The sequence below is a fragment of the Bacteroides sp. MSK.20.12 genome (assembly GCF_019052435.1).
Taxonomy (GTDB): Bacteria; Bacteroidota; Bacteroidia; order Bacteroidales; family Bacteroidaceae; genus Bacteroides; species Bacteroides xylanisolvens.
Window position 1 is genome coordinate 1 of record NZ_JAHQVH010000036.1, and the last position, 57,671, is coordinate 57,671.

The following is a 57,671-nucleotide window of genomic DNA, read 5'->3' on the forward strand; positions in this document are numbered from 1 at the left end:
GGCGGTTACCTGAAACAATATGAAGTAGCCGTCGACCCGGACGCCCTGTTTTCTTTGAATATCACTATCGGCGAGGTGTTCGAAGCACTTAGCAGCAACAACCAAAATACCGGCGGAAGTTACATTGAGAAAATAAAGAATGCCTACTATATCCGGTCGGAAGGTATGATTACCCGCATCAAGGATATTGAACAGATTGTAGTGACCAACCGGAATGGGATTCCGGTACATATCAGTGATGTAGGAGTTGTCCGCTTCGGTTCTCCAAAGCGTTTCGGTGCCATGACAAAGGATGGTGAGGGCGAGTGTGTCGGTGGAATTGCCATGATGCTGAAAGGTGCCAACGCAAATGTAGTGACTCAAGAACTCGAAAAACGGGTAGAAAAAATACAGCAGCTATTACCCGAAGGAGTCAGTATAGAACCTTACTTGAACCGTTCGGAACTGGTAAACCGGAACATCTCTACGGTTGTCAACAACCTGATTGAAGGAGCGGTTATCGTCTTCCTTGTACTCATCCTCTTCCTCGGCAACCTCCGTGCCGGACTGATTGTAGCATCCGTCATCCCGCTGGCAATGCTCTTCGCTTTTATCATGATGCGTGTATTCAATGTCACCGCCAATCTAATGAGTCTCGGTGCCATTGACTTTGGTATTGTAGTAGATGGCTCTATCGTTATCTTGGAAGGTATCCTCGCCCACATTTACGGAAAACAATTCCGAGGCCGCACACTGACCCGCAAAGAGATGGACAAAGAAGTGGAAAAAGGAGCTTCCGGCGTTGCACGTTCCGCCACCTTTGCAGTGTTGATTATCCTTATCGTCTTCTTCCCCATCCTTACATTGAACGGGATTGAAGGGAAATACTTCACCCCCATGGCCAAAACACTTGTGTTCTGCATTATCGGAGCCTTAATTCTTTCACTGACTTATGTTCCTATGATGACCTCCCTCTTTCTGAAGCATACCATTATTGTGAAACCCACCCTTGCCGACCGCTTCTTCGAGAAATTGAACAAGATCTACCAGCACACCCTGCGCGCCTGTCTTCGTCACAAATGGCGTACCGTCATCGTAGCCTTCTCTGCGCTGATCGGTTCACTTTTTCTCTTTACCCGCCTGGGAGCAGAATTCATTCCTACTTTGGACGAAGGAGATTTTGCCATGCAAATGACACTACCCGCAGGAAGTTCGCTGACCGAAAGTATCGAAGTATCCCGCTTGGCAGAGAAAGCATTAATGGATAAATTCCCTGAAATCAAACATGTTGTAGCCAAAATAGGAACGGCGGAAGTTCCCACTGACCCGATGGCGGTGGAAGATGCCGATGTGATGATTATCATGAAACCATTTAAAGAATGGACAAGTGCCGGAAGCCGTGCAGAAATGGTGGATAAAATGAAAGACGCACTTGCTCCGCTCTCCGAACGTGCCGAATTCAACTTCTCGCAACCGATACAGCTTCGCTTCAACGAGCTGATGACGGGAGCAAAAGCAGATATTGCCATCAAATTATATGGAGAAGACACGCACGAATTATATGAAAGAGCCAAAGAAGCAGCTACCTTTGTAGAAAAAGTGCCGGGAGCAGCGGATGTCATCGTTGAGCAGACGATGGGATTACCTCAATTGGTAGTGAAATACAACCGTGGCAAAATAGCCCGTTACGGCATCAACATACAAGAGCTTAACACCATTATCCGAACTGCCTATGCCGGAGAGTCAGCAGGTGTAATCTTTGAAAACGAGCGGAGATTCGATCTCGTGGTCCGGCTTGACCAGGAGAAAGTGGCCGACTTGAATCTTGATAAGTTGTTTGTACGCACTTCGGAAGGAATTCAAATCCCTGTTGGAGAGGTAGCAAGCATCGACCTTGTCAGTGGACCACTGCAAATCAACCGGGATGCAACCAAACGGCGCATCGTCATCGGTGTCAATGTGCGTGACGCAGACATCCAGCAAGTTGTCGCCAATATTCAAGAGACATTGAACAAGAACATCAAACTGAAGCCGGGATATTACTTCGAATACGGCGGCCAGTTCGAAAACTTGCAAAATGCCATCAATACCTTACTGGTGGTCATCCCCGTAGCATTAATGCTCATTCTATTGATTCTGTTCTTCGCATTCAAGAACATCACCTATACCCTGATGGTATTCTCAACCGTCCCCCTATCGCTCATCGGTGGTATCGCCGCACTTTGGCTACGCGGACTTCCGTTTAGCATATCGGCCGGAGTAGGATTCATCGCCTTGTTCGGGGTGGCAGTATTGAATGGTATCCTGATGGTAAATCACTTCAACGAACTTCGTAAACAAAATACCTATTCCATGACTACAAACCAGATTATCAAAAGAGGGACTCCACACTTGCTCCGTCCTGTATTCCTGACAGGACTGGTTGCATCTCTGGGATTCGTCCCGATGGCAATAGCCACTTCAGCCGGCGCAGAAGTACAACGTCCGTTGGCAACAGTGGTCATCGGTGGCTTGATTATTTCTACCGTACTGACTTTACTCATCATTCCGGTGTTTTACAAAATTGTAAATTCATTTGCTACTTGGAGACGTCCGGGAATCAAACTGCGCTGGCCTTTCGGGGGATTGTATCTCCTGTTCTTGTTTCTTCCCGCGTTCGTTTCCGCTCAACAGACACAAACAGTCAGTCTCGAACAGGCGATAGAAATAGCCAAACAAAATCATCCTCGCCTGAAAATAGCCAATAATGCTATTCAACAAGCCAAAGCCACTCGCGGAGAAGTGATAGAAGCAACGCCTACCTCGTTCAGCTATTCCTGGGGTCAACTTAACGGAGAAAACAAAAAAGACAAGGAACTGGCTTTCGAGCAAAGCCTGGGCTCCCTTCTAACGCCATTCTACAAGAATGCGTTAGTCAACCGTCAGGTAAAAACGAACACCTATTATCGGCAGATGGTAGAGAAAGAAATCACAGCAGAAGTGAAAAGGGCGTGGGCCTACTACCAATATGCCACTAATCTCTGTTCAATGTATCGGGATCAGGATAAAATGGCAGAAGAGCTGCAGCGCATCGGAGAATTACGATACCAACAAGGAGAGATCACCTTGCTAGAGAAAAATATGATGACCACCATAGCTGCCGATCTGCATAACCGCTGGTTCCAAGCAAAAGAAGAAGAGAAAATGGCATTGGCACGTTTCCAATGGAGTTGCTACTCCAACGATCCCATTGTTCCGGTGGATTCCACTTTATCCTTATTCTATACCGGCATTTCGGATGGAAACCTGTCGGGAGCACATACTGCCTACTTTCAAAGCCAGGCAGATGAAGCGAAAGCAATGCTCCGTGTAGAGCAGAGCCATTTCTTTCCTGAAATCAGTGTGGGGTATACCCGTCAGGACATTCTCCCACTTAAGAATCTGAATGCCTGGATGATCGGGGTTTCTTTCCCCATCTACTTCCTACCACAAAAGAGCAAAGTGAAGCAGGCACGGCTAACTGCTACTTCAGCGCAAATACAGGCAGATGCCAACATCCGGGAGTTAAGAAATAAGACACTCGAACTGGAAGCATCCCTTCGCAGATATAATGAGAGTTTACGATATTATACCTCTTCTGCCTTGAAAGAAGCGGATGAACTGACAAAGGCAGCCAACCTGCAATTGCAGCAGAGCGAAACAGGCATTGCCGAATATATACAGTCGATTACCACCGCCAGAGAGATCCGCAGAGGCTATATTGAAACAGTCTACCAATACAATATTGCTGCACTGGAATATGAACTTTTCAAGTAGGTGGAAAATCGAGACATTGAATGATATACATCACCCAGAATAATTATTATAAAACATAAGACATGAAAAAGATAGTTTATCCCATCCTTTTACTAGTTCTAACGGCTTGCAAAGGAAACCAGCAAACTACAAATAACGAATCCGCCGCAATTCCCGTTGCCGAAACAATAGCGGATACCATCGCACAACCCGAAGTGGATGCCATCACTTCAGCTACCTCAAAACCTAATCAGGTTTCGTTCAACGGACGAATCGTTCTTCCTCCCCAACGTCAGGCAACCATTGCTTTAACCATGGGAGGCATTGTAAAAAAAGCTTCTCTGCTTCCAGGGCAATGGGTGGCTGCAAACAGTGTAATCGCCACGTTAGAGAATCCGGAGTTCATCACCCTGCAACAAACTTATCTGGACAGTCACGCACAAACCGAATATCTCTTAGCTGAATACGAACGGCAAAAAAATCTGTCTGCCGAACAAGCAGCTTCTCAAAAGAAATTCCAGCAAAGTAAAGCGGACTTTCTCTCCATGAAGAGTCGCCAGGACGCCGCTGCTGCACAACTTTCTCTTTTAGGCGTTCAAACGGAGGCATTACTTAAGAACGGAATACAACCGCTACTGGAAGTCAAAGCCCCCATTAGTGGTTATGCCGCTAATGTAGCGATGAATATCGGCAAATATATCAATCCGGGAGAAGCACTTTGCGAACTTATCGATAAAAGCAGCCCGATGCTTTGCCTGACTACTTACGAGAAAGATCTTGCAGACATACAAGTCGGCAGCCCGGTACAGTTTCGTGTAAACGGAATGGGGACACAAACCTTTCACGGTATCGTGATTTCCATCGGACAAAAAGTAGACGAAACCAATCGTTCGCTCGAAGTGTATGCTTCCATCAAGGAGGAAAATGTACAATTCCGCCCCGGTATGTATGTCACGGCACACATTCAGAAACAATAATTGACCAACTGTGACAACAGCATTGACATTTTATAACCGGTAACTCATAATTTACCACTATCTTTGTTGTATGATAGCCAAAGCAATAAAAAAAGATAAATATATACTTTCCACAGTCATCATCTCCTTAGCGGTTGCTGTACTGATTCATTTTCCTGAATCAGTATCTCTTTTCGACCGTTTCGAAAGTCATTCCTTATTCCCGGGGATGAAGTTTATAGATGTGGCAAACGAAATCCTGTTTACCTTTCTGTCGCTATTGTTACTTTTTGCCATCAATACCCGTTTGTTTCATTTCAATCAGGCTTCCATTAAAATTACAGGAACAAAGATTTTGCTTTCCTTTATCGTGACATGGATATTGAGTAACTTGTCAGGACAGTTTTTTGTTTTCCTTCACAGAACGTTTGATATTCCGGCCATCGATGCCATGGTACATCATTATTTGCATCCATTGCGGGATTTTATTGTGGCATGTCTCGTCACCAGTAGCTGCTGCATCATTCATCTTATATTCAAGCAGCAACTGGTACTTATTGAAAACGAACAGCTTCAGGCAGAGAATCTCCGCAATCAGTATGAAGTACTGAAGAATCAGCTGAACCCACACATGCTGTTCAACTCGCTGAATACCCTGCGTTCGCTGGTACGCGAAAATCAGGATAAAGCGCAGGATTACATTCAGGAACTCTCCCGGGTACTAAGGTATACTTTGCAAAGTAATGAGTCACAATGTGTCAGTCTCCGGGAAGAAATGGAATTTGTTTCCGCTTATATATTTCTATTAAAGATGCGTTTTGAGAACAATCTACAATTCGACATACAGATAAGCAATGCCTACGAAGAATATCTCCTCCCTCCAATGGCGGTGCAAGTGTTGATAGAGAATGCAGTAAAGCACAACGAAATCAGCAACCGGAAGCCGTTGACCATTCATATCACGACGGACGATAACGGCAATTTGTCTATCAGCAACGACATTCAGCCCAAATGGACTGCAACTTCCGGAACCGGCATCGGACTTGCCAACCTTGCCAAGCGATACAGGCTTTTGTTTAAACGGGATATACAAATAACGGAGGACAGAGAGTTTAGAGTTTGTATTCCTTTGATTGAAAAACCACAACTAGAACAATAATCACCATGAAGATTGTCATTATAGAAGACGAAAAAGCAGCAGTACGAAACCTGACTTCACTGCTGAATGAGATAAAACCGAATGGAGAAATCGTGACCATACTGGATAGTATCAGTTCCACTATCGAATGGTTCAGTTCTCATCCGATGCCGGAACTGGTATTCATGGATATTCACCTGGCAGATGGTTCCGCCTTCGAGATATTCAATCATATCAATATTACTTGTCCGATTATCTTTACAACTGCCTATGATGAATATGCATTACGCGCATTTAAAGTAAACAGCATCGACTACTTATTAAAACCCATCGGTAAGGAAGACATAGAACACGCTTTCGATAAGCTCCAAGGTTTACAAGATGCTGCTGACAAACACCAGTTCCCCTTTCCACAACAGGAGAATGAGCTACTGAAACTGATACATTCACTCCAAAAGCAGGAAAACTATAAAAGTCATTTCCTTATTCCTAGCAAAGGAGACAAACTATTGCCCGTTTCTGTAGATATGATACAATTGTTTTATATTAAGGACTGTCAGGTAAAAGTAGTCTTAACCGATGAAACCGAATACTGTTTTTCTCAAACATTAGATGAACTTACGGAGTGTCTCAATCCTTCTCTTTTCTTTCGGGCTAACCGCCAATATCTTATTTCGCGAGAAGCTATCAAAGATATTGACTTATGGTTCAACAGCCGCCTGTCCATCAACTTGTATTATTCAGGAATCAAAGAAAAAATACTTGTCAGCAAAGCCCGAGTAGCAGAGTTTAAAGAGTGGTTCTCTAAGAGAAAACGTTGATTCCGAGACATTGCCTTCTTAGAACAAATAGCAAAACAAAGTGTTTCGTGCCGTGAAACGATTGGTTTCAACGCTTGAAACAAACAGTTTCATGTAGTAAAACACTTTGTTTCAAGCCTTAGAAACTTTAGTTTCAAGCCTCTGAAACTGCAGTTTCCCCTAATGGAAACTAAAGTTTCCCGCCTTGAAACCAAAGGTATCCCCTGTTGAAACTTCTATTTACATACAAGCTTATATTTATATGCAGGCATGTTCATTTCAAACGGTGATAGATGAATGATTAGATGATAGGTGGAGAACAATCTATCACCACCCTGAAAGCTCGATGAACAATGCGTTTCAGAAGAATGGTGATAGATTGAAAGAGGATTCCATTTTTACGTATGGAAAGTTAGAATATGTGCCATCATTCAATGACAGCTGCAAAGCCGCCATTTCTAACCATCTTTATAGTTAGCTGTTCTCCGGCTTTCACTTGGGCTGACTTGCAACGATAATCCATCGCCTGACGTCCTGCGTTGATACCATCCTCAAAAGATGTCATTTGATAAGAGCGATCTTTATTCAAGAAATCTAACTTTATGGTAAACTTACGTTCCTTTTCACCATTGTTAGTCATTCCTCCTATAAACCACTTATCACCTTTCCGTTTTGCAACAATGACATATTCACCCGCTTTAGCTTCCAGTGCCACAGTCTCGTCCCACGTTACGGGAACTTGTGTAATGAAACGGGTACAATCTTCATTACGATAATAAAGAGTAGGATTATCCGCCAACATCTGCAGACCACTTTCAAAAACCACAAAGAGTGCCAACTGATAAGCACGTGTTCCGATACTTGCAGCATTAGGACGTTCCGACCGATACACATTAGGCTGCATACTAATCATCGCTCCGGGAGTATAATCCATCGGACCGATAGCATTACGCATAAATGGTAAATACAGACTATTATCCGGATAACAACCGCCCATTTGTTCCATTCCACGCACTCCTTCGTAAGACAATACATTCGGATATTTATATTCCAGTCCGGCAGGTTTGAAAGAGCCATGAAAATCGACAAACAAATGATGTTTGGCTGCTTCTCGGGCTACCCGTTCGTAAAAGTTGACCATCCACTGATCGCTTCTGTCCATGAAATCAATCTTAAGTCCTTTTACTCCCCATTCATTGAAAGTCTTGAAGAGATCAAAATTGTTTTCTACCGTCAACCATGTCAACCAAAGCACAATCCCTACATTTTTTTCTTTGCCATAACGAATCAACTCGTGCAAGTCTACTTTGGGATTAGGCGTATAAGGATCACGTGTACTTTTAGCCCAGCCTTCATCCATAATGATATATGGAATACCAAATTTAGAAGCAAAATCAATGTAATACTTATAAGTATCCAAGTTATAACCGGAAACAAAATTCACATCCGGTCCGTAAGGAGAAGCGTCATTCCACCATTCCCAGCTCACCTGTCCCGGCTTAATCCATGAAACATCCTGAAGTTGATTCTTTTCAGCCAGTTTATAAGTCATTGTGTTCTCAATCAACTGCTTATCATTTTTACTTATCACAAAGTAACGCCAAGGATAATTTCTCGTACCTTTTGTTTTAGCAATGTAATCAGCTTCTTGAGTAATCTTCATGCTACGATCACTGTTTTCGGCAAACGCAAGCGGAGCTTTAGGAAAAACAGAGATTGCTCCGTTCGTCCCCGTTCCTTTGAGAAACATACATGGATAATCAGCCAGATCCGACTCGCTGATTAATATTTTATAGTCTTTTTGTGTGTCAATCAATACCGGCAAAACAGCTATCCGTTCTTCAGGCTTCCACGCATTACTTTGAACATGTGTGTAAGGTTCCTCATAAGCTGTATGGAAGCCTCCCGGTTGTTGCAAGTGAAGAAGATAATCCGACGGGAAGTTGATAGCAAACTCTTCGTTCATTACTTCAACATCACCTTTTTGTGAGGTAATAAACCGGTAAGCAACTCCATCGTCAAAAGCACGGAATTCTACTGCATAATCTTTAAAGGTCAGTAGCAATTGATTATAACGATTATTGACTTTCGAATATTTCAAAGGAACAATAGGAGTTAATTGCTCGTCGACACTCATACGTTTCTGACGGCGCAGTTTGGGATTTTGTCCCAACACCTGATTCCTCAATGTCAACTGAAGGGTATTGTCTTTCAACAATACATCTCCGTTATAATCTATACTATAATAGATTTTATCCGAGAGATTCAAGGACACTTTCAGCTCTCCATTGGGAGAAATTAACTCTAACTTATTCTGTGCACGAAGTAGTGATGCCAAGCACAAACACACAACTAACAGGAAATATCTTCTCATGATTTAGATATTTAATTAATAATCGTTTTACATTGGCAAATGTAATAAAAACATCACTTCGTACTATCAAACGGACTGGGTAATACTCCTTCAAAAGTCATTTTCACTGGTTTGATATACCCGTTTTCATTAAATTTACCTGATATTTCATTGTCTTTCCGGGCAACGACAAAGAAGGAGCTACCGCTTCATCCGATACCGCACGCTTATAGTTCGGTTTACTGCTCATGACAAAACGTAGTTTCACGCCATCACGTATATCCTCATATTTCAAATAAGATTTGTCATACTTCTTGCCATTCACATACAAATCCTTTACATACACATTCTTCGGCGACCAATTATCTGCTACCATTTCAATAACTTTTCCGTTACTCATCCGAACTGTTATTGCCTCAACGCAAGGAGAACCGATGTTATACATATTGCTTGAAGGAGCCACCGGGTAAAAGCCAATGCAATTAAACATATACCAAGCCGACATCTGTCCGCAATCGTCATTGCCACTTAATGCATCCGGAGTATCGCCATAGAAACGGTCAACAATCGTACGGACCCACTTCTGACATTTCCAAGGTTCTTTCAAGTAATTATAAAGATACGCTACATGATGGCAAGGTTCATTCCCATGCCAATAGGCTCCGATACGGCCTTGAATATCATGTGCTCCCGGAATGTCATCCGGCAACTCTACCGTGAACAGTTCGTCCAACCGGTTGCGGAACCAATCTTCGCCAGCTTCGTTCATATATCCTTGTACATCTTGTGGTACATACCAGGTATATTGTACAGTAAATCCTTCCGTAATATCCCCCCATCCATTTACAGATCCGGGCCCCTGATAAGCTACCGGAGTAAACGGTGTACGCCAGTTTCCCTGACTGTCCTTGCCACGCATATACTTCGTTTCCGGATCAATCAAAGTCTGATAAGAGAGTGCACGATTCAAGAAATAACGATAATCATCCTCTTTACCCAAAGCCTTGGCAGCCTGTGCCATGCAATAATCATCATACGCATATTCCAATGTTTTAGATACTGACTCCGCCTCTTTATCGAAAGGCACATATCCCATCATACGATATTCCGGCAAACAGTCATAATTCGGATTCATCGCCGTGGTCTTCATAGCCTCATACACACGTTCGTAATCGAACCCTTTTACTCCCTTCACAATCATGTCAGCCAATACGGAAACTGCATGATACCCAATCATACACCAAGTCTCATTTCCATAAAACGACCAGATAGGCAGCATTTTCTCCACACTTTTATCATAATGAGCCAACATGGAATTGGCAATATCGGCATTCACTTCCTGTTGAACCAGATTGAACCAGGGATGCAAAGCCCGGTAGGTGTCCCAAAGAGAGAATACCGTATAGTTGGTAAATCCTTCGGCTTTCTCTATATTTTTATCTAATCCTCGAAACTGCCCGTCTGCATCCTGAAAGATGAACGGATGCAAAGCCGCATGGTAAGCCGACGTATAGAATGTTCTTTTCGTTTTACGGTCGGCAGTAAGGGTATATTTTCCAAGTTCTTTTTCCCATAGTGCTTCTCCTTTAGCTTTCAGATCATCGAAAGCGAGTCCGGCAAGTTCCGCCATATTGTTTTTTGCCCCGTTTGTGCTGACCGATGAAATAGCAGTTTTTACAATCACCTCCTCTCCGGCTTTTGTATCAAAAGAGATGCAAGCCATCAGATTCTTTCCCCAAGCTTCATAGCTGCTACGAAACCGGGAGGTATTGTAAATCACCGGCTTCTTATTCTGCATAAAGCGCAAGCCGGTCAACTTTTTAGAGAAAGTAGCCGTGAAATAGATATGCCGTTCCGGTCCCCAGCCTTTTACCAGTTTATATCCGGTGATGGTAGAATCATTTTCCATGCGCAGATTCGCCCATTCACAAGATTGCCATAAAGTATGGTTCATATCAATCATTATAAAAGCTTTATCCGATTGAGGATAGGTGAAGCGAAACATACCACTACGTACCCCTGACGTCATTTCAGCCTTTACTCCATAATCTGCCAGTTCCACCGCATAATAATTAGGTGATGCCCATTCCTTTTCATGAGAATAACGTGAACGGTATCCCTTTTCCGGCTCCTCACGTGTCCCCGGATCCAGTTTCATCTCTCCTGTTCCGGGAATAAACAAGAAGTCTCCCAAATCAGGTATACCAGTCCCGCTTAAATGAGTCAGACTGAACCCCAACAAGGTGGAATGATTATATTTATAACCGGAAGCCGCATCATAGTATTTACTATCCGTGTCCGGACTCATCTGAATTCCCCCGAAAGGAATCTGCGCACCCGGATACACATTACCATAACCATCTGTTCCCACAAATGGATTCACATAATCAATCAGTTTCTCGGTTTGAGCCATGCCTGGCAAAATACTCACCAGGCACAGCCATACTAAAAACAATCCTCTTTTACCCATTACACTCACCATATTTACATTATTATGCTTGTATATCACCTACAGCGACCTGATACTCATGCCATAATTCGTCAATATTATATTCATTCCCTAAAATATGTTTGATAGCACCATCGAACGACCAAGGCACCACCTCCAACGTACTGCGATTGAACTTACGCAGGAATTCAGGATCTTTGTTATCACGCAACCAGACAAAGAAATAACCGGCTGTACGATAACCGTCCATATAGTTCCCGCCTTTCGGACGGGCATTCGGTCCGTCAAATCCTCCATTGGCAACCCGCACAGCATCTGCCATTCCCTCGATAAATGCCCAGAACACACGATTGGTTCCATAAGAACCGATTCCTTGCGGTTCCAGCTGATAAGCATGTGTCAGTTCATGCAACAATACCCCGCGTGTTTCGAAAAACAACTTTGCCGTATCATTCGCTGCAAAAGATTTTTCAATATGACGTGTACTGTAGAAAATCGTCACATCACCATTGCCACCGCCTTTAGCAGAAATACCGTTGATATCTTCCAAAGTATAATGTATCTTGTGCACTGCGGGAATACTATCTTCCGGAGAATTGTAAAGAGTAGCTAATACAGTACGTGCCTGTTCCTTGATATACGATTCAGCATCGGGAATGATCCGGTGGTAAATGTCCGATCCCAGCGTTTCCGGTGCTTTATCCTCAAACAATACAGCACCTGTATTGTACTCTTTCCATACATCAGAATTATCCTTCACCTGTTTTTGCACACTTGCAGCACAAGCCCCCATACCTACCAGCAGGCAGGCTGCATAGATTAAATGTATCTTTTTCATACTCCTTTATTGATTATTCGTTGATTCCGTTAGTTAATGAATAAGGTTTATCCTCCGGTGATAATCCGCGACGTTTGTTAGGTGATGCCCCCATCTTGAATTCAAGCACGCCTCCTTTCAAAATGTCTTCATGTGTAATGTACATCTTGTCGTATACCTTACCGTTCAATTTCAGCGACTGCACGTAACGTTTCTTATCGCTGACACCCGGCGCTTTGATCTCCAATGTCTTTCCATTAGGAAGCGTCATCTTCAGATAAGGCAGGTAGGGCGCTCCCAATACATACTGGTCTGTACCAGGACAAACCGGATAGAAGCCCATCACGGAGAAAAGGTACCATGCTGACATCTGTCCGCAATCATCATTTCCACCCAATCCGTTAATATCATTCTTATACATCTTATTCAGAATCTCACGCAGCCAGTACTGTGATTTCCACGGCTGGGAAGTCCACGCATATAGATAAGGAACATGGTGGCTCGGTTCATTACCATGCACATATCCGCCGACCAAACATTCTTCCGTAATATCCTCATTATGCTCATAGTACTTCTCCGGCAGATGCATGGAGAACAGTTCATCCAGTTTCTGCACGAACGTCCCTTCTCCTCCCATCAAGTCGATCATGCCAAATACATCGTGTGGCACATGAAAAGAGAAATTCCATGAATTGCCTTCGATAAAACCTTCACCATAGGTTTGCAATACATCAAACTCTTTCTTGAAAGAACCGTCACTATAACGGGGACGTGCAAAACCAATACTTGTATCATAGATAGTACGATAATTGAGGGCACGCTTTCGGTAAGTCTCCGCTATTTCCTTGTTACCTGCCTTCAAAGCTGTCTGATAGATAGTCCAATCGTCGTATGCATACTCCAAAGTAGAAGAAGCTGCTGTACCACTTTTGTCAAGCGGAATATATCCCAGCTTCATATAATCAGCTATACCTTCATAATACGGAACGGTGGATGTACTGACCATTGCCGCCAATGCCTCATCCACATTCGAAAAGACGCCTTTGGTTATTGCATCCGCCAGTACAGACACAGCATGATAACCGCTCATACACCAGTTTTCATTTCCCATCAGACTCCATATCGGCAACATTCCGTGCACGCTTTGTTGCTCATGTTTAATCATGGATTCCACCATATCCGCATTGCGTCCCGGTTTCACCAGATTCAGGAAAGGATGTTCCGCACGATAGGTATCCCAAAGGGAAAATATAGTATAGTTGGTGAATCCTTCCGCCCGGTGTATGTTATGATCCAGCCCACGATAGGAACCGTCTACATCCATATACACAGACGGATTAATCATGGTGTGGTAAAGAGAAGTATAGAACATTGCTTTCTGATCGGACGTACCTTCGATCTCGAAATGCTCCAGTTCACTATTCCAATCTGTACGAGCAGCTTCCGCCAACTGTTCGAAACTCTTTCCGGAAGCCTCGGCACGCAGATTCTTAATGGCCCCTTCCGTACTGACTGCCGACAATGCCACTTTTACAACCAGTTCCGAATTGTTAGCGGTATCGAAGTTAAAGTAAGCCACGATTTTTCGACCTGTGATTTCGGGGAAGTTCTTTTCCATCTTGAAACGACGCCAGAAGCCATTGTACAGTACTTTTTCCTTATCCTTATATCCGTAGTCTTTAATCGGCTGTGACAAAGAGATAGCAAAATAGGTATAATTCGTGCGCGCCCATCCGTTGGTGATACGGTATCCGGTCAACAGAGTATCGTTTTCTACCCTTAAATTAGCCCATAGTACTTTGCCGTCATAATTATAAATACCATGCACCAGATCCAAAATCAAATGACCATCTTTTCCTTTCGGGAAGGTATATTTATGTATACCCGTCCGTTGTGTTGCTGTCAGTTGGGCCTTAATGCCATAATCGTCCAGTATCACTTCATAATATCCGGGAACAGCTTTTTCTGTAGCATGGTCAAAACGTGAACGGTATCCCTCTTCCGGATAATCCGCCCGACCGGGATTTAACTTCACATCGCCAACAGCAGGCATCAACAAGATGTCTCCCAAGTCAGAATGTCCCGTACCACTAAGATGAGTGTGACTGAAGCCAACAATGGTCTTGTCCCTATATTGGTAACCGGCACAATACTCGTAGGCATTTTTCTGATAAGCTCCATTTACATTATGCGGAATTGTGTCTGTGTCCGGACTCAACTGTACCCATCCAAAAGGAGTACAAGCACCGGGAAAAGTGTGCCCCATCCCATTGGTCCCGATAATCGGATTCACATAGTCTACCGGCTGTTGAGCTATGGCGGACAAAGTTGCTGCCGCCATAGTCATCATCAATACTTTCTTTCTCAAATTATTCATATCAGCTTACTTTGCGTCACGAGAGAATGAATACGGGAAGTCTGATTCGTTGATACCTCTTCCCTTATTCGGTTTGTTATCCATATCAAACACCAGACGACCGCCTTTCAACAGATCGAAATGGTTCAGATAATTCTTTGTATAATTCTTGCCATTATAATTCAATGAACGAATATAACGATTATCATCGTTATTCTTCGGGGCGGAGATTTCCAGTTTCTTGCCGTTCTCCAGTGTAATCGTTGCTTTCTTGAAGTAAGGAGCTCCCATTACATATTCATTGCTGCCGGGACATACCGGATAAAATCCCAATGCAGTAAATACATACCAAGCCGAAGTCTGACCGTTATCTTCATCTCCACAATAACCGTCCGGAGTAGGAAGATAGAGGCGGTTCATCGTCTCACGCAACCAATATTGGGCTTTCCAAGGTTCGCCGGCATAGTTATACAAATAGATCATGTGCTGGATAGGTTGGTTGCCATGCGCATAGTTACCCATGTTAGCAATTTCCATTTCACGAATCTCGTGAATCACTCCTCCATAATAGCTATCATCAAATACAGGAGGAAGATTGAATACAGAATCAAGCATACTAACAAACATCTTCTTGCCGCCCATCAGATCAACCAGTCCTTGTACATCGTGGAATACCGACCATGTATAATGCCAACTATTTCCTTCCGTAAAGGCATCTCCCCATTTAAAAGGATTGAAAGGAGTCTGGAAAGTTCCGTCGGAATTCTTTCCCCGCATCAACTTAGTTTCCGGATCGAACAGATTACGGTAGTTCTGACTCCTTTTCTTATAAACATCCAGTTCTTCTGCCGGACGACCTAATTTTTCACCCATACGGTAAATGCACCAGTCATCGTATGCATATTCCAATGTGCGTGCCGCATTCTCATTAATTTTCACATCATACGGCACATAGCCCAGCTTGTTATAATATTCATATCCACGGCGTCCGGTAGTAGAAACTTTCGGATGTACGCTATTGGCCCCTTTCAGTAGACCTTCATACATTTTTTCTGCATCCGCTTTGGTTATATTCTTCATGAAAGCATCCGCCACTACAGAAGCAGAATTATTCCCAACCATGCAACCACGATGGCCCGGGCTTGCCCATTCAGGAAAGAATCCACTTTCAAGATAGGTATTCAACAGACCTGCCTGCATCTTCTCACCCATTGAAGGATATATCAAATTAACAAATGGAAACAAGCAACGGAAAGTATCCCAGAATCCAGTGTCGGTAAACATATATCCCGGACGGATTTCACCATTATAGGGGCTGTAATGCACAGTTTCCCCCTTACCGTTTACTTCGTAAAACATACGAGGAAACAACACCGAACGATACAAACAAGAGTAGAACGTACGCATACGGTTCTCATCGCTGTCTTCAACCTTGATACGCCCCAAGACATTGTTCCATGCCTTACGACCGGCCTCTTTTGTCTGTTCAAAGGTCTTATTACCAATTTCTTTCAAGTTCAGTTCAGCCTGTTCAGGACTGATGAATGAGGATGCCACCTTTGCATGTACCTGTTCTCCTTTCTTCGTTGAAAATCCGATAGCAGCACCCACGTGATTGGATTGTAGTTCGAGATGTGTTTCAACCAAATGATAGTCTGCCCATACTTTATTGAAAGTAAAAGGCTTGTCGAACTCTATCACAAAGTAATTTTTAAAGTTTTGAGGAACACCGCCACTATTGCGTGTCGTATAACCAACTATTTTATTTTCTTCGGGAATCACCTTCACATACGAACCGCGGTCGAAAGCATCTACCACCACATAGGCATCAGAGGTTTCAGGGAAAGTGAAACGGAAATATGCGCAACGTTCCGTCGGAGCTATTTCAGTTGTCATGTCATACTCTGACAAATAAACACTATAATAATAAGGAGTGGCTTTCTCTGCCTTATGAGAGAACCAGGAAGCACGACTGTCCTGATCGATCTTCAACTGTTTAGTCATCGGCATGATTGAGAACTGACCGTAGTCATTGATCCACGGACTAGGCTGATGGGTTTGCTTGAAACCTCTGATTTTGTCGGATGCATAAGTGTAAGCCCAACCGTCACCCATCTTTCCGGTTTGTGGCATCCAGAAGTTCATTCCCCAAGGCAACGCGATGGCAGGATATGTATTCCCATTAGATAGTGATATTTTCGAATCAGTTCCCATTAAAGGATTCACATAGTCTACCGGTTGCTTTTGCGCAAAGGTAGAAGAAGCTCCCAATAGCAGGGCTATTGCGAAAGATAGTAGTTTCTTTTTATTCATGGTCTACGAATTAAGCTATTAATTAGATTATCAAGTCTTTTTTATTTACGTTACAAATTAAAGCATCTTTCTGTAATTATCAGTCCTCTGATACGCCAAAATAAGAAAAAAATAGCATTTGGTCAACCAAAGGATACGAGCGTCAACGAGAGTACAAGTTAAATAAGTGAGAATCAGGATGTAATATTTATGTGCATACCACGAGAGTACAACCGGAGGACTAACTGTTTAAGCAATAGAGAGAGGATAATTTGCCTTTACCCTCTCTCCAATTCTATCAGAAACAAATATTTATTATTACCTAATTAATTCCATCCCGGGTTCTGACGTCCTTCCAACGCAGGATTAGCCTGAATTTCATCTAACGGGATAGGCCATAACAAAGCATATTCAGGAATGGCACCGGCTCTTGTGCTTCCATCGGGCTTGTTTTGAATTTGAGCCGATGCAAGAGCAGTCCATTTCAATTTTCCTGATTCGGTAGATGCTTCCGGATACAAACGAGTACGACGAATGTCATCCCAAATCTTAAATTCCAACGGTAACTCATGCAAACGTTCAGTCAAAATCGATTGTATTAAATCGTTTCCTGTAGCCGTCTCATCTGCCAATCCAGCACGTTTACGCACTTGATTGAGATAATATTTAGCTCCACCGACAGCATTATCTTCATGATTTGTACGTGCCAGACCTTCGGCCGCAATCAGCAAGACTTCCGCAAAACGGAATACCGGCATATTATAATCACCGTCGTGACCGCTAATCAAAGCATTTTCATCAAACCATGCCCAGTTGCCTGCATTATTCAAAGTATGAGTATTTCCTTCAGCATCGGTATATTGCTTAAAGAAGAACTGTTTCTCATGTCCTCGAATATCATTAGAGGCATAGCTGTTAAGCAACATATCACAGGGAAGGTATGCATTATACAGCACGTCTCCTCCCGGATGGAACACTCCCCACTGAAAAGCATCTGTCCCGATAGAACGACAAGCATAAGAGTTACCTACACTATAATCACTATAATTGTATTCTTTAGCATAAATGATTTCAGCTGATTCTTTCGTTGTCTTAATCACATTATACGCAGAGTTCAAATCATCAGTCGTTCCATTCGGATGAATAAGTCCGTGAGGACTATCATTAATCACTTTCAATGCCATCTGTGCAGCTTTTCCATAATAGTCTGCCCCCCCGTTTAACGGTGCACCAGCCCATTGTAGATAAACTTGTGCCAGCAAAGTCTGCGCCATTGCTCTGGTAACATAACAGCCATTTTCATAGAACGTTTTATTCGGCAATGCATCCCCGTTGACAATATCCAGCAAGTCGGCTTCAATTTTCTTATAAACCTCTTCAGCAGAAAGACGTTCTTTGTACATACCTTCTGTAGATGTGTAAGGTTCTGAAATATAAGGAACACCACCAAATTCTTTGACCAGCCAAAAATATCCGTATGCACGGAAGAATTTACCTTGAGCCACATAATTATTAATAGTAGCTTCATCCAGCACCCCGGTCATTGTCGGAATATTGGCTATAACAAAGTTGGCACGTGAAATACCTTTATAAAACTCATGCCAGTATTTCATTGCAATATCATCAAAAGATTCAATATTGAAGTTACACCCTTCGGATGCCGTAGTAAATGTTCTATCCTTACGCTTATCAACGTACAATCCGGACACAATACCACCCCACATTGTCGCTTTAGGAGTCCAGCCACCGCCTACATCAGTGTTGTGTAAATAAGGTACACCACCAAAATACAATGCGTTCACACCTGACTCCGCATCAGCTTTCGTCTTCCAGAATTGGTCAGATGATTTCATATCCAATGGTTCTTCTTTCAGGAAATCGTCGCATGAATTCAGCAACACAGAAAGTGAACACATACAAAATGCAGATATATATACTTTTAATAGTTTCATAATTCTTATGGTTTTTATAACGGTGAATTAAAATGCTACATTAAGACCGAACGTAAACGTTCTCGGACGCGGATAGGTGAAGAATTGGCGGTTAGCCCCCCATTTGTTGTCACCTAAACGAGATGAGTTATCCGGATCGTATCCGTTATAGTCCTTAGAAGTAATCAGGAACGCGTTATTCACATTCGCATACAAACGCAATGAAGACAGACCGATCTTCTTAATCAGTGTCGGATTGAAGGTATATCCGAGCTGAATCATGTTACAACGCAAATAAGAACCATTGCAAACCCAGTCATCATCTGCCTGGTTATTAGCTCCCTGACCAAAGTTATTCAGACGAATTGCCTGTTCTTTACCCGACGGATTGAGAGTTGGATGCCATGCTTCCTTATAAAGACGGTCTATACCGTTAGTCAGGAAACGGGCTACAGTAGAGTGATAATATTCTTGCATCACGTCTACCCCCCATGTAAACTGGAAGTCTAAAGTCAAATCGAAACCTTTATAATTGAAGGTATTGATAAATGAGCCCATCCAGTCTGGTAATCCGTTACCGATAATTTCGCGTTTCTTATAAGTTACCTTTTCACCGATAGTGGAAGGTATGTTCATTGTCTCCGGATCCCAGTTAGACGGAATACCATCGTAGATACCGGCGCGCTTATAACCATAGAAAGAAGAAAGCTCTTCACCTTCACGGATCAACATATCGTAACCCACAAAACCGTCGGTCGTAATCTGACGCTTACCGGTGACAGGATCAACAGATGCACTTTCATCCAACTTCTCTACACGGTTTTTGTTGAAACCTAAATTAAGAGTGGAAGTCCACTGGAAATCATGTGTCTGAATAGGATATGCTGTAACCAGAATATCTAAACCACGATTGGAAACGGCTCCAATATTATCCATAATGGAAGAGTAGCCTGTTGATTCAGGAACCGGACGGTCGAGCAACAAATCTGAAGTATATTTATAATAATAGGAAATATCGAAATTCAGTCTGTTATTGAATAAACCCAACTCGAATCCTAAGTCCCACTGTCCAGTCTTTTCCCATTTCAAGTCAGGATTAGGCATATTGTCCAGATAAGACACAACGTGCAAAGCATCACCAATAATCGTATTTGACTGGCTTACCGTGGCCAATGACTTATAAGTACCGATTTCCGAGTTACCTGTCACACCGTAAGAAGTATGCAGTTTTAGTTTGCTAATCAATGAGTTATCTTTCAAGAAGTCTTCATTAGAAATCATCCAGCCCAAGCCGACTGACGGGAAAAATGCATATTTATTGTTCTGTCCGAATTTGGAAGAGCCATCATAACGACCGGTTACGGTAGCCATATACTTGTTGTCATAAGAATACGCCAGACGCAAGAAATAAGAGTTCATTGCCCACTTGTCGTAATCACTGCCAACAGAAGGACGATTCGTTCCGGAACCTAAATTATAATATCCGTAGAAGTCATCAATATACTTACTGTCGGAAGCTTCGAATTTGGTATAATTATACTCTTGCCAAGACATACCCGCCATTGCATTAATGTGATGTTTGTTTATATCTTTCACATAAGTCAAATAGGTTTCTTCCTGCCAATACAAAGAGTTGGAGTTATTTGCAGAAGCTGCTCCCTCGGAACTTTGATTAATCATCGGACGCGGAGTGAACGGCGTATAGTTAGCATCACGATTATTGTGGTAGTCGATACCGAACTGGGTCTTCAAATCCAATCCTTTCATGAGATGGAAAGTCAAAGCAGCATTACCAAAAATCTGCGTACGATATTGCATAGCCTGCATCCGTTCGAGCAACTCAACGGGATTACCTACACCTTCCGGGCTGAATCCTTGTTTTCCGCTATTAGGATCAGTCTGATTATTGAGAATAGAGCTTGTATTAATAATGTTCGTCTGCGTATATTCACCATCCAGCTTAACCGGTAAGAAAGGCAACTGTTCGATCATTGTACGCAATGCGCCTTGTCCGTAAGGGTTATCAGAAGTTCTATTACCCCAAGTATGATTTACTAATAAATTAACGGAAGTAGACAGCCAATCAGTCGGTTTGTCATCATACGCCAATTTTGCATTGATACGTTTGAAGTAGGAATTCAACAAAATACCCTGTTGATCGGTATAATTGATGAATGCTCCGATAGAAGATCCTTCTCCTGTACGTTGGATACTGATCTGATGGTTATGAGAGATGGCAGTGCGGGATGCTTCATCCTGCCAGTTGGTATTATATTTCGGAGAACCGTCTGCATTGAACAAACGTTCGTCTGTGAATATCTGTGACAGATCAGTTGTGAAGTTCTTGCCTTGAAATTCGTTGGCATTTTCCAATCCCTGCTTGAAGGTAGACATCCATTCGTTAGCATCCATTACATCTATTTTTCTAGCCATCTTACCGATAGACAATGAACCATCATAGGAAACATGGACTCCTTTTCCTGCATTACCGCGCTTGGTAGTCACCATGATAACACCATTCGCACCACGGGCACCATAGATGGCAGCAGAGGAAGCATCTTTCAATACTTCGATAGATTCGATATCATTCGGATTAAGCAATTCGAAGTTTGACATCACCACTCCATCTACTACGTACAGCGGTGATGCCGATGCGTTGATAGTAGAAATACCACGAATGATGACACGTGATTCTCCACCCGGCTGACCGGTATTAGAGAAGATATTCACACCGGCCACTTTACCCTTCAATCCGTCAAGCGCATTGAATGATTGTGCTTTCAGCATGTCTTTACCTTTGGCTGTGGAAATGGAACCCGTCAAGTCTGATTTGCGCATGGTACCATAACCTACAACGACTACTTCGTCCAGTGCTTTCGTATCCGATTGCAGAACTACGTTCAGAACATTACTCTTTAATTCCGAGACTTTAAATTCTTGTGTGATATAACCAATATACGAAAACACCAAGGTGGCATTGGAAGGAACAGAGAGAGTGTATTTACCGTTAATGTCAGTGATTGTTCCTGTACTACCGTTTTTAACTTTCACCGTACCACTGATAACCGCCTCTCCCTGATCATCGGTTACCGTACCGGAGATTGATTTTACAGATTGAGCATTCATGCCCAAACTCAACATCATACCTATTACAAATAAGGTAAGATACTTTAGTTTTTCATTCATAATTCCTTTAAATTTGATTAGTAATAAGGTTAATTCCCTTTAAAAAGATTGTTGCAAATAAAGGCTATTCGAATAAAAGTCCAATGCTCTACCTTGCCAAAAAAACGGCAAAATAAAGACACATATTTAAAGCACAGAATGGTAAATTAGAGCACAGATTAACGCACTAATAATCAACATAATAAAATCAACAAAAGGGATTTAGAGCACAAGGTTGTGACAAACAAATAAATAATAATGTTTCCCAACTAATCACCTATACGAAAGAATTTAACCTGACAATCAGCATACCTTTCGCTGTTCCCGATAATCTTTCGGTGTCATCCCGAACCGACGGGTAAACTCTTTATAAAAATAAGACCGGCTGGAAATACCGACCTCCATAATAACATCTTGAATAGAAAGTTCTTCATCAAGTAACAGGCGGGCTGCCTTTTCCATACGGTAACTCTTTATTAAATCACCGGGAGCAGTATTGGAGATTTCCTTGAATTTACGATAGAACTGACGGGAACTCATTGCCATACGATCAGCGATCAACGTTGAGCCCAGTTCTTCCTTGTCCAGGTTTTCTTCAATCACCTTTAACAATTTACGAATAAAATCAGCTTGTTCGGTAGTTGTACAGACAATCTGTCCCGCCAAATCTCCCAGTTCCTCCATATATATCTGCTTCGCTTCCCGCTTTCCATAAATAGCATTATGGACAACTTCCCGCAAGAATAATATATCATAAGGAAGTACAATATAAGAATCAGACCACAAGATCAGTTCCCGCTGAATGGCCGAACCAACTTTCCAAGTTAACAATGGAATAAAAGCTGTCTTTGAAAGCAGAGTACGATTCCGGCTAACATACTCCATAAAAGTACTTTCAGCATTGGCATACATTGTCATATCCACTAATAATAGAGCCGGAGCCGACCGACGAATTTCGTCAAAAGCAAGCTGCACACTCTTTACTTGATGAACCACATATTCATCAGCCAGGAAATTACTAATCAACCAAGTCATTTCATCTCTGTCTTCCAACAAAAGCACAGTTTTTTTCCCTTGTTCACCTGCCACTGTCAAGACTGCCGGTTCAAAGATAATCGTCAACCGACTACCACTCTCATCATCATCATAACGAAGAACGGCATGAATACGTTCCAAAGCCGACCGTACAAAACCTAAAAGTAAATGCACAGCAAACACATGATCGGAATCTTTCTCCGTCACTGAAGAAGCTTTATCTGAAAGATATTCATACAACGCTTTCGCAGTAGCATCTTTAGAAGAAAAATGTAGCTGCATCTTACCATCCTGTTCTGACATTTCTACTATTACGCCATGAGTACCTTTCATTTCAGTAATCCGAAGATAGCAGCAATAAAGAATACTGTATAATGCATTCTTGTAAACTGGAAATGTTAAGTGTTCCGGAATCATTGACGATATAGAAGAATGATCAATCCCTTGTTCTTCCAACGTACGTAACACCTCTTGAGAAACTCCCTGTATACTCATACGTGCAGAAACAATAAACCGATCCGGAAAGAATTGTTTAAGTTCTTCCAAAAACAGAGCGTCAGGATTAAGAAGTGCGTTCATCACAGTTTCGCGTATCAGTGACACTTTCTCAAGACATTGCTCATAAGAAAGATTCTCTGCACGCAATTGGTCACAATAATTATAAATAAGAGTAAAATCTTCAAGCATCCTACGGTTTGTATATACAGTCTCGGATTTCCGGCAACTTTCTGTCCCCATCAGTGTTTTCATCATCCGTTCCTGAAGATAGTTTTTACGTAGTAAATATATCACGTACCCTAACAGCAACAAGAAAATGACCAAATAAACAAAATAAGCCGCCACCGATCGATACCAGGGAGAAAGGATATATACCGGAATAGAAAAATGCCGATATTCCGTATCAAATACATCCCTCTTATAGCGTACCTTAAAGATATAATCACCTGCCGGCACTCCTGTATATGAGGCTTCATTAATACTACTAAAAGAGGTCCAATCCTTATCATATCCTTCCAACTGGTAAGAATATTCTATATCTTCTCCTGATAAAAAATCCGGAACAACAAAAGAAAGTGCAAATGAAACCTCCGTCCCCTTCAACTGTAATGCCTTACCATCGTCTGTATAGTAATCTCCATCCCCCTGAACCACTTGCGTATGTCCAACAGTCAACTTACGTAACAAAATATCCGGATAAAATTCCGGAGCAGCCTGCACCTCTTTATCCAGATAAAGCAACCCGTCAATCCCACCGAAAAAAAGCTCCTGTGTATATGGACACATGTAATAAGCATCATCACTAAACTCACCGATTTGAACACCTGCACTGTAAAAGTAGGCATGTGATGAGCCATTTATCGGATTATATTTAATCAGCCCCCGATTCGTACCAAGCCATAAGAGTCCGTTCTCATCTTCAAGTACACCATGAATCATATCATTGAGCAAACCTTGCTCCCGTCCGATATAGGTAGCTTTCATCTGTTTTCCATTAGAATTCAGACATACCAATCCTGATGTTGTCCCTACATATAACAACCCTTCTTTGGTCCGATACAGGCTGAGCACATCGTCTACCGACTTATGAAGCATTTCTTTCAAAGAAATCACTTTATATTCTTCAGTCCGCTTATCAAACCGTACGAGTCCTTTCTCCCGACTGCCAAGCCACAAAATAGAATCCCCCTCGGGCAACATTGGATAGAACATCGTAATTTCTCGCTGACCGTGAAAAAAATGATAACTTTTCTGCGACTTGAAACGAATGGTACCTGCCTGCTTCTCAAGTATTAATTTATGAAAACCGGAACCGGCTGTCACCACATAAAGTACACTATCATTTTCCTCATAAATGCCATGTATCTCGGTGGGTTGTGCCGACAGGTTCTCCACAGAATGCAAAGTTTTGTCTTCAAAAGAGTAGTAAAATAGTCCCGGATCTCCAGATCCTATCCAAAAGCCATCCATATAACGGCTTTGAACCAATTTATAAACAGGAAATTCTTTATTCCATCGTATATAAGACACAACATTTTGCTTACCTTCAGGAGAGTAAACTGTAACGGCAGAAGCCTCCTCATTCTCACGATAATCCGGTATATGCAACAGTCCATCACCTTTCGTCCCGAACCATAGCCCACCACTATTGTCTGTCATAACAGAACGTACCTGCCTGCTTAAGTTAGATGACAGTTGATTGAGCATCAAATTGGTGGCAATAGAATATTTCTTAGCATACATAATCGTTCCTTGTCCGTCCGAAGCAACCCATAAGACATTCTGATGAGGATCTCGATAAATACTATATATACGCACATTCCGGTCGACCACTTCTTCTTTATATTTTTGTGAAGTACGGAGACGGACTAACCCATTCGTTCGAAAACCAATAATAATATCTTCATAGAAAAGGGCTATTCCTGCAATAGTTCCATTCTTCTGCACTAATGAAGAAAGGTTACGAATATAAATTTTAGATTGTCGGGAAATATCATAAACATAAAGATCATGCTCACTATCGATAAAACAAAGAACGCCATTCTGATAAAAGACATCTTCAATAGGTTTCGCATGAAAATTAGTAGATGAAACAGTTGAATGAATTGATAATGTGTCACAATCAAAAGCATCCTGCGAAACCTGTAACAGCTCCCCTGTTTGTTGAGTGAAAATCCACAAAACACCATCATCCGTGACGAACGCCCGTTTATCCATATCTTCTACGGGTACTTTCAGATTCTTAATCTGTACAAATCGTTTATAAGATGTATTATAGTAGAAAATTCCACCATGACTCACCACCCATGTGTTTCCTTTAGAATTGGAATGTAGATAATAATCATCTGTAAAGTCATAATATCCGACAACTTGCCGTGAATCCTGTGAAAGACGATTGATCCCCAAATGGGTAGAAATCCACAAACAATTATTATCCGCCTGCTGAATAGAATGGATTACGTTGTTACTCAAAGCCTTGGGAGCTGAAAAATCGGAACGGAAAACTTCCATGCTTCTGCCGTCATAACAATTGACGCCATCGTAAGTACCGAACCACATCAACCCTGTATTGTCTTGAAAAAGACAAAGCACAGCGCTATTAGATAATCCTTGCTGATAATCTACTTTCCGGAAGATATATGAATCTTTACCGCCATCTGCCTGACAGATCAATGAATAAATCAATAGAACAAAAGGAAAAATCAAGCGTATTTTCATTGTGTTAATCATTAATATCATCTATTAAATATCAGGCAATCGCTTATATGTTTTGTTTCGCAGTGCGAAAAAAAATAGCCATTAATAATCGATGTCTTTGATTCTCTTTACACAAAGATACGTTTTTATACGGAAAATGCAACTCTATTTTATCAAGTACCTCTATTTTTCAACAATTACTTCACTACTAAGTTCACACAATCTAAGAGTCTGCCTCTTCCATTTTTCAATGATCTCATCATTATAAATAATAATGCAATCAGTTTTATTTTCATATCGCACGTTTATCAATATGTATATTTAAGCCATGTGTTTATCATTGATATAAGACCTATAAAGTTTTGTATACCAATTGATATTCTTGTAGTGTATCTATGCTAACGACGCAGAAAAGTAAGCTTCGTTGATTACTTCTCTCTCAACACTGCTTACTTCTCATGTAATCTATTAATAGAAAAGTTGCTCTTGATTAAGTCCAAACTTTCTTTTTATTAACAGTAAAGTTGCTTTTCATCCCTTCCAATCTATAAATGCAATCTTCATTTATAAAAACAAAGGTTCCGTTTTTAAAAACAAAGCTTGCATTTATAAAAATGAAGCTTTCATTTTAAGTTTGTAAATAACAAAAGAGAAGTTTACTATTAGACGAAAGGAAGTTTAGACTTAATCAAAAGAAACTTTATTGTTAATACTCAAGGAGAAGAGTAACTATCATCATTCTGTGGATATCATCCTAATAAAAAGTCTCGTATATCAATGAGACAACTTATTCAGTTATCTTTATGATATACGAGACTCAAATGTTATAAATAAAATCCTATTTTACAGGATATTATTTTGCTAATTCATTAATCACATCCATTATCTTCTGACCGATTTCTTCAGCAGCCTCCATGGTAGAAGCTTCACTATACACACGGATGATCGGTTCTGTATTACTCTTGCGCAAATGTACCCATTTGTCGGCAAAGTCTATTTTCACACCGTCGATATCGTTGATTTCTTCGTTCTTATAGATTTCCTTTACTTTGGCAAGGATAGCATCTACATCGATTTCCGGAGTCAGGTCTACACGGTTTTTAGCAATGAAGTAAGGAGGATAAGTAGCACGGAGCTCGCTAACCTTCTTTCCTTCGTGAGCCAGATGGCTAAGGAATAATGCGATGCCTACCAATGCATCACGTCCGTAGTGACTGGCAGGATAAATTACTCCACCATTTCCCTCACCACCGATAACAGCATTGATTGCTTTCATCTTCGTTACCACATTTACTTCGCCTACGGCAGAAGCGCTGTATTCCATTCCATACTTGCGAGTTACATCACGCAAAGCACGGGTAGAGCTTAAATTAGAAACAGTGTTACCGGGGGTATGTTTCAGTACATAGTCGGCAACAGTAACCAATGTATATTCTTCACCGTACATTACGCCATTCTCGCAGATCATTGCCAGACGGTCAACATCGGGGTCTACAACAAAAGCTACATCGGCCTTTCCACCTTTCATTAAGTTCATGATGTCACCGAGGTTCTTTTCAAGCGGTTCGGGGTTGTGCTGGAAGTTTCCGGTAGGTTCACAGTAGAGTTTTTCTACATGTTTCACCCCCAAACGTTCAAGAAGTTCGGGAAGAATGATACCACCTACCGAGTTTACACAGTCAATAGCTACCCGGAAATCAGCTTTTTTGATAGCTTCTACATCTACCAGATCGAGAGCCAATACACTGTCGATATGTTTCTGATTATAAGTCAGGTCTTTGCGGTAAGAGCCCAAGTGATCTACGTCAGCATAGTCAAATTCTTCTGCTTCAGCAATACGAAGCACTTCGTTGCCTTCGGCTGCATTCAGAAATTCGCCATGTTCATTCAGTAACTTCAGTGCGTTCCACTGTTTCGGGTTATGAGAAGCTGTCAGGATGATGCCACCACAAGCGCCTTCCATAGTTACAGCAAGCTCTGTGGTCGGAGTAGAAGCAAGATCAATATCTACTACATCCCAGCCCATTCCCATTAATGTGCCGACTACTACGTTTTTTACCATTTCACCCGAGATGCGGGCATCGCGTCCCACAACAATCTTGTTGCTCTTCGCTTTGCAGGTCTTACGAATTAAAGTAGCATAAGCCGAGGTGAATTTTACAATGTCAAGCGGGTTCAGTCCTTCTCCCGCTCCTCCGCCGATGGTTCCGCGGATTCCAGAGATAGATTTGATTAGAGTCATAGGTTTTTAACTAAAAGATTTATCTAATGTTAGTGCTTTAGCTTTTTGCTTTCTCAAATTTCCAGATATCATAGAAATAAGGATTGACATATTGTTGTGCAGTTGTATGCCCCATCTTAGAAGGTACAATCAGGCGTACATGTGCATTATTACGCAAATAAGGTAAGGCAATCAACCATCCGGATGGAATTGCAGTTCCATAACCTTGATTAACCCATAATAAATCATATTCCAAACTACCGGATAAAACGATCCCATAAACAGTAGACGCGTTTTGTACATAACGGAATGTTAATGGAAACTTATAATAATCAGGGTAATCCATCCATTCTTCTAAAGCTACATTGAAACAAGTAACCTCTCCTGTCATCATATCCTTTTCTACATAACGAGTACAAATGATGTTATCAGTAGCAAAAGTATCTACTTCATTAATAAACTCAACCCCATTCTCACCTTCCTCTTTCCCGCCACGATCTACGATCTGCATATATACGCCGTTGGAAAAAGCAACATATTCGTCATATCCATCCCCAGCTTCTTTTGAAGCCGTAACAGTGTCTCGTTCGAACTCTTCCAGTGAAATGACACGAATATCATTATCTTTGATGAACTTATTCACCGCATTTTTCTCGTCTTCCAGCATTTCTGCATAAGTCTTCGAATTGTCGCATGCCTGGAACAGACTTCCGGCGGTTAACAAAGAGAGAAATAAAAATACAAGTTTCTTCATTATCTGTTATTTAGCTATATTCCGCACAAATGTATCTCAAAATCATTAAAAGTTGAAAGGGGGAAGTTGAAAGTTCGTATCTTTTAACCTTTCCATATTCACTTTTAACCTTCCATCTTTAGCTTTTCGCTGTTAGCAAAGGTTTATACTTCTCAAGCGCTTTCTCAAAGACCGCTTTTGCCTCTTCCATCGTTCCGAAAAACTCACCGCCCGAAGCGTTCAAATGTCCGCCACCGTTGAAAAATTCAGCGGCTAACTGATTACATGGAAAGGTTCCTACCGAACGAAGGGAGATTTTAATCATCGGCTTCTCTGTATCTTCCCGCAAGAAGCAGGAGAAACAAACATTCTTGATGGAAAGGGGGATGTTTACGAAGCCTTCGCTATCACCTTTTATATAGTTAAACTTACTTTGCTCGGCTTTTGTCAATGTGATTAATGCCGAATTACAATCCGGATAAACAGTCATGTTCGACAGTACATAGCCCATCAAACGCAAACGGCTCTCGGAATAGGTATTGTACACCTTACGGTAAATATCATCCTTATCGATTCCTTTGGAAAGTAGTTCGCTAATGATAAAATAAATTTCCCGGTTATTCGAATTATAAGTGAATCCTCCTGTATCTGTCATCATGCCTGTGTAGATACATTCTGCGCCTTCCTTCGTGATATCACTGAAATATCCCATACGACAAATCAGCCGGAATATCAATTCGGAAGTAGAAGAAATCTTAGGATAGGACATTACAATCTTACAGAAATCTTCGGGATACAGGTGATGATCGATCATGATTTTACGCGCAGGAGATGCAGCCACAGCATCTGCCATATCGTCAATACGCTTCAGTGCATTGAAGTCGAGACAACAGATTACGTCAGCTTCGGCTATCAACTTATCGGCAAAATCTTTGTAACGGTCATACAAAAGAATATCCTTACTGCCCGGCATCCATCGCAAGAAATCGGGAAAGGCATTCGGCACAATTACGTTTACTGTTTTTTCCTGTGAATCCAGAAAATGATATAATCCCAATGATGAACCAATAGCGTCGCCGTCAGGAGAAACATGGGATACAATTACTATTTTGTCAGCTCGTTCAAACCATTTGGTAAAATGGTCTATTTTGGCTTGTTCAATTACTTTCGTCAACATACTCTTAAACTTTATCAAGGTGCAAATGTACGATAAATCTTTGTACTTAGAGCAAAAAGCGGACAGAACCTTCGTCAGACAAAGAGATAAATCGCAGACCGGATTTCTTGCATTCGCTTTCAAGTAGGTGTTTGCGGTATTCCGAGAGGGACGCGTCCAATATGACGTAAGAGAAAGAAAAGACCAGGGCGAGTTCTTCCAGATGACCGTCATATCCTTTGCATAAGTAAAGATACTGAATATATAACGGAGAAACGGTAGATTTGTTTCGCCAACGGTTATCGTTTATGACACATACACGACAACCATGATAGGATATAATCTGCTGTTGACGGTTAAGTTCAGCGTGCCGGCAATCAGCCGTTATTTCTTGGGGAGGAAGAAGGTGATGACGCTTCCAATAGTTAGCTGTCATGTGTTTCAGACGTTTTTCATTGGAGAGAGTATCCATATAGTTTATCCAGGATTGTCCGTCACTCTTTATGCAATGTACTGCCGGACAGCCACGCATATTGTAAAAGACTAAACTCGTTTGAGGACGATCCAGCCAATACAGCGTTGCATGATAAGTCCCCATCAACAAGATAGAAAAAAGACAGATTTGCAGATTCCGGTATCGGCGATTCATGAAATAATAGGTTAGCAGAGCGATAACAATATAGATACCTAGCACTTCTGACTGATAAAGCCAAATTCCATCTATAGAAGCGCAAGGAAGCCGTTCTACCCATCGGACAAAGAAATTAAGTCCTTCCAACAGCTTCTTAACACCTCCGGCCACTCCTATCTGAAGCCAGGAGAAAGGAGTCAGAAGAAGCATTGCGACAGCAGCATATAAGATAATCGTAATCAAAGGTATAACAACTAAATTCGTCAACAGAAAATGCACGGAGAATCGAGAGAAATAAAACAGAACAAGCGGAGCTGTTCCTATTTGTGCGGCAACAGATATACTCATCAGCCCCCAAACATACTTTCCTATTCTACTTTTCACGGTAATCAAATGGTAGATCGGCTTTTGGATAAGCAAGATAGAAGCAACAGCAAGGAAAGAGAGTTGAAAACCAACATCGAACAACCATGCAGGATTGCAGAATAACATCAACCACGCAGCTACCGCCAATGTATTTAAAGATAAAGGTTCACGACCAGTCATATCCGCCATAGCTAAAATCGAAAACATACTGACCGAACGTACTACCGACGGAGAAAGCCCTGTAAAAAAAGCAAAGGTCCACAATAAGACAAGAAGAAAAACAGAACGCACACATCTACCTATATTTCCTCTTCGGGCAATAGGTTTCAGAATGAAAAAGATCATTGTATATAAAAGTCCGATATGCAAACCGGATAGAGCAAGAATATGGCTTGCACCTGCTACCGAATAACTTTCACGAACCGAATCACTTAATTCTGTCTTATCTCCTATTGTTAGTGCTGAAAGTACTGCCAGTTCATCCCCGTTGAATCCCAGTTCCTGATAAAGTGAAACCATGTTTCTTCTACAAGAGCTGGCTACACTTTTGAGGTCAAAGTTATTCATTCCGTCGCATTTTATCCATTTCCCGGATGCAACATATCCTGTTCCGCTAATACCTTTCCGCATCAGGAAGCGGGCATAATCAAATTCATCAAAGTTTCGATTGTTGAGAGGAGGAGAAATGTGGGCAGAAATCAGCAGTTCATCTCCACTCTTCAAACGGGAGGCAGACGAATCTTGCTGTAGATAAAGAACCGCAGTATGTCCTATCGGATATATGCCCGCAGTATCACGACGTTCTTTTAATAATGCCTGACAGAGGTAAGTATGTTCTTTTGGTTGAGCTGCATCCGTTATCAAAACCCGGTACACAGTTTCTTCTTTCGGAAAAGAGCAGACAGCCTGTTGCAATTGTCCAGTCATCCCAAGCCATCCTCCCGTAAAACAAAGAGCGGAGATAGCTATCCCAAAACACCATCGCAGCGAATAGCGCTTCAGAAAATAAAGAGCAAAAGACAATGCAGCAAAAAAGCCAAAGAAGAGAATACCACAAAGGGGGGCCCATGAACGGTCAAAAAAATGATCTCCACAAAAAACGCCTGCTATCCAAGGGATAAGCAGGCGTATAAATGGATATCGATGGACGTTATAAAGAAACAATGTCGCAGTTATTTCACAGATTCTTCAGCCACTTCTTTCCCGACTTAGTGAATGTCCACAGATAAATACCTCCAACAATCACACATCCTACTGTAAAAACAAAACCTAACATTTCCATATCATTTTAATATTTTATTAGCTAATAATGCAGACAAAGTTGTCAAAACAATACCCGTTACAGCTATATACCAATTATTTTCATCCAAAAAGTTGGCGTATAGAGGTATAATTATACCAATCACAAGTCCAGCAAATGAAAGCTTCGAAAGATCAAAAAAATAACCAGCCAATTTTTCTTTTCTAGTCTTATCTCTTTCTTTGGTTTCTTTTCTAACCTCCTGCTGTTGACTCCAAGTTCCCATTTTTGTTTATTTTCCAACAAAGGTAACTTTTATATTTTATATCTAAGCTAATTTACCAATATTTATAATTCATCCACTACAGTTCGTGCAACTGACGAATCATTCCTTCCGGATCCTGTGCACCAAAGACAGCATTTCCAGCCACCAACGCATCGGCTCCCGCCTCAACCAGACGGGCCCCTGTTTCCAGATTCACGCCACCGTCTACTTCAATCAGGGCTTTCGAACCTGTCCGTTCAATCAGGGCACGCAGTTCACGAACTTTTTCTACCGAATGTTCGATAAACTTCTGCCCGCCAAATCCCGGATTCACGCTCATGATAAGCACCATATACACGTCCCGGATAATATCTTGCAGAAGAGCTACAGGAGTAGCAGGATTGATCGTTACAGCAGGCTGCATCCCGGCTTCTCTGATTTGTTGAATCACCCGATGCAGATGTGGACAAGCTTCATAATGCACATTCATCGTATGAGCACCCAATGCTTTTACTTCCGGAATGAATTTCTCCGGATTCACAATCATCAAATGCACATCCAACGGCTTCTTACTTAACTTCGCTACATATTTCAGTACCGGAAAGCCAAATGAAATATTCGGAACAAATACTCCGTCCATAATATCAATATGTACCCACTCCGCTTCACTGCGGTTTACCATTTCAATATCCTTTGCCAAATATCCAAAATCGGCAGAAAGAATAGAAGGAGCGATAATCGGTTTCATAATTCTTTTATTTTAGGTTCTAATTGTCTCGTGTTCGGGACGGTTTTTTTATTCTATTTTATTGTCAAATCACTTCATCTTACACCCATCTTCCAGGTGATAACCACGAAGCAACTCATCTGTTTTCAGTCGTTTCTTACCGGGTAGTTGTAAAGAAAGAATAGATACAAATCCATCCGGTACAGCTACTTTCATAAATTTCTTGCCATCAGTCACGATTGTTCCGGCAGCCAATTGATGTGATTCATAAACTTTCTCACTTTCAAATATTTTCACGACCACACTTTCTGCTTTTTCGGAAGCAATCAGTTCACTCCAGGCAGCGGGGTAAGGTGATAGTCCACGGATAAAATCGTAGATCTTCTTCACCGGCTGGTTCCAGTCAATCCGGCAGGTTTCTTTAAATATCTTCGGAGCAGGACGGAGTTCACCGACAACTACCATTTCTTCTTGAGGAATTGGTTTGACCGTTCCATTCAGTATAGCATCTACTGTTTCAAGAACCAGTTTTCCTCCCAACATCATCAATTTATCATGTACCACTTCTACATTATCCGTATCTGCAATAGGCACACGTACCTGTTGAATGACCTCTCCGGTATCTATCTCATGCTTCAAAAAGAAAGTCGTAATCCCGGTTTCCGTATCACCGTTGATAACCGCCCAGTTGATAGGAGCAGCTCCACGATATTGAGGAAGTAAAGAAGCATGAAGATTAAATGTACCCAGTCGCGGCATATTCCATACCACTTCCGGCAACATACGGAAAGCAACTACAATCTGCAAATCGGCTTTCCATTCACGCAACGCTTCCACAAAAGCTTCATCTTTCAACTTTTCCGGTTGAAGCAACGGTAAATTCTGTTCGAACGCATATTGTTTGACAGGAGAATATTGAATCTTATGTCCGCGTCCGGCAGGTTTATCGGGCATCGTAATCACACCCACTACATTATAACCGCCTTCTACTAATTGACGCAGGGCCTCTACCGCAAAATCGGGAGTCCCCATATATACTATTCTTAAGTCCTCTTTCTTCATCATTTTAAATATGTTATCATTACTTAGGCACGGATTAGTCTTCAGAAAAATGTACCAGCACTTGCCGATACGAATTAAATATCTTTGATTTAGAGACAAATCCCTGATAGCGGCCTTCCTCATCTACAACCGGAAGATTCCAGGCTTTCGTATCGTCAAATGTTTGCATAACCTGCTCCATTCCATCCGTATCGAAGATTTTGGCAGGAGCAGATATCATCAATTTATTAACAGTGAAACGATGATAAAGTTCTTGCCGGAACATGATGTTGCGAATATCGTCGAGCAATACAATTCCCAACAATTCACCCGTTTTCTTATCTGTCACCGGAAAGACATTTCGATGAGAAGCTGCAATTGCTTTCACCAGTTCGCCCAAGTCCATTTCCGGGTGTACGACAACGAAATCTTTCTCCACCACGTTTTCCATTTTCATCAGCGTCAACACAGCTTTATCCTTGTGATGTGTCAGCAATTGTCCCTTCTTAGCCAAACGCATCGAATAGATACTATGAGGTTCGAAAGCAATAATTGTCAGATATGAACTTACAGATACAATCATCAACGGAAGAAATAAATCATATCCACCTGTCAGCTCGGCTATCAGGAACACCCCTGTCAATGGAGCATGCATGACACCACTCATTACTCCCGCCATTCCCATCAATGCGAAATTCTTCTCCGGCAAATAAGCGGAGAAAGCAAAGTCATTGCTAAAATGAGAGAAAACAAAACCGGCAATACATCCCAGATAAAGCGAAGGAGCAAAGATACCACCACAACCACCGCCACCGTTTGTTGCACTGGAAGCAAATACTTTCAATAAGATAATCAGCATCAGATAAACCAGCAACAAATTACCATAGCCATAAAACATAGAGTTGTTCATGACCGTATCCCACTCTTCGGCAGACGTTCCATTCAACAAAAGATTAATCGTATCATATCCTTCACCATAAAGAGGCGGGAAAAGGAAAATCAATACACTCAACATCACACCACCAAACGCCAGTTTCTTGTAAGGGTTATTGAGTTTGCCAAATACACCTTCTACCGAATTCATGGCACGTGTGAAGTACAACGAAATCAGTCCGCAAAAAATTCCCAGCAAGATAACGAAAGGAATACGCTCCAGTTCAAATGCCTGATCGAGGTGGAACTTAAACATAGCCTCCGTACCAGTGACTATGTACGAAACAGTTGCTGCTGTCACGGCAGAAATCAGCAGGGGAAGCAAAGAAGACATGGTTAAGTCAATCATCAGCACTTCCAAGGTAAATACCAGTCCCGCAATCGGAGCTTTAAAAATACCGGCAATGGCACCTGCCGCACCACAACCAACGAGTAACATCAACGTGCGATGCTCCATCTTAAACACGCTCCCGAGATTGGAACCGATTGCCGAGCCCGTCAGTACAATCGGCGCCTCTGCTCCGACCGATCCACCAAATCCGATGGTTATGGCACTGGCGATAGTAGACGACCAGATATTGTGTCGCTTGATACGTCCCTGCCTACGGGAGATGGCATATAGAATTTTGGTGACCCCATGACTGATGTCATCCTTTACAATATTACGTACAAACCAACCTGCAAGAAAAATACCGACTACCGGATATACCAAATACAGGTAGTTAGCTTCTGTTGCATTGAAATTATTAGTCAGGAAATTCTGTATCTGATGGATAAAGAATTTCAATATTAACGCAGCAAACGCAGTGAAGATTCCGACCAGGAAACTTAATATCAGGATAAATTGCTTCTCCTTTATGTTCGCTTCCCGCCATTTGATACAACGCTGCAATAAACTAAGTTTTTCTCCTTTCATTTATTCGCGAATTATCTTTATCACTCCACCTTTTTCCAACTTAATAATACTTGAGGGTTTCGGCTTATTCATATCATCCTGGCGAAAGCCAACAATATAATCTACCGCCGATTTGATTTCATCACTGATTTCACTAAAATTAGCAGCACCCGGCTGCCCGCTGACATTAGCCGAAGTAGAAACAATTGCTTTACGGAACTGTTGACAGAGCCTTCTGGAAAAATCTTCATTCGTCACACGAATCCCTACACTACCATCTTCGGCCAGCAAATTAGGTGCTAAATTACGTGCTCCGGAATAAATAATCGTCAACGGCTTGTCGGCAACTTCAATCAAATCCCATGCTACATCAGGTACATCCTGTACATAAAAATCCACTTTAACCGGAGAATCCACCAACACCAACATAGCTTTGCTATCAGCACGTTTCTTAATCTCATACACCCGGCGTACAGCCTCCTCATTAGTCGCGTCACAGCCTATACCCCATACGGTATCAGTGGGATAAAGGATCACTCCTCCTTCATTCATCACCTGACAGGCTTTTTTAATATCTTCTATCATTTCTTGATTAATTTCCGTTAAGAACAAGACGCAAAAATAACACATTTATTCCATTTAGTGAAATCTATCCTGACGTTTTTAAATCACCCTTTAAAATCAACTATTGGCAGACAACAATTTAACTATTACATTATTACAAGCGTGTTTCCCTAACAGAACAAACATCCCAAAACTTCGTTTTAAACGATTATTAACGAAAATCTTCCTTATCTCCGAAAGCAGAATCATTAGAAATCTCTATCTTTGCCTCAATTTCAAGCAAGAAAGCAAAAGTGCCATTTTTGTGTCGAATTTAAAACGTTTAAGAGAAAACAATGGAAGAAATCGTATTTCATCACACATTACCTATCCAATTGCGATTCAATGATGTAGACAAATTTGGTCACGTCAACAACACAGTTTACTTCTCCTTTTACGACTTAGGAAAGACTGAATACTTCGCTTCAGTATGCCCCGGAGTAGATTGGGAAAAGATCGGGATTGTCGTTGTCCACATCGAAGCGGATTTCGTCAAACAGATATTCGCATCCGATCATATCGCCGTACAGACTGCTGTTTCTAAGATAGGCACCAAAAGCTTTCACCTGATCCAGCGGGTTATCGACACAGAAACGAATGAAGTAAAATGTATCTGCAAGTCTGTTATGGTTACTTTCGATCTTGAAAGACATGAATCCATGCCACTGACAGAAGAATGGATAGAGGCGATCTGCAAATATGAAGAACGGGACTTGCAAAAAGCATAGATAGTTTTTTTTTGAAAAAGCCCCCTCACGAATGAGAAACAAAACAAGCAAAACCAATTCTCCGGAAAAAGTTTTATTCTGATTCATGTCCGCTATATAACAGAAATTGCCTATTTTTGTACCTTAATTAATAAGGCATAAAATATCTAGTACAGAAAATGATAGCTGACAAAAGTATAAATTTAGATACCCTTTATAAAGTATTGTTTGATAATGAGAAGCTGGAACTCTCTAAAGAATGTATCCGAAAAGTAGAGGAAAGCTTCGATTTCCTACAATCTTTTTCCAGCGATAAGATTATTTATGGTATCAATACGGGGTTCGGTCCAATGGCACAATACCGGATAGAAGATCAGTCACTGATCGAGCTTCAGTACAATATCATTCGAAGCCATTCCACCGGTGCCGGCAAACCACTTCCCGAACTTTATGTAAAAGCAGCTATGATTGCCCGCCTGTACACTTTTCTACAGGGGAAATCAGGAGTACACATGGAGCTGGTATCTCTTCTCTGTGAATTTATCAACCGTGGAATTTATCCGTTCATACCCGAACATGGAAGTGTAGGTGCCAGCGGCGATCTCGTGCAACTGGCCCATATTGCCCTGACATTAATAGGAGAAGGGGAAGTTTTTTATCAGGGGAAATTACGTGATGCCGCTACTGTGCTTGAGGAAAACGGTCTGCAACCTTTTTCAATGCGCATCCGCGAAGGATTATCCGTCACAAACGGTACTTCTGTGATGACAGGAATCGGTATCGTCAATCTTATTTATGCCAAAAAGCTGCTCCGTTGGTCGGTAGCCGCTTCTGTCATGATGAATGAGATTGCCGCCTCTTATGATGATTTCATGGCACAGGCATTAAACGAGGCCAAGCATCACAAAGGGCAACAAGAGATAGCCGCTATGATGAGAGAATGGGTAGCGGGCAGTAAATGTGTACTTCAAAGAGAGAATGAGCTATACAACCAAGTGCACAAAGAAAAAATCTTCGAGCACAAAGTACAGCCCTATTATTCCTTGCGATGTGTTCCGCAAATCCTCGGTCCCATCTATGATGAGCTGAAGAATGCGGAAGAAGTATTGATTAACGAAATAAATTCCGCCTGCGACAATCCGATTGTTGATCCGGACACACAAAATATTTATCATGGCGGTAACTTCCACGGAGATTACATCTCTTTCGAAATGGATAAACTGAAAATCGCCGTAACCAAACTGACCATGCTTTGCGAAAGACAGATCAATTATCTGTTCCACGACCGTATCAATGGCATCCTGCCTCCTTTTGTAAACTTGGGAGTGCTTGGATTGAACTACGGTTTGCAGGCTTCGCAATTCACAGCAACATCCACTACAGCCGAATGTCAGACATTATCAAATCCGATGTATGTGCACAGTATTCCTAACAACAACGATAATCAGGATATTGTCAGCATGGGAACCAACTCGGCTCTATTAGCAAAAACAGTCATTGAGAATTCTTATCAGGTGATGGCTATTCAATTTATGGGAATGGCACAAGCCATCGACTACCTGAAAATACAGGATCGTCTAAGTCCCAAAAGCCGGCAGGTGTATGAAGAGATACGTAGCTTCTTCCCTGTATTTACCAATGACACACCTAAATATAAAGAGATAGAAAGAATGATGGACTATCTCAAAAAAGAAAATAAATAAAATGAAATACGCATTAGTAACCGGAGGAAGCCGAGGTATCGGTCGTGCTGTCAGTTGCAAACTGGCGGAAATGGGCTACTTTATACTGATTAATTATCAGAGTAACGACGCAGAAGCAGAAAAAACGTTGCAGTTAGTGCAGGAAAAAGGAAGTAACGGAGAAATCATGAAGTTCGATGTGACAGACCCTGCCGCTATTGCCCTTGCCTTGAACAACTGGGCGTCACAACATCCTGACGAATACATCGAAGTACTGATTAACAATGCGGGCATCCGTAAAGACAACCTGATGCTCTGGATGACAGGAGAAGAATGGAACAAAGTGCTCGATATTAGTCTGAACGGATTCTTTTATGTGACACAGCCTTTATTGAAGAATATGCTGGTCAAACGTTATGGACGTATTGTCAATATCGTATCCTTGTCAGGTATTCAGGGAATGCCCGGACAAGCCAACTATTCCGCAGCCAAAGGTGGCGTAATAGCTGCGACCAAAGCACTGGCACAAGAAGTCGCCAAGAAAAAGGTAACAGTCAACGCAGTAGCTCCGGGATTTATCCGCACGGATATGACGGAAGGGATTGATGAGAACGAATGGAAAAAACACATTCCTGCAGGACGTTTCGGTACTGCGGAAGAGGTTGCCGATCTGGTTGGTTTTCTGGCATCTCCAGCCTCATCCTATATCACAGGAGAGGTGATTTCCATCAACGGAGGACTATATACTTAAAACAAAAGCATAGAATAGACAAAATAATGAAAAGAGTTGTTATCACGGGAATGGGGATTTACTCTTGCATCGGCAAGAACCTGGATGAAGTAAAAGACTCACTATACAATGGGAAATCGGGGATTGGCATAGATCCGGTACGGAAAGAGCTGGGCTATTTTTCTGCATTAACGGGCATATTGGAACGTCCCGACTTGAAGAAACTATTAGATCGTCGTAAACGTCTCTGCCTGCCGGAACAAGGAGAATATGCTTATCTCGCTACTTTGGAGGCTTTCCGTAACGCCGGTATTGACGAGGCTTTTCTCGAAGCTAATGAAGTGGGTATCTTGTATGGTAATGATAGTAGTGCCGCCCCTGTTATCAACGCAGTGGACATCATTCGTGAAAAGAAAAATACAGCGTTGGTGGGATCCGGTTCTATTTTCCAGTCGATGAATTCTACCGTGACAATGAACCTGTCGGTTATCTTCAAGCTTAGAGGGGTTAACTTCACCATTGCCGGAGCCTGCGCAAGTGGTTCTCATGCTATTGGCATGGGGTATCTGCTCATTAAATCAGGATTGCAGGATTGTATTCTTTGCGGTGGCGCACAAGAAGTAAATCCTTATGCGGTCGGCAGTTTCGACGGGCTAAGCGCATTTTCCACCCAGGAAGCAGAGCCCGAGAAAGCCTCCAAACCTTTTGATAAACGACGTGACGGACTGATTCCGAGTGGAGGAGCCGCCAGTCTGGTATTAGAGAGCTATGAATCGGCAGTAAAAAGGGGAGCTCCCATTTTGGCCGAAGTTATCGGTTACGGTTTCTCTTCCAATGGAGATCATATCTCCGTACCGAATGTGGACGGTCCGAAACGTTCTCTTCAGATGGCCATCAAAGATGCGGGTATTGCACTCGAACAAATCAGTTATATCAATGCACACGCCACTTCCACTCCGGTAGGCGACCTGAACGAAGCGAAAGCCATTGCGGAAGTATTTGAAGGACATCACCCGTATGTCACTTCCACGAAGTCTATGACCGGACATGAAATGTGGATGGCAGGTGCCAGTGAAGTGATTTACTCCACCCTCATGATGAACAACGGTTTCATCGCTCCCAACCTCAATTTCGAGGAACCGGATGAGGCTTCCGCACAGTTGAATATACCTACCCAACGGGTAAATCTGGAATTTGACACGTTCCTTTCCAATTCGTTTGGATTCGGAGGAACCAATTCCACCCTGATTATACGCCAAATCAAAGAATAAATTACTAAAGAAAACAGATATATGACAAATGAAGAAATCATTGAGAAAATAAGAACAACTCTGGCAGAAGAGTTTGAAGTAGACATCGACGTCATCCAGCCGGATGCGCCGTTAATGGAAACTCTTGAACTGGACAGTTTGGACTTGGTCGACATGGTGGTATTGGTAGAAAAGAATTTCGGTTTCAATGTAACCGGACAAGACTTTGCAGGTATCAAAACCTTCCAGGACTTCTACGATCTCGTTATCACCCGTATGCAGGAAGCCAAGTAAATATGTCGACGTGGAAAGGCAAAACCCGGGGAGGAACGTTCGGATACTTATTCTTTATTTACCTGATTAAGTATCTGGGCATTACTGCCGCTTATCTTTTTCTAAGCCTGGTAGTGCTCTACTTCATACCGTTTGCTCCGAAAGCAACCAAAAGCACCTGGTTTTATGCCCGTCACATTCTGAAATACAATAGGATACGTTCTTTGAAAATGTTACTACTCAACTATTACCGATTAGGACAAATCCTGATTGACAAGGTAGCCATCGGTAATGGAAAAGTAAATCAATATCAGTTCAAATTCGAGCAGTATCCGGAGTTTCTGCAACTGCTGAACAGTGAACAGGGAGTGATTATGATTGGCGCCCATGTGGGAAACTGGGAAATAGGCGTTCCTTTCTTTGATGATTACGGAAAGAAAATCAATATCGTGATGTACGATGCCGAACATCGTAGAATCAAAGAGATCCTGGAGAAAAACGGTCAGGACAAGGAATTTAAGATTATCCCTGTCAATGAAGACAACCTGACACACGTTTTCCGCATAACCGAGGCGATCAACCAAAAAGAATATGTATGTTTCCAGGGCGACCGTTATCTGAACAAAGAGAAACTTCTGCCAGGAATTTTACTGGGACAGAAAGCTCCTTTCCCTGCCGGTCCTTTCCTGCTGGCTTCGCGAATGAAAGTTCCGGTGGTATTCTACTTTGCTATGAGGGAACCGGGAAGAACTTACCGTTTTCATTTTATAATAGCGGAACCGGTAGTACGAACAAAAAAAAAGAAAGCGGAGATGGCTCTGCTCGAACAATACACTGTTGCTTTGGAACAGATACTAAAACGCTATCCGGAACAATGGTTCAATTATTATCCATTCTGGGAACCTGCCGGAAAGCAGTCACCGGATTTAAAAGAGAAACAAAAAGATGCAACAGAATAAATATGACAAAGAGCCGTTGACAGCGGTAGAGGCACAACGCCTGGCACAAGAAATAGCTTTTGGGCCTATTGTTTTTCAGGTATCACGCCTTATGCTTAAATTCGGAATTTTCCAGTTATTGGCCGACGAGCGCAAAGGTATGACGCAAGAAGAAATCAGCAAAGCTTGTGGGCTGTCCTCTTATGGCGCACAAGTATTGTTGGAGGCATCATTGACTATCGGCACCGTATTGCTGCGTGAAGGGCGATACTGCCTTGCGAAAGCCGGCTGGTTTCTGCTCAATGACAAAATGGTACGTGTTAATATGGACTTCAACCATGATGTTAACTATCAGGGAATGTTTCATCTGGAAGAAGCCATTACCACCGGACGTCCTGAAGGACTGAAAGTATTCGGTGAATGGAGTACTATCTATGAAGGGTTGTCAAGTCTGCCTTCACAGGTACAAAAGAGCTGGTTCGGTTTCGATCATTATTACTCGGATTGTTCGTTCGACGAAGCACTGGCGATTGTCTTCGCCCGTCATCCCAAGACTTTATTGGATGTGGGAGGCAATACCGGCCGTTGGGCGACCAAATGCGTAAGCTATGACGACACAGTGGAAGTAACCATCATGGACCTTCCGCAACAATTGGAGATGATGCGTCAACAAACCAAAGAACTGCCCGGAGCTACACGTATCCACGGTCATGGTGCCAATCTGCTCGACCCGGAAGTTCCTTTCCAGACAGGGTTCGATGCTATTTGGATGAGCCAGTTCCTCGATTGTTTCTCGGAAGAAGAAGTTACCAGCATATTGACCCGTGCAGCCCGTTCTATGAACCGAGAGAGCCGCCTGTATATTATGGAGACTTTCTGGAACCGACAGAAATTTGACACAGCCGCTTATTGCCTGACACAAATCAGTCTCTATTTTACAGCGATGGCAAACGGAAACAGCAAGATGTATCATTCGGACGATATGCAACGATGCATCGAAGCAGCAGGATTGGAAATCGAAGAGATACATGACCATTTAGGAATGGGACACAGCATCGTACAATGCAGATTGAAATGAACAGAGAAGCCGTCATACAAGGAGAAGGAATACTCAACCTGATTCCACAGCGTCCGCCAATCGTTATGGTGGACAGTTTCTTCGGATTTGAAGAAAACCGTTCATATTCCGGACTGACTGTCACTACCGACAATTTATTTTGTGAGGCAGGCAGACTGCAAGAGCCGGGAATTATTGAGCATATCGCACAATCAGCGGCTGCACGTATCGGGTTTATTTATACCCGGCAGGGTGAAAAAGTTCCGTTAGGTTTTATCGGTTCGGTAGACAAACTTAAAATCTACAATTTGCCGGAAGCCGGAATGAAATTATTTACAGAGATTACCGTCGTACAAGAGGTATTCGATATTACGCTTATTTCGGCACAAGTGAAAACGGAAGAAGAGCTGATTGCTGAATGTAAGATGAAAATATTTATCAAAAAAGAATGAAACGGAAAACAAATCAACAGATTGCAGCTTTGACTAACCGGACTACTTTCAGAGTACGGTTCAGCGAAATTGACTCCATGCAAATTGTATGGCATGGCGAGTACGTGCGCTACTTTGAAGATGGACGGGAAGCTTTCGGCAAACAGTATGGTTTGGATTATATGAGCATTTACCGGGAAGGCTACATGGTTCCCATCGTAGATTTAACCTGTCAGTTCAAGCAATCATTGTCCTTTGGTGAAGAAGCGATTATCGAAACACGCTATATTGCCTGTGAGGCAGCCAAGATAAAATTCGAATACGTTATCTATCGGGCTACCGACCAGAGTGTAGTGGCCACCGGAAGCACCATACAAGTGTTCCTGAACCTGAATAAAGAGCTGGAGCTTATCAACCCTCCGTTTTATCTGGAATGGAAAAAGAAATGGAACATCCTTTAAATATATACATCACAGCCCATACGCTGATTAGTTCGTTAGGTTTCGGCATTTCGGAGAATAGGAAAGCAATCCATGACTACCGAAGCGGGATTCGTATGCAAGAAGCCGGACGGATTTCTGACAGTCAGATTCTGGCAGGGATGATTGATTCTGTCGAGTTGGAAAAGCGGGCAAAGGAGCTGGATATTTCCTCTTATACCCGGCTAGAGCAACTGTTTATATTGACTATTCAGGAAGTGATTTCCCAATCGGGAGTGAATCTGCAAGAGTCGGACTGTGCTTTATTACTCTCCACCACGAAGGGAAATATTGATTTATTGAGCAATCAAGAAAAAAGAACTAATTCGGACAAGCCAGGCGATTCTGTACAATCAACAATTGACAATCCTTCCTTTTTACAGGAATTATCTGTTGACAGCCCGGCTTTTCTTTGGAAAATGGCAGAACGAATCGGGCATTTTTTTGAGGCAGCCAATCAGGTAGAAGTTATCTCCAACGCCTGTATATCTGGAGTCTCGGCACTGGTTGTTGCCAAGAGATGGATAGAATCAGGGCGTTACAAACGGGTGATTGTCGCCGGCGGGGATATTCTTTCTCATTTTATTACCAGCGGTTTCTTGTCTTTCCGGTCAGTCAGCGCACACCGATGCCGGCCATACGATATACAACGGGACGGATTAAGTCTAGGCGAAGCCTGTGGAGCTGTGCTTTTAGAAACTCAAGGAAACGCAAATCATATTATTCTATCCGGAGGAGCGATCAGCAATGATGCCAACCATATATCCGGTCCTTCCCGGACAGGAGACGGACTGGCGCTGGCTATCAATCAGGCAATGGAAGAAGCCGGAGCACTTCCCGAAGATATCAGCTTTATCAATGCACACGGAACAGCTACGGTTTATAATGACGAAATGGAATCCAAAGCCATACATTTGGCAGGATTGTCAGCAGTTCCGGTAAATAGTCTTAAGCCTTATTTCGGGCATACATTAGGAGCTTCAGGCATTATTGAAACCATACTCTGCATAGAGCAACTGAAAGAAGGAATATACTACGGAACTTTAGGATATGAGACACTGGGCGTTCCCATGCCCATCACCGTTTATGGTACCCATCAGCCGATGCCGATGAAATGTTGTATCAAAACCGCTTCCGGTTTCGGAGGCTGTAATGCCGCACTGGTATTATCTCTCCCAGATGCTCATTTGAAACAGAAAACCGATTCTCCGGCATTTTGCAAAGCTGTCGTGGAATCAGCCAATATAGTCACGATCAAACCGGGAGTGGTAGAAAACCAAGGAACAGCTATATTCAATTCTTCGGAGACTGACTTTGCGCCGTTTATCCGGGAAGCATACAAGCATCTGGGAGAAAACAATATGAAGTTCTACAAGATGGATAATCTTTGTAAGCTGGGATATGTAGCTGCCGGATATTTATTGAAAGATACCAACTACCAGCCGAAAGAGATTGGAATCATTCTAGCCAATGCATCTTCCTCTTTAGATACGGACTGCAAACATCAAGCTATCATCAATAAAGAAGGAGATAAAGCCGCCAGTCCTGCCGTGTTTGTCTACACTCTCCCCAATGTAGTATTGGGAGAAATCTGTATACGACACAAAATTCAGGGAGAAAATACATTCTTTGTCTGTCAGCAATCCGACACTGCTTCCTTAGAGGATTACGCAAGAATTGTGATGGCGAAAGGTAAGTTACGCACATGCATCATAGGCTGGTGCGAACTACTGTACGGACATTATCAAGCAGAATTTAAACAACTTAATAATATATCAACGATTTATGAATAATTTAGATCAAACCAAAAGAGAACTGATGGACGAAGTGAAAGGTAAACTAATCGAAGAGTTGAACCTTGAAGAAATCACTCCGGAAGATATTGACGATGAAGCCCCTCTGTTTGGCGACGAAGGTCTTGGCCTTGACTCCATTGACGCACTCGAAATCATCCTGATTTTGGAACGTGAATATGGCATTAAAATAGAGAATCCTAGTGAAGGAAAACAAATCTTCTACTCGGTATGTACACTGACTGACTACATCATTGCTAATCGGAAAGCTTAACTTATGAAGATTTACGTCACCGGATTGGGAGTTGTTTCGGGCATCGGCATCGGAGTTTCCGAAAATATAGAGGCACTACAACAAGGGAAGCATGGCATCGGAAAGGTAACTCTTTTCCCGACTGCTCTCGATGTACCCGTATCTGAAGTGAAACGTAGCAATGAAGAACTTAAACAACTATTATCTTTACCTCCGCAGCGTACAGTATCACGCACAGCATTGCTAGGCATGATAGCCGCCAAAGAAGCGATGGAAGATGCAGGACTAAACTTGCGTATATCATCCAATCAGCCAAAAAATCAATTACCGAACCAGTCAATAACCTCGCAAAAAGACCAGCAACCGTTACGTATTGGTTTTATTTCCGCCACTTCTGTCGGCGGTATGGATTTAAGCGAGCGTTTCTATGAATCGTTCAAGAAAAACCCGAAACAGGGACGATTGCGGGAAGTGATTTCACACGACTGTGGAGCCAGCACTGAATTAATAGCTTCGTATTTAGGTATCAATGATTTTATAACCACCATCAGTACAGCCTGTTCATCGGCAGCCAATGCTATTATGTTGGGAGCGAGACTGATAAAACACGGACAACTGGATGCTGCTATCGTCGGAGGTACGGATGCACTTTGCCAGTTTACGCTTAATGGGTTCAACTCTCTCATGATCTTGGACAAAATACATTGTCGTCCTTTTGACCGTTCGCGTAACGGATTAAATTTGGGAGAAGGCGCAGGTTATTTAGTGCTTCAATCAGAAAGTTCACTGCAGAGAATTCCTTACTGTGAACTAAGCGGTTATGCTAATACAAATGAAGCGTATCATCAAACAGGAAGTTCTCCCGAAGGAGATGGCGCCTTTCTATCAATGAGCGAAGCCATCGCTTCCAGTGGTATTTCTCCTGAAGATATTGATTATATCAACGTACATGGAACAGGTACTCCCGGCAATGATGCGTCGGAAGGTATGGCACTGCGAAGAATCTTCGGAGAACATGTTCCACCGTTTAGTTCGGTAAAAGCTTTTATCGGACACACCTTAGGAGCTTCCGAAGGAATTGAAGCTGTTTATTCCGTTCTTTCCATAGATAAAGGCATGATTTATCCGAATCTGAATTTCACGGAGGCTATGCCGGAAACAGAGCTGATGTCAGAAACAGGAGTAAAATCAGAAACAGGATTGATACCGGAAACGTCTTTCCAGGAAGGATTGCCGATCCGCCATGTATTATCCAATTCTTTCGGCTTTGGGGGAAACGACTCGTCGCTCCTCTTTTCCGCAACGAATTTTCCAAAACGAACGAACCTTTAAGTTTTTGAGCCTATGCAGCCAGTTTATATTCAACGCATCGCTTCTATCCATCCACAAGGAAATCATTCACAAGGAAATAATCCGAAAGTAAATGATTCGCCCGATGTTTCAGCAAACCGTCCTTTTCTTCAGGCTTGTGAACCCGATTATAAGGATATTATTGCCAATGCAACTTTGCGCAGGCGCATGAGCCGTATTGTCAAAATGGGAGTAGCTTGCGGATTGGAATGTATGGGCGAACTATCTCCCGAGAAGATAGGGGGAATTATCACAGCCACAGGGTTGGGCTGCCTGGTTGATACGGAAAAGTTTCTGAACAACCTGTTAGATAATGAAGAGCGGATGCTGAATCCTACTCCTTTTATTCAGTCGACATTCAATACAATTGGTGCACAAATAGCTTTAATTCATCAAATACACACCTATAACATGACTTATGTTCACCGGGGACTAAGTTTTGAAAGCGCTTTGCTGGATGCCATGATGAAAATAGAAGAAGGAAGCGAGAATATACTGGTGGGAGCCATGGACGAAATGACAGAAACCAGTTACATCATTCAGCAACGACTGGGCCTGCTGAAAGGAATAGAAGCCGGAGAAGGCGCTCAATTCTTCCTATTAAGCCGGGAAGCCGGAGAGCATCCGTTAGCAGAAATACGAGGACTTGAAACTTTCACGGGACAACATACGACAGAAGAAATCAGTTCCCGAATTATTCGTTTTTTACAACGAAACGGATTAGAGTGTCAGGATATTCAATGGTTAGTTACCGGAAAGAACAAAAAACAATCCCTTCAAGGTGATTACCACGAGCAAATCACTAACTCTATCTATGAAGAGCTTGAAACCAACCTTTTCCCGGAAAGTATTCATCTTAGTTTTAAGGACGAATGTGGAGAATATCCTACCGCCTCATCGTATGCCGTATGGAAAGCAGTAAAGACATCAATAAACTGCACTACCCCTACCAATATATTGATTTATAATCATCACCACTCCATCAATCACTCATTGATTCTAATTCGGAAAAGCGTATGATGATTGTTTGCCTCCTTCTATGTTTATTCTTGATACTGTCCTTTCTCGTTTATGCTTCCTATAGCATTCAGTCGGGAATTTATCTACGATCGTTTTGCAAAAAACGTACTACGGAAAAAGTTGTCGTCCTAACTTTTGACGACGGTCCCGATCCCATTCAAACGCCCAAAGTATTGGAGGTACTAAAAGAATATCAGGCAACTGCCTGTTTTTTCTGTATCGGACACAAGATAAAAGGAAATGAAGCCTTATTGAAAAGTATGGTAACAGAAGGTCATCTAATTGGGAATCATTCATATAGTCATTCCGGTTTATTTCCACTATATGGACTCTCTAAAATGAAAAAAGACCTGCAAACTTGTCAGTGTGAACTAGAACGAGTAACTTCGCAGCCGGTTACTTTGTTTCGTCCGCCATTCGGTGTCACTAATCCTACGATTGCGAAAGCTGTCCGACAGTTAGGATATACCTCGATCGGATGGAGCATCCGTACATTAGATACGCAACAGTCAGCTCCGGACAAAATACTTGCCAGGATTCGGAAACGTCTTGAACCGGGAGCCATCATTCTGTTGCACGACCGGATGCCCGGCAGCGACCAGTTAGTGAAACAAATACTGGATTTGCTGAAAGAACAAGGATATACCGTTGTCCGTCCGGATAAACTATTGGCATAAAATAAAAATGTATGAGAACTTTATTACTATACTTATCGCTTTTCTTCTTGTCTATCGCCACCGTCCATGCACAGAGCATGAAAAAGATGGTGCAAAAGACCGAGTTTGAAAACCGCTTGGCAAAGGAGGCACAAACCGTAGAGTCTATCGAAAGCGATTTTACCCAAGTGAAATATCTCGATGTATTCGACGAAAAGGTTACTTCCAAAGGGAAGTTCTACTACCAAAAAAGCAATAAAATCTGTATGGAATACTTCCGCCCGATGGATTATCTCATCGTGATAAATGGCAGTAAACTCAAAATTGTATCGGATGGCAAGAAAAGTATTATGAACCTAAGTTCGAACAAAATGATGGCACAGATGCAGGATATGCTAACTGCGTGTATGATAGGCGACCTGTCTAAGATGTCATCCAACTACCAGCTAGAATATTTTGAAGACGCACGATATTATTTGGTTAAAATTAAGCCGACTAACAAAGCAGTACAAGCCTATATTGCCGGTATCGAAATTTATTTGGACAAGAAAGATATGTCGGTGCACAAACTCCGTCTGTCCGAAACAGCTACAAACTACACAGAATACGAATTCTATAATAAAAAGTTCAACTCTCTGAAGAATGAGACGAAGTTTGCGATTCATTAGCCTGACGGTTCTGTTATTCTTAGGAATACAGGTTCAAACGTCCTGCTCTCCACGAATAAGCGGGGAAGGCAGTACTGTGCCTCCTGTTATCGAACTGACACAAGGGGAAGAATCACAAAAATACAATATCCAACTGGATTTCATGAAACATCACATGAGTGGTATGCTGATAGTACGCCGTATGCCTGATAACGAAATCCGGATCGTGGCGTCTACCTACTTCGGATTAAGCCTTTTCGATTTTTCTCTTCGCGATGATCAATTTAATGTCAACAGCTGCATTGAACCCATGAAAAAAGAAAAGGTATTGAAACTGTTAGAGATGGATTTCAGGCGTTTGTTCTTAAATGGAAAAGACGTCCGTGTGAAAGCCACCAAAGACAATGCTACCCAAAAAAGAACCAGTGGAAAAGGCTTTGGAAAATCAGTGGTCTACATTACCGGCGACACTCCGGGTGAACCGGCACAAATAAAAATCAAACATCCGTGGATACGGTTAACGATCCGTCTGGATAAACTATCTAAAGAAATTTAATATATGCTACTTGATAACTTCTATACTATCCTTTCCTCCGAGTCATCGGATTCAACCACCTGGACTATTCAGATAGAGTTGAATCCTGCCCACACTGTTTATCAGGGACATTTTCCTGAACATCCGGTAGTTCCCGGAGTTTGTCTATTGCAACTTATCAAGGAATGTGCAGAAAATATTCGTCAGCAAAAGTTGCAAATAACACAAGTATCTTCCTGCAAATTTCTTTCGGCTATCAATCCTATAGAAACGCCTCGGATAGCAATCGTACTGATTCTCAAAGAGACAGAAGAAGGCAAGTTCCAGTTACAGGCGGAAGGTACTATAAAGGGAAATACCGTAAATAAAAGCATTGTGAAAGAGGATATTGCAAAAGAAGAAATTGTAAAGGAGAACACAGGAAAAGAAAGCATTATAAAGGAAGAAAATATAAAAGACGAATGTTTCATTAAACTAAAAGCTGCACTTACCCCAAAAGCATGAAGGAGCAAACAAGTACAGCCTATTGGCACGAAAAGTTGAAACAATTAGGGATCATCGTCATCATCCCGAGTTACAACAATGGCAAGACACTGGCAGAAGTCATAGCAAGTGTACGTCTTTATGCCCCGGAAATCCTTGTTGTCAATGACGGTTCAACGGATGAAACACCTGAAATACTGAATCAGGAAGCTAATCTTCACATCATCACCCACCCTGTCAATCAAGGAAAAGGGGTAGCTTTGAAACATGGATTATCTTTCGCAAAGAAGCAAGGATTCCGATATGCCATCACCATTGATTCCGACGGACAGCATTTCGCTTCGGACATTCCCGTATTGATTGAAGCCATAGAAAAGGAACCGGACACGTTACTGGTAGGCTCCCGTAATCTGGCCTCGGACAATATGCCGGGAAAGAACACCTTTGCTAATAAGTTTTCCAACTTTTGGTTCACCCTCGAAACCGGTATCAAACTACAAGATACGCAATCCGGCTACCGCCTCTACCCTATCCAACGAATGAATGTGGACAAGTGGTATTACACTGCCAAATATGAGTTCGAACTGGAAGCACTTGTTTTTGCAGCATGGGGAGGCAATCCCGTAAAAAACATTCCGGTACACGTTTATTATCCGCCACAGGAAGAACGGGTTTCTCATTTCCGCCCGTTCCGTGATTTCACCCGTATCAGTATTCTGAATACGATACTGGTACTCGTCACTTTCCTTTGGATCGTACCACGGAACTTCTTTCGTAAACTGACCTGGAAGAATTGCAAGCAGTTTTTCTCCAATCACATCACCCACTCCCCCGAATCTAACCTGCGGATTACAGCAGCCATCATGCTCGGCGTATTTATGGGCATCGTTCCGGCATGGGGATATCAAATGCTGATTACGTTGTTTTTGGCACATTTGTTCCGATTAAACAAAGTCATAGCTATTGTAGCAGCCAACATCAGCATCCCTCCGATGATACCATTTTTACTGTACGGAAGTTATGTAACCGGCTGTAAAGTACTGGGAGAACCTGTAAACCTGCACTTAAACGAACTTTCTTTTGAAAATGTAAAATCAGTCATAGAGCAATATTTAATAGGAAGTGTTATCTTTGCAGTCGTATGCAGCATACTGGCAGGAACCATCGCGTTCATTCTGCTCACGGCGTGTAGGAAAAAAAAGATATGACCCAGTTTTTTATCGGACTATATGATTATTTTGAGAGGCACAAGATTCTGTTCTATTTGTCACTCATCAGTTGTGTCCTGTTGATGGGGTTCTTTGCCCTGCAAGTAAGGTTCGAAGAGAACATCACACAATTCTTCCCCGACACCAAAGACTCCCAAAACACAATCAAGGTATTCGACAATCTCAAAATCAAGGATAAGATTATCATTATGCTATCCTCGGCAGATACATGTCACCGGGTAGAACCTGATTCCCTGATAGAAGCTGCCGGACAACTGCAACAAACCCTGACTGAAAAAGCCGGAGGAACCCTGATTAAGGGAATTTTCGCACAGATAGACCAAAGCCTCATCGGAGGAGCCACAGACTTTGTCTACGAGCATCTCCCGCTTTTCCTGACAGATACGGATTATCAACGATTCGATTCCCTATTGACAGAGAAAGGTATACAAGCTATCATGCAGAAGAACTATACCAATCTCCTCTCTCCTGCCGGAATCGCATTAAGAAGTTATATTCTCCGGGATCCGCTCGGACTGGGAAGTGAAGCCCTGAAACATCTGCAGGATTTCCAGTTGGAAGCCAACTACGAGATTTATGACGAACACATCTTTTCCAAAGACGGTTCCACCTTGCTTATGTTCATTACCCCGGTATTCAGCACAGGCAGTACCGGAAAGAATGACGAACTGATAAAAATACTCGAAGAAGAACTCCAACACGTACAGGAAGAATCTCCTACCATTCGAGCCGAATATTTCGGCGGTCCCTCCGTGGGAGTCTACAACGCCCGTCAGATCAAGAAAGACACGATTCTGACTTCCTCACTGGCACTGCTTATCATCATAATATTTATCTCACTCGTGTTTAAACGGAAGCGATCGATACCATTGATTATTACTCCGGTACTCTTCGGAGGATTGTTCGCCCTGTTTCTGATTTTCTTTATCAAAGGAAGTATCTCGGCCATTGCTGTGGGAGCCGGTTCGGCAGTGATGGGTATTGCACTAAGCTATTCCATCCACATGTTGGCACATCAGAACCATGTTTCCACCGTGCAACAACTGATTAAAGAGATAGCCTATCCGCTTACAGTAGGTAGTTTCACCACTATCGGCGCATTTATGGGATTGATATTCACCAGTTCCGATCTGTTACGCGATTTCGGGTTGTTTGCTTCCCTGGCATTGGTGGGTACTACTCTTTTCTGCCTCATTTACCTGCCTCATTTCCTGAAAGGACAGGCAGACGTCAAACAGGGATGTATATTACGCATCATCGAGAAAATAAACGCATATTCTTACGAAAAGAATAAATGGTTGGTAGGCGGTATTCTCCTCATTACAGTTATCTGTTTGTTTACCTCACAAAAGGTCGGCTTCAACAACGACATGATGAGCCTCAATTATGAACCTCAACATCTCAAACAATCGGAAGAGAAATTAATGCAGCTCTTCGACAGCGACGAAAAGACAGTGCTTTTTGTCAGCGTAGGCAAAGACATGAATCAGGCTACCGAAACTTATGCAATAACCAATCAGAAGTTATCGGCACTGAAAGATCAGGGACTGATTAAAGACTATGCTTCCGCCTCACAATTTCTGATCTCGCCACAAGAGCAACAGCTACGCCTGAAAAGATGGAAAGACTACTGGACAGATGAAAAACAACAGCAAATCCGTGAACAACTGGAAACAGCTGCCGCTGAATACCGTTTCCGCCCGGGAAGCTTCGATCCCTTTTATCAATGGTTGAACCAACCTTTCGGTGAATATCACTACACCGCACAAGAAGACGATATATCCGGCAAGCTACTGAACGAATGGCAAACTTCTGCCGATTCCATCACCATGCTTATCAGCCAGATACGGATTAGCGACCAGAATAAGGAAACCGTGTATCAGAACTTCAGCAAAGCCCAGGATGTAGTCATCTTCGACCGTTCCTACTTTGCCAATAAATGGGTATCTGCCATCAATGACGACTTTTACCTGATTCTGTATATCTCTTCTTTCCTGATATTCTTCGCATTATGGTTCTCATACGGACGTATCGAACTTACCTTGATGAGTTTTCTCCCGATGCTGGTCAGCTGGGTAATCATCTTGGGATTGATGGGAATTTTGGGAATTGAATTCAACATCATCAACATCATCCTGTCCACCTTTATCTTTGGCATTGGAGACGATTTCAGTATCTTCATTATGGACGGGTTACAAAACAAATATCGTACAGGTCAGAAGGTACTGAATTCTCACAAAACAGCCATCTTCTTCTCTGCTTTCACCACAGTTGTCGGCATGGGAGCACTTGTTTTTGCCAAGCATCCGGCTTTGCAATCCATTTCATTGATTTCCATTCTCGGCATGATAGCAGTGGTGTTGGTTGCCTATACCATTCAGCCACTCATTTTCCGGTTCTTCATTGCAGGACCCGCTTCCAAAGGATTGCCGCCTTATACGCTTATCGGGTTGATACGAACCGTGTTGCTCTTCCTGCTTTTCTTTATCGGTTGTATCTTCCTCCGTGTACTGATCGCTGTCCTTTATCTGGTGCCTGTGCGGAAAAGCAGCAAGCAACGTTTGGTATGCCGACTGATACAAATCACTTGTAAAGGGATTCTGTTGTTAGCCACTGCCGTCAAAAAAGAACATATCAACAAAGCTAACGAACGTTTTCAGCATCCGGCAATTATTATCGCCAACCACCAGTCGTTCATCGATATTCTGGTATTGCTGTCTCTTTCGTCTAAAATCCTGATGGTAACCAACCATTGGGTATGGCATTCTCCTTTCTTCGGAGCAATCATCCGCTATGTCGATTTCTATTACATAGGCGAAGGCTACGAACAATATATGGAACGGATGCGGAAAAAAGTAAAAGAGGGCTACTCCATCGCTATCTTCCCCGAAGGTACACGCACTTACAACGGAAAGATGAAGCGTTTCCACAAAGGAGCTTTCTACCTGGCAGAAACATTGCAACTGGATATTCTTCCGATCCTCCTCTACGGCAACAACAAAATCATTGCAAAGGCACAGCCTTTCAATATCCGCAAAGGAATCATCTACACGGAAATACTTCCCCGTATACCGGCCGACGACCTTTCTTTCGGAACCACCTACCAGGAACGTACCAAACGCATATCCGCCTATATGAAGGAAGGTTACGCCCGTATCTGCCGGGAAAAGAACACGACGGACAATCCTGCTTTCTACGAAGCTCTGATCCAAAACTATATCTATAAAGGACCGGTCGTAGAATGGTATATCCGTATCAAGGTGAAGATGGAAAGAAACTACCGGCTGTTCAACCAACTGATTCCCGTTCAAGGGCAAATTACGGACATCGGCTGCGGCTACGGTCCGCTCTGTTATATGCTGTCTCTGCTTTCCGAAGACCGGGAAATTTTAGGAATTGATTACGATGAGGATAAAATAGCCTTGGCACAACACGGATGGTTACGCAACGAACATCTCCAGTTCAGGCACGGCAACGCATTGGAATATCCGCTACCGGAAAGCGATGTTTTTATCCTGAACGATATGCTTCACTATATGAGCTATGAACATCAACGGACTTTGCTGTTGAAATGTGCTGACCGGCTGCGTTCGCAGGGAATGATTATTATACGCGACGGAAACTCGGCAAATACTTCCAAACATAGGCTGACCCGGTTCACGGAACTGCTGTCCACCCGTATCTTCAATTTCAACCGGACTGCCGGAGAATTGCATTTCACCACAGAAACCCAACTGCGGGAAATAGCAGTCACCTGCGGAATGAATGTAGAAATCATTCCTAATGACAAATATACCTCGAACACTATTTATATATTCAGAAAACCGAACGAACATGAGTAAATACGATATCATCATTATCGGAAGCGGCCTTGGCGGACTGGAATGTGGAGCGATTCTTAGTAAAGAAGGATTCAATGTATGCGTCGTAGAGAAAAACACGCAATTCGGCGGATGCTTTCAAACCTACCGGCGAAAAGGACACTTATTCGATACAGGCATTCATTATGTAGGAAGCCTGGATGAAGGTCAAGTGATGAATCAGTATTTCCGCTATTTCGGCATCATGGACAAACTAAAGCTGAAACGTTTGGACGATGAGGCTTTCGATACAATCTACTATAAAGGAAAAACATACGATTATGCAATGGGGTATCCGCAATTCATCGAAACGATCTGCCGGTCCTTCCCGCACGAAAAAGAAAACCTGAAACGTTATGCCGAACAGCTTCAGACTGTTGGTAACTTGATTAGCGTAGACCATCTGAAACAGGGCACACTTGCCCTGGAAGGAATGAAATACTTCTGCACCTCCGCCGCAGGACTGATTGCGGATATTACTCCGGACCCTACTTTACAAAATGTACTGGCAGGCTCGGCCTTGCTCTACGGAGGCTTGAAAGATGTCTCCACCTTCTACGAACATGCCATGATTAACCATTCCTATATCGAAGGAGCTTATCGTTTTGTGGACGGCAGTATGCAAGTCAGCCTGGAATTGATTAACGTGATCCGGGCGAATGGAGGGACAGTACTTAACAACAGCGAAGCCACCCGCATCATTGTTGAAAACGAAAAAGTACAGGGAGTCATCATCAACGGCGAAGAGCGGTTGGAAAGCGACTATGTAATTTCCAACATGCACCCTCAACGAACCCTGGAGATACTGGATAAAAACCGCAGCATCAAGAACGCCTACATTTCCCGCATCCGTTCGCTCGAAAACACATACGGTATCTTCACACTTTATCTGGTAATGAAAAAGAAGAGCACTCCATACCAAAACCGTAACCTCTATCTGCATGGGGATCATAAAGTGTGGTATGACAAACAGCTCTATCCGGGACGGACCACCAACTGCATGATTTCGATGCAAGCCTCTTCCGAAGACAGTCAATACGCCAGTGTTATTTCGATTCTGACACCGATGTATATGGACGAACTGTCTGCATGGAAAGACACTACTCCCGAACATCGGGGAGAAAGCTACCGGTCCTTCAAGAAGGAAAAGACGGAACAGCTGCTTCGCTTTATCCGGAGCCATGGCATTGATTTCTCCGACAACATAGAAGAGATTCACACCACCACTCCGTTGAGCTACCGCGACT

Annotated in this window: 41 protein-coding genes (1 of these 41 running past the window's edge); 24 read left to right on the forward strand and 17 right to left on the reverse strand. The window is 42.5% G+C overall.

Features of this window, described 5'->3' with window-relative positions:
- The 4 genes from KTR06_RS17255 to KTR06_RS17270 form a co-directional block, all read left to right on the forward strand.
- Positions 1–3,774, forward strand: a 3,774-nt coding sequence (locus KTR06_RS17255) for a CusA/CzcA family heavy metal efflux RND transporter (protein WP_217290615.1), incomplete at its 5' end; no start/stop codon positions are given.
- Between the two features lie 62 nt (positions 3,775–3,836).
- On the forward strand, positions 3,837–4,730 hold the full coding sequence (locus KTR06_RS17260; protein ID WP_004301142.1) for an efflux RND transporter periplasmic adaptor subunit: 894 nt from the start codon (positions 3,837–3,839) through the stop codon (positions 4,728–4,730).
- Between the two features lie 70 nt (positions 4,731–4,800).
- Complete coding sequence (locus tag KTR06_RS17265; RefSeq protein ID WP_120067217.1) at positions 4,801–5,868, forward strand: sensor histidine kinase; 1,068 nt, start codon at positions 4,801–4,803, stop codon at positions 5,866–5,868.
- Positions 5,869–5,873: 5 nt separating this feature from the next.
- Entirely contained in the window at positions 5,874–6,668 is a 795-nt protein-coding gene (locus KTR06_RS17270) for a LytTR family DNA-binding domain-containing protein (RefSeq protein ID WP_004305425.1), read from the forward strand.
- 406 nt (positions 6,669–7,074) lie between these two features.
- Here KTR06_RS17270 and KTR06_RS17275 read toward each other — a convergent pair whose 3' ends face one another.
- The 17 genes from KTR06_RS17275 to KTR06_RS17355 all read right to left on the reverse strand — a co-directional run bounded on the left by KTR06_RS17275 (position 7,075) and on the right by KTR06_RS17355 (position 37,033).
- Positions 7,075–9,021 (reverse strand): glycoside hydrolase family 97 protein, encoded by a 1,947-nt coding sequence (locus KTR06_RS17275; protein ID WP_121960420.1) that lies wholly within the window; start codon positions 9,019–9,021, stop codon positions 7,075–7,077.
- Positions 9,022–9,124: 103 nt separating this feature from the next.
- Positions 9,125–11,482, reverse strand: a complete 2,358-nt coding sequence (locus KTR06_RS17280) for a GH92 family glycosyl hydrolase (RefSeq protein WP_182422569.1) — start codon at positions 11,480–11,482, stop codon at positions 9,125–9,127.
- A 10-nt stretch (positions 11,483–11,492) separates the two neighbouring features.
- On the reverse strand, positions 11,493–12,287 hold the full coding sequence (locus KTR06_RS17285; protein ID WP_120067219.1) for a basic secretory family protein: 795 nt from the start codon (positions 12,285–12,287) through the stop codon (positions 11,493–11,495).
- 13 nt (positions 12,288–12,300) lie between these two features.
- Positions 12,301–14,643 carry a GH92 family glycosyl hydrolase gene (locus KTR06_RS17290; protein WP_195651415.1) on the reverse strand — a complete coding sequence of 781 codons (2,343 nt, stop codon included), beginning with the start codon at positions 14,641–14,643 and terminating at the stop codon, positions 12,301–12,303.
- Between the two features lie 6 nt (positions 14,644–14,649).
- Positions 14,650–16,935 carry a GH92 family glycosyl hydrolase gene (locus KTR06_RS17295; RefSeq protein WP_117610956.1) on the reverse strand — a complete coding sequence of 762 codons (2,286 nt, stop codon included), beginning with the start codon at positions 16,933–16,935 and terminating at the stop codon, positions 14,650–14,652.
- A gap of 305 nt (positions 16,936–17,240) precedes the next feature.
- The gene (locus tag KTR06_RS17300; protein WP_120067221.1) at positions 17,241–18,866 is read right to left on the reverse strand and encodes a RagB/SusD family nutrient uptake outer membrane protein; all 1,626 of its coding nucleotides are present in this window, start codon (positions 18,864–18,866) and stop codon (positions 17,241–17,243) included.
- Between the two features lie 27 nt (positions 18,867–18,893).
- Positions 18,894–22,031 (reverse strand): TonB-dependent receptor, encoded by a 3,138-nt coding sequence (locus tag KTR06_RS17305; RefSeq protein ID WP_049701842.1) that lies wholly within the window; start codon positions 22,029–22,031, stop codon positions 18,894–18,896.
- Between the two features lie 282 nt (positions 22,032–22,313).
- Complete coding sequence (locus KTR06_RS17310) at positions 22,314–26,273, reverse strand: helix-turn-helix domain-containing protein (RefSeq protein ID WP_120067249.1); 3,960 nt, start codon at positions 26,271–26,273, stop codon at positions 22,314–22,316.
- Between the two features lie 820 nt (positions 26,274–27,093).
- Complete coding sequence (gene glmM / locus KTR06_RS17315; RefSeq protein ID WP_008020557.1) at positions 27,094–28,482, reverse strand: phosphoglucosamine mutase; 1,389 nt, start codon at positions 28,480–28,482, stop codon at positions 27,094–27,096.
- Positions 28,483–28,519: 37 nt separating this feature from the next.
- Positions 28,520–29,215: a DUF4827 domain-containing protein gene (locus tag KTR06_RS17320; RefSeq protein WP_008641986.1), complete on the reverse strand. Its 696-nt coding sequence runs from the start codon at positions 29,213–29,215 to the stop codon at positions 28,520–28,522.
- Between the two features lie 118 nt (positions 29,216–29,333).
- Positions 29,334–30,371, reverse strand: a complete 1,038-nt coding sequence (locus KTR06_RS17325; RefSeq protein WP_004313064.1) for a bifunctional oligoribonuclease/PAP phosphatase NrnA — start codon at positions 30,369–30,371, stop codon at positions 29,334–29,336.
- Positions 30,372–30,417: 46 nt separating this feature from the next.
- Complete coding sequence (locus KTR06_RS17330; protein ID WP_217290616.1) at positions 30,418–32,511, reverse strand: ComEC/Rec2 family competence protein; 2,094 nt, start codon at positions 32,509–32,511, stop codon at positions 30,418–30,420.
- 119 nt (positions 32,512–32,630) lie between these two features.
- A complete protein-coding gene (locus KTR06_RS17335; RefSeq protein WP_008020549.1) occupies positions 32,631–32,873 on the reverse strand; it encodes a hypothetical protein in 243 nt (80 codons plus the stop codon).
- 76 nt (positions 32,874–32,949) lie between these two features.
- The gene (gene rpe, locus KTR06_RS17340) at positions 32,950–33,600 is read right to left on the reverse strand and encodes a ribulose-phosphate 3-epimerase (RefSeq protein WP_120067223.1); all 651 of its coding nucleotides are present in this window, start codon (positions 33,598–33,600) and stop codon (positions 32,950–32,952) included.
- Positions 33,601–33,669: 69 nt separating this feature from the next.
- On the reverse strand, positions 33,670–34,641 hold the full coding sequence (fmt, locus tag KTR06_RS17345) for a methionyl-tRNA formyltransferase (protein ID WP_217290623.1): 972 nt from the start codon (positions 34,639–34,641) through the stop codon (positions 33,670–33,672).
- A gap of 34 nt (positions 34,642–34,675) precedes the next feature.
- Complete coding sequence (locus tag KTR06_RS17350) at positions 34,676–36,469, reverse strand: chloride channel protein (protein WP_004313072.1); 1,794 nt, start codon at positions 36,467–36,469, stop codon at positions 34,676–34,678.
- Positions 36,470–37,033 carry an L-threonylcarbamoyladenylate synthase gene (locus tag KTR06_RS17355; protein WP_004313073.1) on the reverse strand — a complete coding sequence of 188 codons (564 nt, stop codon included), beginning with the start codon at positions 37,031–37,033 and terminating at the stop codon, positions 36,470–36,472.
- Between the two features lie 314 nt (positions 37,034–37,347).
- Here KTR06_RS17355 and KTR06_RS17360 point away from each other — a divergent pair, with 314 nt between their 5' ends.
- From KTR06_RS17360 to KTR06_RS17455, 20 genes are all read left to right on the forward strand, one after another.
- Positions 37,348–37,779, forward strand: coding sequence for a thioesterase family protein (locus tag KTR06_RS17360; RefSeq protein WP_004313074.1), 432 nt, complete (start codon positions 37,348–37,350; stop codon positions 37,777–37,779).
- Positions 37,780–37,937: 158 nt separating this feature from the next.
- Positions 37,938–39,461: a histidine ammonia-lyase gene (gene hutH, locus KTR06_RS17365; RefSeq protein WP_008641972.1), complete on the forward strand. Its 1,524-nt coding sequence runs from the start codon at positions 37,938–37,940 to the stop codon at positions 39,459–39,461.
- Between the two features lies 1 nt (position 39,462).
- Positions 39,463–40,191 (forward strand): 3-oxoacyl-ACP reductase FabG, encoded by a 729-nt coding sequence (gene fabG, locus KTR06_RS17370; RefSeq protein WP_008020540.1) that lies wholly within the window; start codon positions 39,463–39,465, stop codon positions 40,189–40,191.
- 26 nt (positions 40,192–40,217) lie between these two features.
- The gene (locus KTR06_RS17375; protein WP_008020539.1) at positions 40,218–41,441 is read left to right on the forward strand and encodes a beta-ketoacyl synthase; all 1,224 of its coding nucleotides are present in this window, start codon (positions 40,218–40,220) and stop codon (positions 41,439–41,441) included.
- Positions 41,442–41,462: 21 nt separating this feature from the next.
- On the forward strand, positions 41,463–41,714 hold the full coding sequence (locus KTR06_RS17380; RefSeq protein WP_004305450.1) for an acyl carrier protein: 252 nt from the start codon (positions 41,463–41,465) through the stop codon (positions 41,712–41,714).
- Positions 41,715–41,716: 2 nt separating this feature from the next.
- Positions 41,717–42,652, forward strand: a complete 936-nt coding sequence (locus KTR06_RS17385) for an acyltransferase (RefSeq protein ID WP_217290617.1) — start codon at positions 41,717–41,719, stop codon at positions 42,650–42,652.
- Positions 42,639–43,709, forward strand: coding sequence for a methyltransferase (locus tag KTR06_RS17390; RefSeq protein WP_217290618.1), 1,071 nt, complete (start codon positions 42,639–42,641; stop codon positions 43,707–43,709). The genes KTR06_RS17385 and KTR06_RS17390 overlap by 14 nt, the downstream gene beginning before the upstream one ends.
- On the forward strand, positions 43,706–44,140 hold the full coding sequence (locus KTR06_RS17395; RefSeq protein ID WP_008641965.1) for a hydroxymyristoyl-ACP dehydratase: 435 nt from the start codon (positions 43,706–43,708) through the stop codon (positions 44,138–44,140). Before KTR06_RS17390 ends, KTR06_RS17395 begins: the two co-directional genes overlap by 4 nt.
- Positions 44,137–44,580, forward strand: a complete 444-nt coding sequence (locus KTR06_RS17400) for a thioesterase family protein (RefSeq protein ID WP_008020530.1) — start codon at positions 44,137–44,139, stop codon at positions 44,578–44,580. The genes KTR06_RS17395 and KTR06_RS17400 overlap by 4 nt, the downstream gene beginning before the upstream one ends.
- A complete protein-coding gene (locus KTR06_RS17405) occupies positions 44,565–46,391 on the forward strand; it encodes a beta-ketoacyl-[acyl-carrier-protein] synthase family protein (protein ID WP_049701834.1) in 1,827 nt (608 codons plus the stop codon). Before KTR06_RS17400 ends, KTR06_RS17405 begins: the two co-directional genes overlap by 16 nt.
- Positions 46,384–46,665, forward strand: coding sequence for a phosphopantetheine-binding protein (locus KTR06_RS17410; protein WP_008020527.1), 282 nt, complete (start codon positions 46,384–46,386; stop codon positions 46,663–46,665). Before KTR06_RS17405 ends, KTR06_RS17410 begins: the two co-directional genes overlap by 8 nt.
- A gap of 3 nt (positions 46,666–46,668) precedes the next feature.
- Positions 46,669–47,976 carry a beta-ketoacyl-[acyl-carrier-protein] synthase family protein gene (locus KTR06_RS17415; protein ID WP_120144512.1) on the forward strand — a complete coding sequence of 436 codons (1,308 nt, stop codon included), beginning with the start codon at positions 46,669–46,671 and terminating at the stop codon, positions 47,974–47,976.
- A 12-nt stretch (positions 47,977–47,988) separates the two neighbouring features.
- Positions 47,989–49,014, forward strand: coding sequence for a beta-ketoacyl synthase chain length factor (locus KTR06_RS17420; protein WP_120144511.1), 1,026 nt, complete (start codon positions 47,989–47,991; stop codon positions 49,012–49,014).
- Positions 49,011–49,691 (forward strand): polysaccharide deacetylase family protein, encoded by a 681-nt coding sequence (locus KTR06_RS17425; RefSeq protein ID WP_120144510.1) that lies wholly within the window; start codon positions 49,011–49,013, stop codon positions 49,689–49,691. Before KTR06_RS17420 ends, KTR06_RS17425 begins: the two co-directional genes overlap by 4 nt.
- 11 nt (positions 49,692–49,702) lie before the next feature.
- Positions 49,703–50,338, forward strand: coding sequence for an outer membrane lipoprotein carrier protein LolA (locus KTR06_RS17430; RefSeq protein ID WP_120144509.1), 636 nt, complete (start codon positions 49,703–49,705; stop codon positions 50,336–50,338).
- Entirely contained in the window at positions 50,313–50,873 is a 561-nt protein-coding gene (locus KTR06_RS17435; protein ID WP_120144508.1) for a hypothetical protein, read from the forward strand. Before KTR06_RS17430 ends, KTR06_RS17435 begins: the two co-directional genes overlap by 26 nt.
- 3 nt (positions 50,874–50,876) lie before the next feature.
- The gene (locus tag KTR06_RS17440; RefSeq protein ID WP_120144507.1) at positions 50,877–51,356 is read left to right on the forward strand and encodes a 3-hydroxylacyl-ACP dehydratase; all 480 of its coding nucleotides are present in this window, start codon (positions 50,877–50,879) and stop codon (positions 51,354–51,356) included.
- A complete protein-coding gene (locus KTR06_RS17445) occupies positions 51,353–52,543 on the forward strand; it encodes a DUF2062 domain-containing protein (protein ID WP_120144506.1) in 1,191 nt (396 codons plus the stop codon). Before KTR06_RS17440 ends, KTR06_RS17445 begins: the two co-directional genes overlap by 4 nt.
- The gene (locus KTR06_RS17450; RefSeq protein ID WP_217290619.1) at positions 52,540–56,406 is read left to right on the forward strand and encodes a 1-acyl-sn-glycerol-3-phosphate acyltransferase; all 3,867 of its coding nucleotides are present in this window, start codon (positions 52,540–52,542) and stop codon (positions 56,404–56,406) included. The genes KTR06_RS17445 and KTR06_RS17450 overlap by 4 nt, the downstream gene beginning before the upstream one ends.
- Positions 56,399–57,671, forward strand: partial view of an NAD(P)/FAD-dependent oxidoreductase gene (locus KTR06_RS17455; RefSeq protein ID WP_229037603.1) — the 5' portion only. Its footprint extends 218 nt past the window's final position; only the first 1,273 of its 1,491 coding nucleotides appear in the window; the start codon lies at positions 56,399–56,401; the stop codon falls past the right edge of the window. The genes KTR06_RS17450 and KTR06_RS17455 overlap by 8 nt, the downstream gene beginning before the upstream one ends.

Coding starts and splice junctions, on each gene's coding strand:
- KTR06_RS17300 (WP_120067221.1), bottom strand. CDS start 18,866: ATGAAACTATTAAAAGTATATATATCTGCATTTTGTATGTGTTCACTT.
- KTR06_RS17440 (WP_120144507.1), top strand. CDS start 50,877: ATGCTACTTGATAACTTCTATACTATCCTTTCCTCCGAGTCATCGGAT.
- KTR06_RS17360 (WP_004313074.1), top strand. CDS start 37,348: ATGGAAGAAATCGTATTTCATCACACATTACCTATCCAATTGCGATTC.
- KTR06_RS17290 (WP_195651415.1), bottom strand. CDS start 14,643: ATGAATAATTTGAGAAAGAAAGTATTGATGATGACTATGGCGGCAGCA.
- fabG (WP_008020540.1), top strand. CDS start 39,463: ATGAAATACGCATTAGTAACCGGAGGAAGCCGAGGTATCGGTCGTGCT.
- KTR06_RS17305 (WP_049701842.1), bottom strand. CDS start 22,031: ATGAATGAAAAACTAAAGTATCTTACCTTATTTGTAATAGGTATGATG.
- KTR06_RS17375 (WP_008020539.1), top strand. CDS start 40,218: ATGAAAAGAGTTGTTATCACGGGAATGGGGATTTACTCTTGCATCGGC.
- KTR06_RS17435 (WP_120144508.1), top strand. CDS start 50,313: ATGAGACGAAGTTTGCGATTCATTAGCCTGACGGTTCTGTTATTCTTA.
- KTR06_RS17390 (WP_217290618.1), top strand. CDS start 42,639: ATGCAACAGAATAAATATGACAAAGAGCCGTTGACAGCGGTAGAGGCA.
- KTR06_RS17400 (WP_008020530.1), top strand. CDS start 44,137: ATGAAACGGAAAACAAATCAACAGATTGCAGCTTTGACTAACCGGACT.
- KTR06_RS17335 (WP_008020549.1), bottom strand. CDS start 32,873: ATGGGAACTTGGAGTCAACAGCAGGAGGTTAGAAAAGAAACCAAAGAA.
- KTR06_RS17405 (WP_049701834.1), top strand. CDS start 44,565: ATGGAACATCCTTTAAATATATACATCACAGCCCATACGCTGATTAGT.
- KTR06_RS17425 (WP_120144510.1), top strand. CDS start 49,011: ATGATGATTGTTTGCCTCCTTCTATGTTTATTCTTGATACTGTCCTTT.
- hutH (WP_008641972.1), top strand. CDS start 37,938: ATGATAGCTGACAAAAGTATAAATTTAGATACCCTTTATAAAGTATTG.
- KTR06_RS17270 (WP_004305425.1), top strand. CDS start 5,874: ATGAAGATTGTCATTATAGAAGACGAAAAAGCAGCAGTACGAAACCTG.
- KTR06_RS17445 (WP_120144506.1), top strand. CDS start 51,353: ATGAAGGAGCAAACAAGTACAGCCTATTGGCACGAAAAGTTGAAACAA.
- KTR06_RS17260 (WP_004301142.1), top strand. CDS start 3,837: ATGAAAAAGATAGTTTATCCCATCCTTTTACTAGTTCTAACGGCTTGC.
- KTR06_RS17275 (WP_121960420.1), bottom strand. CDS start 9,021: ATGAGAAGATATTTCCTGTTAGTTGTGTGTTTGTGCTTGGCATCACTA.
- KTR06_RS17310 (WP_120067249.1), bottom strand. CDS start 26,273: ATGATTAACACAATGAAAATACGCTTGATTTTTCCTTTTGTTCTATTG.
- KTR06_RS17430 (WP_120144509.1), top strand. CDS start 49,703: ATGAGAACTTTATTACTATACTTATCGCTTTTCTTCTTGTCTATCGCC.
- KTR06_RS17355 (WP_004313073.1), bottom strand. CDS start 37,033: ATGATAGAAGATATTAAAAAAGCCTGTCAGGTGATGAATGAAGGAGGA.
- KTR06_RS17320 (WP_008641986.1), bottom strand. CDS start 29,215: ATGAAGAAACTTGTATTTTTATTTCTCTCTTTGTTAACCGCCGGAAGT.
- KTR06_RS17280 (WP_182422569.1), bottom strand. CDS start 11,482: ATGGTGAGTGTAATGGGTAAAAGAGGATTGTTTTTAGTATGGCTGTGC.
- KTR06_RS17450 (WP_217290619.1), top strand. CDS start 52,540: ATGACCCAGTTTTTTATCGGACTATATGATTATTTTGAGAGGCACAAG.
- KTR06_RS17385 (WP_217290617.1), top strand. CDS start 41,717: ATGTCGACGTGGAAAGGCAAAACCCGGGGAGGAACGTTCGGATACTTA.
- glmM (WP_008020557.1), bottom strand. CDS start 28,482: ATGACTCTAATCAAATCTATCTCTGGAATCCGCGGAACCATCGGCGGA.
- KTR06_RS17285 (WP_120067219.1), bottom strand. CDS start 12,287: ATGAAAAAGATACATTTAATCTATGCAGCCTGCCTGCTGGTAGGTATG.
- KTR06_RS17325 (WP_004313064.1), bottom strand. CDS start 30,371: ATGTTGACGAAAGTAATTGAACAAGCCAAAATAGACCATTTTACCAAA.
- KTR06_RS17380 (WP_004305450.1), top strand. CDS start 41,463: ATGACAAATGAAGAAATCATTGAGAAAATAAGAACAACTCTGGCAGAA.
- KTR06_RS17395 (WP_008641965.1), top strand. CDS start 43,706: ATGAACAGAGAAGCCGTCATACAAGGAGAAGGAATACTCAACCTGATT.
- KTR06_RS17295 (WP_117610956.1), bottom strand. CDS start 16,935: ATGAATAAAAAGAAACTACTATCTTTCGCAATAGCCCTGCTATTGGGA.
- fmt (WP_217290623.1), bottom strand. CDS start 34,641: ATGAAGAAAGAGGACTTAAGAATAGTATATATGGGGACTCCCGATTTT.
- KTR06_RS17420 (WP_120144511.1), top strand. CDS start 47,989: ATGCAGCCAGTTTATATTCAACGCATCGCTTCTATCCATCCACAAGGA.
- KTR06_RS17350 (WP_004313072.1), bottom strand. CDS start 36,469: ATGAAAGGAGAAAAACTTAGTTTATTGCAGCGTTGTATCAAATGGCGG.
- rpe (WP_120067223.1), bottom strand. CDS start 33,600: ATGAAACCGATTATCGCTCCTTCTATTCTTTCTGCCGATTTTGGATAT.
- KTR06_RS17410 (WP_008020527.1), top strand. CDS start 46,384: ATGAATAATTTAGATCAAACCAAAAGAGAACTGATGGACGAAGTGAAA.
- KTR06_RS17415 (WP_120144512.1), top strand. CDS start 46,669: ATGAAGATTTACGTCACCGGATTGGGAGTTGTTTCGGGCATCGGCATC.
- KTR06_RS17265 (WP_120067217.1), top strand. CDS start 4,801: ATGATAGCCAAAGCAATAAAAAAAGATAAATATATACTTTCCACAGTC.